General features: G+C 54.4%; 80 protein-coding genes (1 of these 80 only partly in view). 34 read left to right on the top strand and 46 right to left on the bottom strand.

All coding sequences use genetic code 11. The features are described from left to right. Positions 1-12, top strand: partial view of a GlcG/HbpS family heme-binding protein gene (locus JDW22_RS12190; RefSeq protein ID WP_200523334.1) — the end only. The gene continues 483 nt to the left of window position 1, outside the view; 12 of the gene's 495 nt are visible here — the last part of the coding sequence; the start codon falls outside the window, past its left edge; the stop codon is at positions 10-12. Between the two features lie 108 nt (positions 13-120). On the opposite strand, the gene JDW22_RS12185 is transcribed toward JDW22_RS12190, so the two are convergent. From JDW22_RS12185 to JDW22_RS12165, 5 genes are all read right to left on the bottom strand, one after another. Then, on the bottom strand, positions 121-822 hold the full coding sequence (locus JDW22_RS12185; RefSeq protein ID WP_200523273.1) for a glycoside hydrolase family protein: 702 nt from the start codon (positions 820-822) through the stop codon (positions 121-123). Positions 823-920: 98 nt separating this feature from the next. Next, a complete protein-coding gene (locus JDW22_RS12180) occupies positions 921-1322 on the bottom strand; it encodes a hypothetical protein (RefSeq protein ID WP_200523272.1) in 402 nt (133 codons plus the stop codon). Between the two features lie 99 nt (positions 1323-1421). Then, on the bottom strand, positions 1422-5600 hold the full coding sequence (gene mfd / locus JDW22_RS12175; RefSeq protein WP_200523271.1) for a transcription-repair coupling factor: 4179 nt from the start codon (positions 5598-5600) through the stop codon (positions 1422-1424). Between the two features lie 267 nt (positions 5601-5867). Then, a complete protein-coding gene (locus JDW22_RS12170; protein ID WP_200523270.1) occupies positions 5868-6824 on the bottom strand; it encodes a hypothetical protein in 957 nt (318 codons plus the stop codon). Between the two features lie 66 nt (positions 6825-6890). Continuing rightward, entirely contained in the window at positions 6891-7703 is an 813-nt protein-coding gene (locus JDW22_RS12165) for a S24 family peptidase (RefSeq protein ID WP_200523269.1), read from the bottom strand. Between the two features lie 199 nt (positions 7704-7902). Here JDW22_RS12165 and JDW22_RS13775 point away from each other — a divergent pair, with 199 nt between their 5' ends. The 28 genes from JDW22_RS13775 to JDW22_RS13765 all read left to right on the top strand — a co-directional run bounded on the left by JDW22_RS13775 (position 7903) and on the right by JDW22_RS13765 (position 21631). Beyond that, positions 7903-8292, top strand: a complete 390-nt coding sequence (locus tag JDW22_RS13775) for a helix-turn-helix domain-containing protein (RefSeq protein WP_235965506.1) — start codon at positions 7903-7905, stop codon at positions 8290-8292. Next, positions 8289-10559, top strand: coding sequence for a Mu transposase C-terminal domain-containing protein (locus JDW22_RS12155; RefSeq protein WP_200523268.1), 2271 nt, complete (start codon positions 8289-8291; stop codon positions 10557-10559). Before JDW22_RS13775 ends, JDW22_RS12155 begins: the two co-directional genes overlap by 4 nt. Positions 10560-10590: 31 nt before the next feature. Further along, positions 10591-11319 (top strand): AAA family ATPase, encoded by a 729-nt coding sequence (locus JDW22_RS12150; protein ID WP_200523267.1) that lies wholly within the window; start codon positions 10591-10593, stop codon positions 11317-11319. Beyond that, positions 11316-11669 carry a hypothetical protein gene (locus tag JDW22_RS12145; RefSeq protein ID WP_200523266.1) on the top strand — a complete coding sequence of 118 codons (354 nt, stop codon included), beginning with the start codon at positions 11316-11318 and terminating at the stop codon, positions 11667-11669. Before JDW22_RS12150 ends, JDW22_RS12145 begins: the two co-directional genes overlap by 4 nt. A 3-nt stretch (positions 11670-11672) precedes the next feature. Next, positions 11673-11999 carry an XRE family transcriptional regulator gene (locus tag JDW22_RS12140; protein ID WP_289004570.1) on the top strand — a complete coding sequence of 109 codons (327 nt, stop codon included), beginning with the start codon at positions 11673-11675 and terminating at the stop codon, positions 11997-11999. A 52-nt stretch (positions 12000-12051) separates the two neighbouring features. Beyond that, a complete protein-coding gene (locus JDW22_RS12135) occupies positions 12052-12324 on the top strand; it encodes a hypothetical protein (protein ID WP_200523265.1) in 273 nt (90 codons plus the stop codon). Beyond that, complete coding sequence (locus JDW22_RS12130; protein WP_200523264.1) at positions 12321-12518, top strand: hypothetical protein; 198 nt, start codon at positions 12321-12323, stop codon at positions 12516-12518. Before JDW22_RS12135 ends, JDW22_RS12130 begins: the two co-directional genes overlap by 4 nt. After that, entirely contained in the window at positions 12515-12745 is a 231-nt protein-coding gene (locus JDW22_RS12125) for a hypothetical protein (protein WP_200523263.1), read from the top strand. The genes JDW22_RS12130 and JDW22_RS12125 overlap by 4 nt, the downstream gene beginning before the upstream one ends. Before the next feature lie 91 nt (positions 12746-12836). Beyond that, positions 12837-12995, top strand: coding sequence for a hypothetical protein (locus JDW22_RS12120; protein ID WP_200523262.1), 159 nt, complete (start codon positions 12837-12839; stop codon positions 12993-12995). 2 nt (positions 12996-12997) lie between these two features. Then, complete coding sequence (locus tag JDW22_RS12115) at positions 12998-13534, top strand: hypothetical protein (RefSeq protein WP_200523261.1); 537 nt, start codon at positions 12998-13000, stop codon at positions 13532-13534. Positions 13535-13609: 75 nt separating this feature from the next. Next, the gene (locus JDW22_RS12110; protein WP_200523260.1) at positions 13610-14218 is read left to right on the top strand and encodes a DUF3164 family protein; all 609 of its coding nucleotides are present in this window, start codon (positions 13610-13612) and stop codon (positions 14216-14218) included. Between the two features lie 3 nt (positions 14219-14221). Next, positions 14222-14488, top strand: coding sequence for a hypothetical protein (locus JDW22_RS12105; protein WP_200523259.1), 267 nt, complete (start codon positions 14222-14224; stop codon positions 14486-14488). Continuing rightward, positions 14485-14880 carry a DUF551 domain-containing protein gene (locus JDW22_RS12100; RefSeq protein WP_200523258.1) on the top strand — a complete coding sequence of 132 codons (396 nt, stop codon included), beginning with the start codon at positions 14485-14487 and terminating at the stop codon, positions 14878-14880. Before JDW22_RS12105 ends, JDW22_RS12100 begins: the two co-directional genes overlap by 4 nt. Next, positions 14877-15194: a hypothetical protein gene (locus JDW22_RS12095; RefSeq protein WP_200523257.1), complete on the top strand. Its 318-nt coding sequence runs from the start codon at positions 14877-14879 to the stop codon at positions 15192-15194. The genes JDW22_RS12100 and JDW22_RS12095 overlap by 4 nt, the downstream gene beginning before the upstream one ends. Positions 15195-15204: 10 nt before the next feature. Beyond that, positions 15205-15366, top strand: coding sequence for a hypothetical protein (locus JDW22_RS12090; protein ID WP_200523256.1), 162 nt, complete (start codon positions 15205-15207; stop codon positions 15364-15366). Positions 15367-15418: 52 nt separating this feature from the next. After that, positions 15419-16147 (top strand): hypothetical protein, encoded by a 729-nt coding sequence (locus JDW22_RS12085; protein ID WP_200523255.1) that lies wholly within the window; start codon positions 15419-15421, stop codon positions 16145-16147. Between the two features lie 258 nt (positions 16148-16405). Then, positions 16406-17062: a BRO family protein gene (locus JDW22_RS12080; RefSeq protein ID WP_200523254.1), complete on the top strand. Its 657-nt coding sequence runs from the start codon at positions 16406-16408 to the stop codon at positions 17060-17062. A 3-nt stretch (positions 17063-17065) separates the two neighbouring features. Then, positions 17066-17245 carry a hypothetical protein gene (locus tag JDW22_RS12075; protein ID WP_200523253.1) on the top strand — a complete coding sequence of 60 codons (180 nt, stop codon included), beginning with the start codon at positions 17066-17068 and terminating at the stop codon, positions 17243-17245. A gap of 116 nt (positions 17246-17361) precedes the next feature. Then, on the top strand, positions 17362-17790 hold the full coding sequence (locus JDW22_RS12070; RefSeq protein WP_200523252.1) for a gp16 family protein: 429 nt from the start codon (positions 17362-17364) through the stop codon (positions 17788-17790). Between the two features lie 86 nt (positions 17791-17876). After that, positions 17877-18302 carry a Mor transcription activator family protein gene (locus JDW22_RS12065; RefSeq protein WP_200523251.1) on the top strand — a complete coding sequence of 142 codons (426 nt, stop codon included), beginning with the start codon at positions 17877-17879 and terminating at the stop codon, positions 18300-18302. Between the two features lie 213 nt (positions 18303-18515). Further along, on the top strand, positions 18516-19034 hold the full coding sequence (locus JDW22_RS12060; RefSeq protein WP_003797429.1) for a TIGR02594 family protein: 519 nt from the start codon (positions 18516-18518) through the stop codon (positions 19032-19034). A gap of 214 nt (positions 19035-19248) precedes the next feature. Then, entirely contained in the window at positions 19249-19512 is a 264-nt protein-coding gene (locus JDW22_RS12055) for a hypothetical protein (protein ID WP_200523250.1), read from the top strand. Beyond that, positions 19493-19897: a hypothetical protein gene (locus tag JDW22_RS12050; RefSeq protein ID WP_200523249.1), complete on the top strand. Its 405-nt coding sequence runs from the start codon at positions 19493-19495 to the stop codon at positions 19895-19897. Before JDW22_RS12055 ends, JDW22_RS12050 begins: the two co-directional genes overlap by 20 nt. Continuing rightward, positions 19830-20078, top strand: coding sequence for a hypothetical protein (locus tag JDW22_RS12045; protein WP_200523340.1), 249 nt, complete (start codon positions 19830-19832; stop codon positions 20076-20078). Before JDW22_RS12050 ends, JDW22_RS12045 begins: the two co-directional genes overlap by 68 nt. Next, the gene (locus JDW22_RS12040; protein WP_200523248.1) at positions 20071-20400 is read left to right on the top strand and encodes a hypothetical protein; all 330 of its coding nucleotides are present in this window, start codon (positions 20071-20073) and stop codon (positions 20398-20400) included. The genes JDW22_RS12045 and JDW22_RS12040 overlap by 8 nt, the downstream gene beginning before the upstream one ends. Next, complete coding sequence (locus tag JDW22_RS12035; RefSeq protein ID WP_200523247.1) at positions 20390-20560, top strand: hypothetical protein; 171 nt, start codon at positions 20390-20392, stop codon at positions 20558-20560. The genes JDW22_RS12040 and JDW22_RS12035 overlap by 11 nt, the downstream gene beginning before the upstream one ends. Positions 20561-20641: 81 nt before the next feature. After that, a complete protein-coding gene (locus tag JDW22_RS13770) occupies positions 20642-21172 on the top strand; it encodes a hypothetical protein (RefSeq protein WP_235965505.1) in 531 nt (176 codons plus the stop codon). 15 nt (positions 21173-21187) lie between these two features. After that, positions 21188-21631 (top strand): site-specific integrase, encoded by a 444-nt coding sequence (locus JDW22_RS13765; protein WP_329610760.1) that lies wholly within the window; start codon positions 21188-21190, stop codon positions 21629-21631. A gap of 12 nt (positions 21632-21643) precedes the next feature. On the opposite strand, the gene JDW22_RS12025 is transcribed toward JDW22_RS13765, so the two are convergent. Next, complete coding sequence (locus JDW22_RS12025) at positions 21644-22114, bottom strand: lysozyme (RefSeq protein WP_200521588.1); 471 nt, start codon at positions 22112-22114, stop codon at positions 21644-21646. A 57-nt stretch (positions 22115-22171) separates the two neighbouring features. On the opposite strand from JDW22_RS12025, the gene JDW22_RS12020 reads away from it, so the two are divergent. Continuing rightward, positions 22172-22384 carry a hypothetical protein gene (locus JDW22_RS12020; RefSeq protein WP_200523339.1) on the top strand — a complete coding sequence of 71 codons (213 nt, stop codon included), beginning with the start codon at positions 22172-22174 and terminating at the stop codon, positions 22382-22384. Beyond that, the gene (locus JDW22_RS12015; RefSeq protein WP_200521590.1) at positions 22381-22782 is read left to right on the top strand and encodes a hypothetical protein; all 402 of its coding nucleotides are present in this window, start codon (positions 22381-22383) and stop codon (positions 22780-22782) included. The genes JDW22_RS12020 and JDW22_RS12015 overlap by 4 nt, the downstream gene beginning before the upstream one ends. 156 nt (positions 22783-22938) lie before the next feature. On the opposite strand, the gene JDW22_RS12010 is transcribed toward JDW22_RS12015, so the two are convergent. From JDW22_RS12010 to JDW22_RS11845, 34 genes are all read right to left on the bottom strand, one after another. Next, on the bottom strand, positions 22939-23424 hold the full coding sequence (locus JDW22_RS12010) for a hypothetical protein (RefSeq protein WP_200523246.1): 486 nt from the start codon (positions 23422-23424) through the stop codon (positions 22939-22941). Between the two features lie 2 nt (positions 23425-23426). Next, on the bottom strand, positions 23427-23642 hold the full coding sequence (locus tag JDW22_RS12005) for a hypothetical protein (RefSeq protein ID WP_200523245.1): 216 nt from the start codon (positions 23640-23642) through the stop codon (positions 23427-23429). Positions 23643-23728: 86 nt separating this feature from the next. Further along, on the bottom strand, positions 23729-24208 hold the full coding sequence (locus JDW22_RS12000; protein WP_200523244.1) for a M15 family metallopeptidase: 480 nt from the start codon (positions 24206-24208) through the stop codon (positions 23729-23731). Positions 24209-24288: 80 nt separating this feature from the next. Next, positions 24289-24558, bottom strand: a complete 270-nt coding sequence (locus JDW22_RS11995) for a hypothetical protein (RefSeq protein ID WP_200523243.1) — start codon at positions 24556-24558, stop codon at positions 24289-24291. After that, positions 24555-24929 carry a hypothetical protein gene (locus tag JDW22_RS11990; RefSeq protein WP_200523242.1) on the bottom strand — a complete coding sequence of 125 codons (375 nt, stop codon included), beginning with the start codon at positions 24927-24929 and terminating at the stop codon, positions 24555-24557. Before JDW22_RS11990 ends, JDW22_RS11995 begins: the two co-directional genes overlap by 4 nt. Before the next feature lie 76 nt (positions 24930-25005). Beyond that, positions 25006-25272 (bottom strand): hypothetical protein, encoded by a 267-nt coding sequence (locus JDW22_RS11985; protein WP_003794976.1) that lies wholly within the window; start codon positions 25270-25272, stop codon positions 25006-25008. A 61-nt stretch (positions 25273-25333) separates the two neighbouring features. Beyond that, the gene (locus JDW22_RS11980; RefSeq protein WP_003794974.1) at positions 25334-25801 is read right to left on the bottom strand and encodes a hypothetical protein; all 468 of its coding nucleotides are present in this window, start codon (positions 25799-25801) and stop codon (positions 25334-25336) included. Beyond that, positions 25794-26504, bottom strand: coding sequence for a DUF4376 domain-containing protein (locus JDW22_RS11975; protein ID WP_200523241.1), 711 nt, complete (start codon positions 26502-26504; stop codon positions 25794-25796). Before JDW22_RS11975 ends, JDW22_RS11980 begins: the two co-directional genes overlap by 8 nt. 2 nt (positions 26505-26506) lie before the next feature. Next, positions 26507-27448: a hypothetical protein gene (locus JDW22_RS13760; protein ID WP_235965503.1), complete on the bottom strand. Its 942-nt coding sequence runs from the start codon at positions 27446-27448 to the stop codon at positions 26507-26509. Positions 27449-27451: 3 nt separating this feature from the next. Continuing rightward, complete coding sequence (locus tag JDW22_RS11965; RefSeq protein ID WP_200523240.1) at positions 27452-28084, bottom strand: DUF2612 domain-containing protein; 633 nt, start codon at positions 28082-28084, stop codon at positions 27452-27454. After that, a complete protein-coding gene (locus JDW22_RS11960) occupies positions 28081-29259 on the bottom strand; it encodes a baseplate J/gp47 family protein (RefSeq protein ID WP_200523239.1) in 1179 nt (392 codons plus the stop codon). The genes JDW22_RS11965 and JDW22_RS11960 overlap by 4 nt, the downstream gene beginning before the upstream one ends. After that, on the bottom strand, positions 29256-29606 hold the full coding sequence (locus tag JDW22_RS11955; RefSeq protein ID WP_200523238.1) for a hypothetical protein: 351 nt from the start codon (positions 29604-29606) through the stop codon (positions 29256-29258). Before JDW22_RS11955 ends, JDW22_RS11960 begins: the two co-directional genes overlap by 4 nt. Further along, positions 29603-30316: a Gp138 family membrane-puncturing spike protein gene (locus JDW22_RS11950; RefSeq protein ID WP_200523237.1), complete on the bottom strand. Its 714-nt coding sequence runs from the start codon at positions 30314-30316 to the stop codon at positions 29603-29605. The genes JDW22_RS11955 and JDW22_RS11950 overlap by 4 nt, the downstream gene beginning before the upstream one ends. Then, positions 30294-31181: a baseplate hub protein gene (locus tag JDW22_RS11945; RefSeq protein WP_200523236.1), complete on the bottom strand. Its 888-nt coding sequence runs from the start codon at positions 31179-31181 to the stop codon at positions 30294-30296. Before JDW22_RS11945 ends, JDW22_RS11950 begins: the two co-directional genes overlap by 23 nt. Next, positions 31171-31467, bottom strand: a complete 297-nt coding sequence (locus tag JDW22_RS11940; RefSeq protein ID WP_200523235.1) for a phage baseplate plug family protein — start codon at positions 31465-31467, stop codon at positions 31171-31173. The genes JDW22_RS11945 and JDW22_RS11940 overlap by 11 nt, the downstream gene beginning before the upstream one ends. 237 nt (positions 31468-31704) lie before the next feature. Then, on the bottom strand, positions 31705-32364 hold the full coding sequence (locus JDW22_RS11935) for a phage baseplate protein (RefSeq protein WP_200523234.1): 660 nt from the start codon (positions 32362-32364) through the stop codon (positions 31705-31707). A gap of 68 nt (positions 32365-32432) precedes the next feature. Further along, entirely contained in the window at positions 32433-33299 is an 867-nt protein-coding gene (locus JDW22_RS11930; RefSeq protein WP_200523233.1) for a BRO-N domain-containing protein, read from the bottom strand. A 283-nt stretch (positions 33300-33582) separates the two neighbouring features. Next, positions 33583-33984, bottom strand: a complete 402-nt coding sequence (locus tag JDW22_RS11925; protein ID WP_118786813.1) for a lysozyme inhibitor LprI family protein — start codon at positions 33982-33984, stop codon at positions 33583-33585. A gap of 12 nt (positions 33985-33996) precedes the next feature. Continuing rightward, the gene (locus JDW22_RS11920) at positions 33997-36675 is read right to left on the bottom strand and encodes a glycoside hydrolase family protein (protein WP_200523232.1); all 2679 of its coding nucleotides are present in this window, start codon (positions 36673-36675) and stop codon (positions 33997-33999) included. A gap of 28 nt (positions 36676-36703) precedes the next feature. Next, positions 36704-36826, bottom strand: coding sequence for a hypothetical protein (locus JDW22_RS14035; RefSeq protein WP_268884248.1), 123 nt, complete (start codon positions 36824-36826; stop codon positions 36704-36706). 23 nt (positions 36827-36849) lie between these two features. Then, a complete protein-coding gene (locus JDW22_RS11910; protein WP_200523231.1) occupies positions 36850-37296 on the bottom strand; it encodes a hypothetical protein in 447 nt (148 codons plus the stop codon). A gap of 1 nt (position 37297) precedes the next feature. Then, positions 37298-37738, bottom strand: coding sequence for a phage tail fiber protein (locus JDW22_RS11905; protein ID WP_200523230.1), 441 nt, complete (start codon positions 37736-37738; stop codon positions 37298-37300). Between the two features lie 52 nt (positions 37739-37790). Continuing rightward, on the bottom strand, positions 37791-39266 hold the full coding sequence (locus JDW22_RS11900) for a DUF3383 domain-containing protein (protein WP_200523229.1): 1476 nt from the start codon (positions 39264-39266) through the stop codon (positions 37791-37793). An 11-nt stretch (positions 39267-39277) separates the two neighbouring features. Further along, the gene (locus JDW22_RS11895; protein ID WP_200523228.1) at positions 39278-39757 is read right to left on the bottom strand and encodes a phage neck terminator protein; all 480 of its coding nucleotides are present in this window, start codon (positions 39755-39757) and stop codon (positions 39278-39280) included. Then, the gene (locus JDW22_RS11890; protein WP_200523227.1) at positions 39742-40122 is read right to left on the bottom strand and encodes a hypothetical protein; all 381 of its coding nucleotides are present in this window, start codon (positions 40120-40122) and stop codon (positions 39742-39744) included. The genes JDW22_RS11895 and JDW22_RS11890 overlap by 16 nt, the downstream gene beginning before the upstream one ends. Then, on the bottom strand, positions 40119-40646 hold the full coding sequence (locus tag JDW22_RS13755) for a hypothetical protein (protein ID WP_235965502.1): 528 nt from the start codon (positions 40644-40646) through the stop codon (positions 40119-40121). Before JDW22_RS13755 ends, JDW22_RS11890 begins: the two co-directional genes overlap by 4 nt. After that, on the bottom strand, positions 40633-41028 hold the full coding sequence (locus JDW22_RS11880; RefSeq protein WP_200523226.1) for a DUF4054 domain-containing protein: 396 nt from the start codon (positions 41026-41028) through the stop codon (positions 40633-40635). Before JDW22_RS11880 ends, JDW22_RS13755 begins: the two co-directional genes overlap by 14 nt. A 2-nt stretch (positions 41029-41030) precedes the next feature. Further along, the gene (locus JDW22_RS11875) at positions 41031-41363 is read right to left on the bottom strand and encodes a hypothetical protein (protein WP_153716953.1); all 333 of its coding nucleotides are present in this window, start codon (positions 41361-41363) and stop codon (positions 41031-41033) included. Positions 41364-41455: 92 nt separating this feature from the next. Then, positions 41456-42097: an NYN domain-containing protein gene (locus tag JDW22_RS11870; protein ID WP_200523225.1), complete on the bottom strand. Its 642-nt coding sequence runs from the start codon at positions 42095-42097 to the stop codon at positions 41456-41458. 161 nt (positions 42098-42258) lie between these two features. Further along, positions 42259-43257: a major capsid family protein gene (locus tag JDW22_RS11865; protein WP_200523224.1), complete on the bottom strand. Its 999-nt coding sequence runs from the start codon at positions 43255-43257 to the stop codon at positions 42259-42261. Positions 43258-43264: 7 nt separating this feature from the next. Beyond that, complete coding sequence (locus tag JDW22_RS11860; protein ID WP_200523223.1) at positions 43265-43744, bottom strand: structural cement protein Gp24; 480 nt, start codon at positions 43742-43744, stop codon at positions 43265-43267. A 3-nt stretch (positions 43745-43747) separates the two neighbouring features. After that, positions 43748-44974: a DUF2213 domain-containing protein gene (locus tag JDW22_RS11855; protein ID WP_235965501.1), complete on the bottom strand. Its 1227-nt coding sequence runs from the start codon at positions 44972-44974 to the stop codon at positions 43748-43750. A 102-nt stretch (positions 44975-45076) separates the two neighbouring features. After that, positions 45077-45535 carry a DUF2213 domain-containing protein gene (locus tag JDW22_RS11850; protein ID WP_235965500.1) on the bottom strand — a complete coding sequence of 153 codons (459 nt, stop codon included), beginning with the start codon at positions 45533-45535 and terminating at the stop codon, positions 45077-45079. A 3-nt stretch (positions 45536-45538) separates the two neighbouring features. Further along, positions 45539-46555, bottom strand: a complete 1017-nt coding sequence (locus JDW22_RS11845; protein WP_200523222.1) for a DUF5710 domain-containing protein — start codon at positions 46553-46555, stop codon at positions 45539-45541. A 306-nt stretch (positions 46556-46861) separates the two neighbouring features. On the opposite strand from JDW22_RS11845, the gene JDW22_RS11840 reads away from it, so the two are divergent. Next, positions 46862-47851 (top strand): tyrosine-type recombinase/integrase, encoded by a 990-nt coding sequence (locus JDW22_RS11840; RefSeq protein ID WP_200523221.1) that lies wholly within the window; start codon positions 46862-46864, stop codon positions 47849-47851. Between the two features lie 12 nt (positions 47852-47863). Here JDW22_RS11840 and JDW22_RS11835 read toward each other — a convergent pair whose 3' ends face one another. Next, positions 47864-48334, bottom strand: coding sequence for a lysozyme (locus tag JDW22_RS11835; RefSeq protein ID WP_200521588.1), 471 nt, complete (start codon positions 48332-48334; stop codon positions 47864-47866). A gap of 93 nt (positions 48335-48427) precedes the next feature. On the opposite strand from JDW22_RS11835, the gene JDW22_RS11830 reads away from it, so the two are divergent. Both JDW22_RS11830 and JDW22_RS11825 read left to right on the top strand, forming a co-directional pair. Then, positions 48428-48604, top strand: a complete 177-nt coding sequence (locus JDW22_RS11830; RefSeq protein ID WP_200521589.1) for a hypothetical protein — start codon at positions 48428-48430, stop codon at positions 48602-48604. Further along, the gene (locus tag JDW22_RS11825) at positions 48601-49002 is read left to right on the top strand and encodes a hypothetical protein (protein WP_200521590.1); all 402 of its coding nucleotides are present in this window, start codon (positions 48601-48603) and stop codon (positions 49000-49002) included. The genes JDW22_RS11830 and JDW22_RS11825 overlap by 4 nt, the downstream gene beginning before the upstream one ends. A gap of 156 nt (positions 49003-49158) precedes the next feature. On the opposite strand, the gene JDW22_RS11820 is transcribed toward JDW22_RS11825, so the two are convergent. The 5 genes from JDW22_RS11820 to JDW22_RS11800 form a co-directional block, all read right to left on the bottom strand. Next, on the bottom strand, positions 49159-49653 hold the full coding sequence (locus JDW22_RS11820; protein ID WP_200521591.1) for a hypothetical protein: 495 nt from the start codon (positions 49651-49653) through the stop codon (positions 49159-49161). Between the two features lie 14 nt (positions 49654-49667). Beyond that, positions 49668-50147 carry a M15 family metallopeptidase gene (locus JDW22_RS11815; protein ID WP_200521592.1) on the bottom strand — a complete coding sequence of 160 codons (480 nt, stop codon included), beginning with the start codon at positions 50145-50147 and terminating at the stop codon, positions 49668-49670. A 63-nt stretch (positions 50148-50210) separates the two neighbouring features. Further along, a complete protein-coding gene (locus JDW22_RS11810) occupies positions 50211-50471 on the bottom strand; it encodes a hypothetical protein (RefSeq protein ID WP_200521593.1) in 261 nt (86 codons plus the stop codon). Next, positions 50468-50842, bottom strand: a complete 375-nt coding sequence (locus tag JDW22_RS11805) for a hypothetical protein (protein ID WP_200521594.1) — start codon at positions 50840-50842, stop codon at positions 50468-50470. The genes JDW22_RS11810 and JDW22_RS11805 overlap by 4 nt, the downstream gene beginning before the upstream one ends. A gap of 135 nt (positions 50843-50977) precedes the next feature. Then, positions 50978-51643, bottom strand: a 666-nt coding sequence (locus JDW22_RS11800; RefSeq protein ID WP_200523220.1) for a hypothetical protein, incomplete at its 5' end; no start/stop codon positions are given.

The following is a 51643-nucleotide window of genomic DNA, read 5'->3' as shown; positions in this document are numbered from 1 at the left end:
CCGGAACGGTAAACAACCGTTGCCATGCGTTGAAAAACCGCAGCCTGTATCACACGCAGGCTGCGGTTTTATATTTTCAGGCTGCCCCTGCGGGTGAGGCAGCCTGAAAATTGGTCTAGCTCACGCCACAATCCCACGCTCCTTCAATTCCAACAATCCCGCCAAAACGGCATCGCGCTGTTTTTTTGCCTTTGCCATCGGCGCGGCGAGCACGGTTTCGCTTTCGCCCAAATCGATGAGAAACTGCAACATAACGCCCGCAACCGGATGCCTGCCGGCGAAATCGGAATCCAACACGCCGCTTTCCAGAATGCGGCTTCGTTGGGCGACAAACTGGTTTTCGTGGTTGATTGTGATTAAACGGGCGGGCACGCCCAAGCAGTAAAAATCTAAAAATTGGGCGCGGGAGATGTCCAAAGCCCAATCGGTGTCGGCATAAAAATCGTTTTTGAAACGCAGAATTTCCCCGCTTAAACCTTGGATTAGGTCAAATCCCGTATTGCTGATTTTCAGTTTGCCGATTTTGCCTGCCAGCCGCACGCGTTTCAGCAGGGGCGTGTTGAAAACGGCGATGTCGCCCGTTTTCAGATTGTTTATCTCGATGTCTTCAAACACGGCGGGGCCGACCATGCAGTTCAGGATTTCGCAATCCGACAGCCTGATGTTTTTGAAACGGGATATTTTGGCGGCATCGTCTTGCGTGCCGATACTGCAATTGTCGAAAACGCAATGCGAGAGAGCTTTGTTTTCCATGCGGACGGGGGCGCGTTTGTCCAAGCTGCGTTCCATAAAGAAGCGGGTGTTTTTGATTTCGCTGAACATGGTTGTTCCTTGTCGGGCGGTGTTTGGTTTTTCAGACGGCGTTTCGGGCTGCCTTTGATGCCGTCTGAAAGACAGCCTGAAAAGGGTTTGACCGTTTTTCAGGCTGCCCGAAGCTGCCGCAGCAGGTAGTCAAACAGCGCTTCGGCGGCGTATTCGGCGTGTTCGCGGCGCACGGGGAGGTTGAAATAATAGCACTGGTCGGCGAAGTGGGCGCGGATGTCGGCAGGCAAACCGTATAGCTCGGCGTAGGCTTCGGCGATTCGGCGCACGGCGGCGGAGACGGTTGTGATGTCGCCATCGCGCTCGGTGATGTCGTAGAACAAGGCGCAGTGTTCGGCATCGAGGTTGGCGATGACAATCACGGGGTAGCGGTGGCGGGCGCAGTAGTCATGGGCGTGTCGGCAGCCGGTATTTTGGCGGATTTTGCGCCATAAAACGACATCTGCCGTGTTGAAAACACTCGTCAATGGACGGCATTGACTCGCGTTTTCGCCTTGCATCTGCCGCTTTCTGCCGCAAAATCCGCTTCAAAAACCGACTGCCAACACGCCCCTGCTCACTGTCGGCACTGTTGCGGGTGAATTTTCGGATGGGCATTTTCAGGCTGCCTTCCCGTCCAATTTCTTCAACACCGCTCTTACAGTTTTCACCCGCGTTTCCACATCCTCCATCACCGCCGTAACACGCAATTTATCCGCCCCCGCCATGCGGTAATTTTTATTGCTCTGCATGAGCAGAATAATATCTGCAGGCTCGACGCTAGTGTGTTTGCCAAAGGTAAGCGTGAGCGAATCAGACGATGCATCAATGGCGGTGATGCCGAGCGACTTGGCGGCCAGGCGCAGGCGGTGGCTTTCGAGCAGGGTGGTTACGGGCTGTTCGGGCAGGCCGAATCTGTCCACTAATTCTTCGTGGATGCTGTTGATTTGCCCTTCGGTTTCGCAGGTGGCGAGGCGTTTGTAGAGCACCAATCGCTCGTGGATGTCGGGGCAGTAGCTTTCAGGCAGCAGGACGGGGCTGTGGAGTTTGATTTCGGTGGTTATGCCCAATGGCGCGTCCAAATCGGGCTGGCGGCCTTTTTTCAAATCGCGCACGGCTTGTTTGAGCATTTCGGTGTAGAGGGTGAAGCCGACCTGTACCATTTCGCCGGACTGCCCTTCGCCGAGGATTTCGCCTGCGCCGCGTATTTCCAAGTCCTGCATGGCGAGACTGAAACCTGCGCCTAGTTCGTCCGCCGCCGCAATCGCGTCCAGTCGTTTTTCTGCGTCTTTGCTGATGTATTCGGGCGTGAGCAGGTAGGCGTAGGCTTGGTGGTGGCTGCGCCCGACGCGTCCGCGCAGTTGGTGGAGCTGGGCGATGCCGAATTTGTCGGCGCGGTTGATGATGATGGTGTTGGCGTTGGGGATGTCTATGCCCGTCTCAATAATCGTAGAACAGAGTAAGACGTTGAATCTTTGCTGCAAAAAGTCGCGCATTACTTGTTCCAGCTCGCGCTCGCGCATTTGTCCGTGGGCGATGGCGATGCGGGCTTCGGGCAGGAGGGTTTCCAGCCGCTCACGCATATTCTCAATCGTATCTACTTCATTGTGCAGGAAAAATACCTGCCCGCCGCGTTTAAGCTCGCGCAACACGGCTTCGCGCACGCTGCCTTCGCTGAACGGTTTGACAAAGGTTTTCACGGCAAGGCGGCGGCTGGGGGCGGTGGTAATCAGCGAGAAGTCGCGCAGCCCTTCCAGCGCCATGCTTAATGTGCGCGGAATCGGCGTGGCGGTGAGCGTGAGAATGTCCACGTTGGCGCGCAGTTTTTTCAGCTGCTCTTTCTGGCGCACGCCGAAGCGGTGTTCTTCGTCGATGATGACCAAGCCTAGGTTTTTAAACGAAATATCGTCCTGCACCAGCTTATGCGTGCCGATGACGATGTCCACCGTGCCGTCTGCCATGCCTGCGAGCGCGGCGCGGGTTTCTTTGCTGCTGTTGAAGCGCGAAAGCTGGGCAACTTTGACGGGGAAATCGGCGAAACGGTCGGCAAAATTTTGCGCGTGCTGCTCTACCAAAAGCGTAGTCGGCGCGAGCACGGCGACTTGTTTGCCGCCCATTACGGCAACGAATGCGGCACGCAGCGCGACTTCGGTTTTGCCGAAGCCCACGTCGCCGCACACCAGCCTGTCCATCGGGCGCGCTTGGGTTAAATCGGCAATCACAGCGGCGATGGCGGCGGCCTGGTCTTCGGTTTCTTCGTAGCCGAAGCCGTCGGCAAAGGCGCGGTAGCCTTCTTCGTCAAACTGGAATTTGTAGCCTTCCTGCGCGGCGCGGCGGGCGTAAAGGTTGAGTAATTCGGCGGCGGTGTCGCGGGCTTTTTCGGCGGCCTTGCGCTTGGCTTTGCTCCATGCTGCGCTGCCGAGCTTGTGCAGCTGCACGTTTTCATGCGCCGCGCCCGAGTAGCGGCTGATTAAATGCAGTTGCGAAACAGGCACATAAAGCTGCGCTTCGCCTGCGTATTCCAGCAACATCATTTCCTGCGCTTCGCCGCCCAAGTCCATAGACACCAAGCCCATGTAGCGGCCGATGCCGTGTTCTTCGTGGACAACGGGGTCGCCGATGCTGATTTCGGCAAGGTCGCGCAACAAGCCGTCTGAAACGGCGGCGTGTTTCTTGCGGCGCGTGCTGCTGCGGCTTTTGGCGACGTATTGGTAGAGGTCGGATTCGGTGATGACAGCGATGGCGTTTACAGCTCGCTCCGTGGTGGATGGGGCGCAGTTGTGCACCCAAATACCCGTATGACCGACAAAATAGGTGTGATAGTCCTCCACCTCAATGTTATAAACATAGTCATGATAATGTTGGTAGTAACCCATTTCATTAAAATGAAAGCGCTCCGACATAGCACGACTTTTCTCAGTCATAAAATTATCGCTGCATTCTTCAGTCGGCAGCAGAAGACCGAGAGTGTCATTATCGATAATCACAGGCCGACCTGCGCTGAAATCGATGAGGCCGGCAGTATCACTGGAATTGCAGAGAAGAACGATCTTGCAGTCAGGATCGGGATAAGCGATGCCTAAAGCTTTGATGTTATCTTCAAATGTACTGACATACGCCACATCATTATCAAATGTCCGCAAGGAATGGCATTCCGTCCCCTCCAATCCTAATGCAGGTGTCCAACCTTCCAGCTCGCGAACCAGCGTTTCTACTCCATTTTCATCTATCTTGTGCTCAATCAACCTGTCCGCCCAAAATGGATGGTCTTCAGTACAGAATAAATAGCCCGTACCATGCCGTGCATTAAAGCTTTGATAAATAATCCGCTGTTTTTCTGCCGATTTGAAGGTGGAAAGCACGCGCTTGTAGGCGTTTTCGCCGTCGGGGTTATTCTCATCGCGCGACAAGACCATATCGCCGACTTTGATTTGGTCGATGGGGACAAGGCCTTTGTCGGTATGCACCAGTGTGCCCGCCACAAAGCAGGCATGGCTGTTGGGAAGGCTTTCCGCTGCATCGAGCGGCAGTTGAAAACCGTGTGTCAATGACGTTACTGTGATGCACAGCGGTGCATCGTCATTCAAAAACGCCTGCCAGCCGTCCACGCTTTTCGGTTTCAAACCGTGTTGCGCGAAAAAGCCCAGCATCGTTTCGCGCCTGCCCGCGCTTTCGGCGGTGAGCAGAATCCGCCCATCAAAGGCCGTCTGAAAATCCTGCAAGGCCTGCAAAGGCTGTTCTGCTTGGCGGTTCACCGCCACATCGGGCAATGCAAACGCCGCGCCGCCCAGCTCGGGATGAATCTGCGGATAGGCTTTCAGGCAGCCTGAAAACTGGTCTGCCGCCAAATACAGATGCTGCGGCGGCAGCGGCGGATAGGTTTCGTCGCCCTGCGCCATTTGGAAGCGCGACTTCACTTCCGCCTCAAACCGCCGCGCCTCGGCGTGCACATCGCCCACGCACACCGCCAGCGCGTCCGCGCCGATGTAGTCAAACAGCGTCGCGCAGCCCTCGTCAAAAAACAGCGTCAGATAATATTCCACCCCCGCGCCAAACTGCCCGCCGCTCACCGCCTTATACACCGCCGCCTCGTTCGGATTGCCGTTCACCTCCTCGCGGAAACGGCTGCGGAAGATTTTTTGCGCCGCGTCGTCGGTGGGGAACTCGTGCGCGGGCAGCAGGCGGATTTCCGACACGGGCGCAACGGTGCGCTGGCTGTCGGGGTCGAAGGTTTTGATACTGTCAATCTCATCGTCAAACAAATCAATGCGGTACGGCGTGTCGCTGCCCGTGGGGAACAAATCCACAATCCCGCCGCGCACGGCAAATTCGCCGCCCGCCACCACATTCGACACCGCGCTGTAACCCGCTTCCACCAGATTCTGACGCAGCGCGGCAATATCCAGCCGCTGCCCCGTTTTCAGCCAAAACGTGCGCCCCAACAGAAACGGCGCGGGCGCAAGACGCTGCATGGCGGTGGCAACGGGCACAAACAGCGCGTCCGCCAAACCGTTTTTCAGCTGCCACAACACCGACAGCCGCTCCGACACCAAATCCTGATGCGGCGAAAACCGCTCATAGGGCAGCGTTTCCCAGTCGGGCAGAAACAGCGCGTTGTCGGACGGGCGGAAAAACTGCCACGCCGTTTGCAACCGCAGCGCGGTTTCCGCGTCGGGCGTGAACACGATTTTCAGCGTTTCAGGCGGCAGGTTTTGGGTTAAGAAATATGGCAGGCTGCCGGCGGTAAGATTGAGCCAGCGCACGCGCGGGGCGGATGGGGTGGGGAGGGGGAAAGTCATGGGGTTGGATTTTGTTTTTTGGGGTTGGTTGGAAAAATAGGGGGCAGCCTGAAAAACGGTTTGGGGTGGTTTTCAGGCTGCTTTTTACGGTCGTCTGAAAGGCAGCCTGAAAACGGATTCTCAGACGGCGTTTGTGGTTTGTAGGTCGGGCATTTATGCCCGACGTTTTAAAATTTATCCGTGTTTGTCGGGCTTGAATGCCCGACCTACTATAACTTCGCTCGTTTTCAGGCTGCCTTTGGGTATCGCTTCGGATTATGCCAGTCTTCATAACATATTGATGGATAACCGAATACTGTTTTTAATGTCTTCAATAATGGCATAGGGTGCAATTTGAAATAACAGCATTTCGGTTTCATACGGTTTGTTTGCATTTTGAAAAAGTTCTTGTGAAAAGTGCCGCATCAGCGAGCAGTATTCGTGATAGGCGTCTTCGCCGTTATGGTATTCCACTTTTTTTCCCGATAATTCAAAAACAGTATCCAGATGATATTTGGCTAAGTTGGTATTTCTGCCAACAGGCTGGGGAAACAGCTTTTTACTGTTGCCATAGTTTTTGAAAATCAGCCAGTTCAAAGAAAAAATTACGCGGGAATCATAAATGGCATACAGCTTTGGATTCAGGAAAGAAGCCACTTTTGAAAACGATGAAATCCGCTCAAATACTTCTTTGGGCAGCTTACCATCAGCAAGAAAATCAGGCAGCCGCTCTAACAGATCGTTGTTTTCGGGGCTTTTGCGAAATCCTTTAATTCCGCCCCAATCCCTGATAATCCAGTAATCTATATCCAAACTTCTTTCATGCGCCATCTTTTCTGACAGTTTATGTTTGAGCATGATTTGTTTTTCTCTGTTGGTCAGTATGTCGTCAGAAATGGTTACGGGCGAACTTGCAAGTATGTCTTCCCATGTGTCATTTTTGGGATCTAAATATTCAGCCAAAAAATTTTCTTTAATTTGTTGAATGACTTTTTCCATCATATTTTCTTTATCAGTAAGTTGTAGCCTGTGTGGCTTTGCCACGCACGCAGTTTTTAATCGTCCAAAAACTACGTCTGTTTTCAGGCTGCTTTTGCGGTCGTCTGAAAGGCAGCTGTGGGGGAGTGATAGTTTTGTCATAGCTGCGTGAGCGGACGGACTCGCAAAAATTCCAATCCAATCAAACACAAGCGGCACAAAGCCGCCCAATCTGCAAAATGCGAAAAACCGCGAAAAAATGAGCAAAAAGCTATCATTTTTACGCGGTTTTTGTCATAGAACGATTAAAAACCTAGTAGGAATGATGAGCGCTTATTCTTTCATGCCGCAATCCCATAGGTAGAAGCCGTAAATCTCAAAGTCATATTCCCCTAGCTCCGCTAAATCCAGCGTTTCAACGGGGTAGATGTCTTTGTTGCTGTTGTCGCTGATGATGCGGTACACGCTGCGGCTGGTGCGCTGCAAGCGTTTGATGCGCAGCTCGTCCACTTGGCGGAACAGGTAGATGCCTTCACGGGTGTAGCCGTTTTGCATTTTCCACAGCACGGTGCCGCGGTCAATCAGCGTGGGGTGCATGCTGTCGCCGCGCACGCGGGTGCAGAAGCAGTGCGAGGGTGGCACGCCTAGATAATCAAAGAACGAGGCGCGAAACCACATGGCTTCGGTGTCCACTGGCTCATTAACCTGATAGCCGTTGCCTGCGCTGCCAAACACATTGACGTGATAGCGCACGGGCACGATGGCTTCGGTATCTTGCTCCTGCGCCCAATCGGCGTATTCTGCCACCATGGCGCGCATGAAAAATGGCACACCCACGGCAGGCGTGGCAGGCGGCGAACGGCGCGGCTTGGGCTGGGCGGCATCGCTGGATTTTTCGCCCGTGAGCAGATGCAACAAGCCTTTTTCTTTAATTTCATCAATAAGATAGTCAGGTAAAAAATACACTTTCTTCATGCCCCCTTTGCCGCCTTGGGTGGGGGCTTCTTCATAATCCCAATTTTCTTTCTCAACACGATAGGCAATACCTGCTGGTGTAGTAGGCAGGCGTATTTCGCTGTTTTCTGTTGCCAGTGTCTTGGCTAATTCAACTAATTCTGCGGCACTTTTCCGGTATGTTTTTTCCATTTTGGTCTCGCTTTTATCTTTAAAGCTAAAACTGCGCAGCTTTAAAGAAAACTTTTAAAAATCTTTTAAGTTTTGTTTTCTTTTAAATCAGTTGTTTAGCTGAAATAAGGCAAAACAAGGGCTAAATAGCTTGAAAGTTTTTTCTTTAAAGCTATAATGTTTACAACTTCAAAACGGAATGTTTAAAACATTATACCGATTGAACCCGCTCTTTAACAATTTGGAAAAAAAACCGAGTAAATGGGGACGGTTTGTTCCCCAAGATTGGAGGTTACTGAACAGGCAGCCTGAAACCGTTTCGGGTTGCCGATTGAGTGATTTCTATGTGAAAGGAATGGATATGCACCCAGAGTTAATTCGCGCGGAAATTAGGATGCGCGGTAAGACCTTAACAGATTTGGCTAGGCTATATGACGTATCGCCCAAGGTGGTGAGTATGGCATTGAAGCAGCCCAGTTTAGCGGGAGAAAAAGCGATTGCAACGTTTTTGAATAAATCGCTGCATGAGCTGTTTCCCGAACGATGGACACAAGATGGTAGGCGGATACGCCCGCGCTATCGGTATTTATATGAAGAGGCGGCGGTATGAGAAAAACACATTTTGCTATTTCCGAGCTTTTGGAAATGGGTTTGGAAATACTTCCAAATACTGTGCAGGGTTTGTATTACAAGGCAAAAAAAGAAAACTGGCTATTCCGTGAAACGCCTTGCCAAGGCGGCAAGGGCGGGGTGAAGCGTGAATATGCGCTGCCGCCTGCGGTGTTGGATGCGATTTGGCAGCGGCGTGCTGCGGCGGCGGTGGCGGAGGGGGCTTATGGGCAGCCTGAACCTTGCGTTGCGGGGGCGGCTTATCAGGGCGAGGTGTTGGATGCGGGGCGTTTGAATGGTAGCACAGCGGCGCAGCGTGGGCGGGAGGGGGCGCGAATTGGGGTGTTGCGGTTGGTGGAGCGGATTATGGCGGAAAGTGGTTGCGGCAAGGAGGCGGCGATTACGACGCTGCTGACGATGGCGCAGATGCCGAATGATGATTATGCGCAGGCGCGGTTAATGCTGCGTTTGGCGAATGATGCGCGCGGGGGCGGCGGGGCGTTGCCGAGCAGTCGGACGATTATGCGTTGGTTTGCGGCGGAAAAGGCGGGGAGCTTGATGCCGAAAGTGCCGCAAGCGAATGCGGGGCAGCCTGAATGGTTTGGGCGGTTTTTGGCGGTGTGGCAAACGCCGCAGAAGTTGAGCGTGCAGGCGGCTTATGAGGTGTTTGCGCGGGGGGAATTGGGGCGTGAGCCTGCTGCTGCGCTGCCGAGTGTGCATCAGGTGCGGCGGTTGATTGAGAAGATGCCTGAGCTGGCGCGGCAGAAGGGGCGGATGGGGGCGCGGGCGTTGAAGAGCAAGCAGGGGTTTGTGCGGCGGGGGTGGAAGCATTTGTTGCCTTTGCAGGTGGTGTGTGCGGATGGGCAGTGTTTTGATGCGGAGTGTGGGCATCCTGATAATCCGCATGCGCCGATTCGTCCTGAGATTACGCTGATTGTGGATGTGGGCACGCGGCGGGTGGTGGGCTTTGGGATGGATTTGGCGGAGAGTGGGCGGGCGGTGCGCAGTGCGATGGTGCAGATGATGACGACTTTTGGGGTGGCGGATGCGTTTTATGCGGATAACGGCAAGGGTTATACCAATAAGCTGTTAAATGATGAGGCGACGGGCTTGCTGGGGCGGGTGGGGATGACGTTGCATTTGTCTGCGCCTTATAGCTCACAGGCGCGGGGGGTGATTGAGCGGCTGCATAAGACGATTTTGGTAAAGGCGGCGAAGCGGATGCCGACTTATATTGGCAAGGATATGGATGGGGAGGCGAGCCGTGCGGTGCATAAGGCGACGCGCAAGGCGCAAAAGGCGCAGCTGGCTTTGGCGGGACGGGATGTGCCGGCGGAATGGGCGGGGGTGCCTGCTTTGGCGAATATTGCGAGCACGAAGCCGCGTTTGCTGCCGACGTTTGCGGAATGCCGTGCGCTGATTGCGCAGGCGATTGATGAGTATAACAACACGCCGCATCGCAGCATGGAGATGGTGTTGGATGTGAGCGGGGCGGCGCGGCGCAAAACGCCAAATGAATGCTGGGCGGAGAAGTGGCTGTTGATGCCTGAGGGGGAACGCCCTATGCCTGTGGCGGCGGATGAGCAGATGTATTTATTCTTGCCGCAGGTGGTGCGCCGATTTAGCCGCTGCGAGGTGCGGTTGCGCAATAACATTTACTTTAATGCTGCTTTGGCGGATTGGGAGGGCAAGGAGGTGCGCGTGGCTTATAACGAGCATGATGCGCGGTTTGTGTGGCTGTTTGATGAGGATGGGCGGTATATCGGGCGGATGGAGTGGAACGCGAATCAGCGCGATTTTTTCCCGAAATCGGTGTTGTTGCAAGACAAGGAAAAACGGGTGGACGCGCAAATCAAGCGGCACGAGGGCAAGATTGCGCTGTTGGATGGCACACGCGGTGCGCCGGTGTTGGAACACGCCAGCAGCGTGGATTTGGGCGGCTTGCGGCTGGATGGGGCGCAGCTAAAAGCGCAAGGGGAGGCGGCAATGGCGGCGATGGCGCGGGCATCGGATGGCGCGGCGGGCGAAGGCAAGCTGTTGAAGCTGGGGCGACAGCCTAAACAAGTGGCAGCGACAGCGGAGGCGGAGGATTGGCAAGTGCCCACGCTGCCGAACGCGCAGTATGCGGCTTATAACCGACTGAAAGCCTTGCCTTATGAGGCTTTGAGCGCGGCGCAGCAAGGTTTTTTGGCATGGTGTGAAAGCCCGAAAGGGCAGCTGGTGATGCGCGAATGCGCGGAGCTGGAACAGATGCTGAAATTTGGTTGAGGTTTTTTGAGTAAACAGGAGTGTAAACGCTATGAAAATAGCCAATATCAATAATTTATCTTTGGTGGCCGTGGCGATGGCGCGGCTGGTGAATCGGCAGGATGGTTTACCCGGCTTGGGGGTGCTGTATGGTCCGAGCGGCTTTGGCAAAACCACGGCAACGGTGGCGATTGCCAACAAAACGCAAGCCTATTATGTGCAGCTGCGCAGCGCGTGGAGCAAAAAAACGCTGCTGGAAAAGCTGTGTTTTGAAATGGGCATGGCTGCGCCGAAAACGGCGGCGGCGTGTTTGGATGCGATATGCGAGCAACTTGCCGCCACGCAACGCCCGCTGATTTTGGACGAAGCGGATTATCTGGTGGGCAAAAACGGCATGGTGGAGCTGGTGCGCGATGTGTATGAAGGCAGCCAATCGCCGATTTTGCTGGTGGGCGAGGAGCAGATGCCCAATAAGCTCAAACGCTTTGAGCGCTTCCACGGGCGGGTGTTGAGCTGGATTCCCGCGCAGCCGGTGAGCTTGGAGGATGCGCGGCTGCTGGCGGAGGCTTATGCGCCGAATGTGCGGCTGGGCGATGATGTGTTGCGGCATTTGGTGGAGCTGGCGCACGGCAGCGTGCGGCGGGTTACGGTGAATTTGGTAAACCTTGCCGAGGCGGCGGCGATGAATAACCTTGATGCGGTGGAGCTGGGCAGCCTGAAAAGCCTAGGCGGCTTTGAGTTTTACAAGGGCGAAAGCCCGAAACGGAGCGTGAAAGCATGAATACTGAACCGATTGAATGCACCATTTGGCGCACGATGAAGATACTGGGCGCGTTTAGCAAGGCGGAATTGCATGCTTATGTGGCGATGACGCACAAGGTGGGGCGAGTGAAGATTGGCAGCTATGTGAACACTTTGCTGCGGCATAGCTTGCTGCGCAAGGCGGGCGATGGGCGGTTTTGCTTGGCGGCGAATGCGCCTGCGGCTGCGCCGATTTATCGGCAGCTGGGCAAGCCCAAACGCGCGGCAATGCCCAAGGCAAACACGCCGCGCAAGGCAAAAGCTACCCCGCCAGCAAAAGGCAAAAGCGCGGATTTTATGATTAGCGGATGGCATACACAGGGAGTTTAAAAGGTGTTTAAAGATTATATGAACGAGGGCTGGTTTGCCCTGCTTAAAGCGCGGATTGCGGCGGCAAGCCTGCGGCAAGTGGCGGCGGAGCTGGGGTATAGCGGCACGACGTTAAGCCTGATCGTGCATGGCAAGTATGCGGGCAAAACCGACCGCGTGGCGGCTGCGGTGGCGGCGCGGTATGAAACGGTGGCTTGCCCATATCAGGGCAAAACCATCCCGCTGCATGAATGCCGCGATACCGCCAGCGGCAAAGCCCCCACGCATAACCCCATCAAGATGCAGCAATGGCTGGCGTGCCAAAAGTGCGCCAAACGCTGTGGGCAATAATTTTTTTGCCTAGTGATTTCGGTAACTATTTGATATTAAAGGAAATATAAAAATGAACAAAGATTATTTACTGCGCGGATTTTGGCGCGATATGGCGATGCTGGCGGCGGGAATGACCGCAGGCGCGATGATGACGGCGGCGGTTTCGCACGCCCAGCCGCCTGTGCTCCAGCCCGCCGTGGCGGTGGAGAAAAACTGCGATGCGCTGTGGAACACGCCGTATGCGGATTTAAACGCAGCGGAGCAGGAGGCGCGGTATCAATGCGATGAGGCGGAAGCGTTGGTGGATAGATGGGCGGCAGCGAGTGAGGAGGGCGAGCCATGATCCGCTACACCGTTTACCTGCCCAGCTACACGCACGATGCCTTGCCGATTGGCACGATTGAGCACCGCCCCGCCAGTAACCAAGCTGTGTTGCGGCTGGATGGTAGCAAAGAAAAAACGTTTTACAGCGTGGCGGCAGCGATGCACAGCGTGAAACAGCAGTATCCCAACGCGTTTTTGGAGGACGGCGAATGAACATTGTTAAAGAGTACAGCTTGGAAATCCGCATCACACGGCGGGATAACAAATTCGGCTGCGACATCACCACCTACAACGGCGAATTGCTGTATGGCGTTATCCCCGAATACAGCCATGAAAACGATGCCGTCTATGCCGCGCTGCACGGCTTGGCAATGCAAAACAACTTTTCAGGCTGCCTAAAAGCAGCGGAGTGTAAATATGAACCTAAAAATGAGTTTTAAAAGCACATGGCGATTGGCACGCACAGAGGAGCGCGCCAAGATGGTTTTTTATGCGCTGCAGATAATGCTTAACGGCGGGCTTGTTATCGGGATGAAGGTTGACAGCCAACGCGATGTCGCCTTGTTGCTCGCCTGCCTGCTGGCCATGTTTGCCGCCGCCAACGGCTTGCAAGTGATACGCCGCGATATTGTTATCCGCTTGCTGGTTGCCGCTTTGCAGCGCAAAGAAACGCAACACAAAGGAGCGTAACCATGACCGCCGAGCTAGAACAGGAACTGCGCTACGCCCGCAGCGCCATCTGGACGGTGGCGCAGATGGGCGGCGAAAGCGCCAAGCTGTTGATGCAATACATTGGCTGGTTTGCTCCCGAGGGCGGCAAATTGAGCTTTGCCGAGATTGCCGCGCATCTCGCCGCCGTGCAAGCCATGTTTAACGACAGCACGGCAGCAGAGTGGCAAAGCGCCTTGCAGCAAATGTTGGCGGATAAGGTTTCAGGCAGCCTGAAAACGCCGCTGACCGACCATTTGGCGTTGGAAGATTATTTAGCCGCCGCAAGCCATGCGCGGGATGGGCAGCCTGAAAACAACGGCGGTAATCAAGAGCACGCAGCAAGCGCAGCGCAAAGCGTAAACCCAAACCACAGCGCCGGCAGCTACCCCGAAGGCACGCGCCTTGTACCCAAGAGCGAACCGCCGAGCGCCGCCGCACCGCCCAGCGCAGAGCAAAAAGCTAGAGCGCATAAGCTGTGCCAACAAATGCAACAAGCCTGCCACCGCGCGCAGCGATAGGCAGCCTGAAAAGCAAAAACCGATTTTTTAACCCTACGGCAAGCAAGCCTTGCCAAGCAACAAAAGGAAATAGCCATGACTATTGATTTATCCCAATACCGCCAAGACGCACGCGGCAATTTAGTATCCGTGGACAACATCAAACCGATTGATTTGGCGCGTGATGACTTTATCCGCGAAGCCTTCGCCAAAGTGCTGCCGCTGCGCGAGCAAATGAAAGAACTCAAAGCGCAGCAAATGGCAGATGCCAACGCCTTTATTGATTTGAGCGTGGAACAATACGGCGCGAAACGCAGCGTGAAAGGCAACATCACGCTCACCAGCTTTGATGGCAAACTGCGCATTGCCATTGCCCAAGCCGATGTGCTGCACTTTGACGAGCGCCTGCAAGCCGCCAAAGCCTTAATTGACGAATGCCTGAACGAATGGACGCAAGACAGCCGCGCCGAGCTGAAAACCTTTGTGCTGCAAGCGTTTGACGTGAGCCAAGAAGGCAAAATCAACGTGCGCAAAGTGTTGGACCTGCGCAAGCTGGACATCGCCGACGAAAAATGGCAGCGCGCCATGAAAGCCATTGCCGACAGCCTGCACACGCAAGCCACCCGCGAATACATCCGCTACTATCAGCGCAACGAAGAAACGGGCGAATACGAGCATCTGGCTTTGGATTTTGCGAGGGTTTAGGCAATGAGAAAAATCATGCAAAGGCAGCCTGAAAAATGGCAGGGGCGGTATCTGTTGAAATGTACCCACGCGTTTAATTCGGTTTCGGAAATCCGCTACCTGATGTACTGCGACATCATCAAGCAAATGCCCGATGGCAGGTTGAAAATCAAGGTGTACGGAGAGCGGCACCGCTCGGCTGACGGCGAGAAAATCCGCTATGTGGATGCGGGCAAGGTTGTAGCCGCCAAAGCATACGGCGTGAAAAAATTGAAGGAGCAGCAAAAATGACATCCGAACAAATTGAACAGGAAAGAGCGGCATTTGAAGCGTGGTATTGGGAATACAACCAGATCCCCGAGCACCACAGGGCTATGTTTACAGGTCGTTTGAGTCCGTGCGAAGCAAGGTACGAAGGCACAGCGGGACACACCGCATGGCAGGCATGGCTCGCCCGTGCCCAACAATCCGCATGGATAAGCGTGGAAGAAAGACTGCCCGAAATAAACAAAGAAGTATTGGTTGTATGGACGGATGGTGTATTTGGTTTTGCAACACGCATTGAGTCAAAATATCACGAAGAAAGGTGGAATTGGGAAACAGCAGCGTTTAGCGAAACAATTACACACTGGCAACCCCTGATCGAACCCCCGCAAGACAATACGAATGGGAGCGCGCAATGAGCAACAAAGTAGAATTGTCGGTGGCATCCCACCGCTTGGAATGCGACGCTTTGGCAAGCGAAGTGCGCGTGCTGGACATTATGAACGTGTGCAATCTGGCGCTGGCGGGCTTGCCCGCGCTGGTGGATTTAATCCGCCAAGGCGCCCCGCGCAAAAGCCTGCCGCAGATGTGTGCATCGGCAAACCGGCTGCTGCTGGCGGCGCAGGAAGCAGCAAAAGACCAGCCCGAACTGCTGGATGCCGTGGCGCAAACCCTGCGGCAGCTGGAAACGGCGGCGGCGTTTGCCGAAAGCGAGCTGAGTGTGAAGCATTAAGGACAGAAACATGAACCGCTGCATTAAAAAAGAAGGCAAGCAATGGCTGGGCTACGAGCTGTTGCCGCCTGTGCATTATTACCGACGATACCAGCAGCCACGCCGCCGCGTGGTGGCGCAGTTTGATGACTTGGCTGCCGCCATCGCATGGCTGGATGGCGCGGCAGCTTGAAAACGGCTTAAATTCCAAATCCAAACGGATTGCATGCAGTCCGTTTCCGTTTGTGTTTTATTTTTCTATAATTTACGTATCGATTATGCAAATTATAGAAAAAATGAAAAAACCACCGATTCTGCCCGGCGTTATTATCTTGATAACACTGGTGTTTAACTTATTGGGCAAACTGTTGGATTGGACCGCTGCCCGTTATTCCGAACATAAGAAACAACAGTCTGACGAACCGCAACGGCAGGCAGAAATTGCCGCTTGGCAGGCCGATTTGCATGAGGAAGCCCAAAACAGGCAAAGGCAGCGGGCAGAACATCAGGCACTGCTTGCCGAGGAATGCGAGACTTTGGACGGTTTCCTTGCCCACAGGCAGGCCGTGTATAAGCGGGTTTTGCGGAATGTAAGACACTATGCCTATCTCGGCCGGCTTACCCCGCGGCAGCGCACGGAGCAGATTATTTGGGATTCCCTGCAAATTATCTTTGAAAGCAAAAATGCCAAGACCATGGAATCGCGCATGGGTGTGATAAGGGATTGTGCGGAGCGCCTGATTTCCCCGCCAATAGACGAACACACATTCAGGCTGGTGGCTACGCATTATTATGTTTCGCAGATTGTTGCGTTAAAAGAAAAAATGGCAAATTACAAAACCCAAGCCGCCAAAAACAGGGCAGCCGTTAAAATCGAACAGCTTTTCCAACAGGCAGCAAACGATGCCGCAGTGTACCGTAAAGCCGTGTCGGAGTATCAGGCGATGGAAGACCGGCAGAATCAGGAAGCCTAGCCGCATGACAAAACCCTTGCAAAAAATCCCGTTATGCCGTAAAGTAGCTCCACTACTAAATATCACGCGGATTTTTTCGCACCCGTCAGTTGCGGCTTTTTTACGCCTGTATTTCAGGCAGCCATAGTTTCTTATGGCGGGTCGAGAGAGCCTAATACAATACCCGCAAGGGGAATACGTTCCGCCGTCGTGATACGGTAGTTGAAGCCCGCCCACCTGTCCGTGGGCAATCGTTAAACTAAATATCACGGAGTCAATATGAACGCTATCGTTCCATCCTTCCACCCCGAGCAAATCGCCATCATAGACCATGACGGCGGAAAATGGCTGACTGCCGAGCAGTTGGGCTTGGCTTTGGGGTTTTCTGAAAAACGCGCCCGCGACGGCGTAAATAATCTTTATAACCGCCACATAGACGAATTTTCGGACGGCGACTCAGTTACCATCAAATTGATGGCGACTGACGGAAAGCATTACAACACAAGGATTTTTTCGCTTTCAGGCTGCAACCTGCTGAGCTTTTTTGCCAATACGCCGAACGCCAAAGCGTTCCGCGCATGGGCAAAGGTCAGACTGGCCGAACCAGCGCACGATATGCTGGAAGTGGACAGGGAAACGCTGCAATATGCGTTTGACCGCGCCGAAAGGATACAGGCCGCCTATCTGCGCGAGCATCCGCAATTGGGCAATTTGGCGCGCTATTACGCCGCAGGGCTGACACAGCTGGAAATGGCCAAGTTGTTGGACATATCCCGCACCACGGTGCGCGAACGGCTGAAACTGCTGGACGAATTGGGTGTGTTGTCTTACCGCCCCGACCCCGAAAAATCCCGCCACGGGCGTGCGGGTTATGCCGCCATGAAGCAGGCTTTGGCGTTTAAGGCGCAACAGCAGCCTTTGTCGTTGGAGGGCTAAACCATGCAACAGCCCATCACCCCGCGTTGCGGCATCGGCGAAATCAGCTGCGCCTTGGAAATGACCGCCCACGGTTTGTTTGACCAAACGCAAAACCCCGTGCAAACCGAAAATTGCGCTAATTTGCTGTTGGTATTATCCGATTATCTGCGCTGGTGGTATTACTGCCAAGAAAGCGAATAAACACATTGTTCCGCCGCCCGAAAATTTCCCCGCTTTCGGGCGGTTTTTTGCCGTTCAGGCTGCCTTTTTTGGTATAATTGCCGCAGATTTTTATTTTTAATTCAAGGAGAAAGTGCGTGAGTCATGCCACCACCCATCGCCAAAAAATGATAAGCAAAATCCACATTGCCAAAAAACAGCTGGGTTTGGACGACGATGTGTACCGTGGTCTGCTTTCGCAAGCCACGGGGCTGCACAGCTGCAAGGACATGGACGACAACCAGCTTGCGGCGGTGCTTAATCTGTTGCAGCAAAAAGGCTTTGGCGCGGATGCGGGCGCGCAGGGCTATCAACGCACGCCGCTGCATTTTGCAGGGCATGGCGCGATGATGCGCAAAATCGGCGCATTGCTCACGCAAACGGGCAAAAGCTGGGCTTATGCGCACGGCATTGCGCGCAAGATGTTTGGGGTGGAGACGGTGCAACGCTGCGATGGCGAGCAGATGCGCAAGGTGTTGGCGGCGCTGAATTATCAAGCGAAGCGCGAGGCGCACAAGGCAGCCTGAAAAAAAAGCCCACGCATTAAGCGCAGGCGTATTCAAAATAATAATGGTATGGGTTTGAATTTTAACACAGAATACGGAGCGTTTGAATGCAAAAAGACGAATGGGGCGGTTTGCCTGAAAGCATGCGGCAGATTGCGGAGGTGATTGGGCTGGATGGGGCGGAAAAACTGGTGCGCTCGATTGGCGGGGCGCGGTTTAAATTTGGCAAGGGGCGGCACAACACCGCGCGCATGAAGCTGCTGCGCCAAGCGGTGGGCAAGGCGGGCGCGGACAAGCTGGCGGCGGTGTTTGGCGGGGATGAGTTGTATATTCCGCGCTGCACGGTGCAGCTGCGCAAGGTGCGCAATCGGCGGTTTCGGGCGGCATTTATGGCTTTGACCGATGGCGGCAAAACCAGCAAGGCGATGGCTTTAACCGAGCTTTGCCCACAATTTGGGCTGTCGCATCGCACGGCGGATAAGATTTTGGCGGAGCGGGAGGAGGTGGCGGTGCAGGGGGCGTTGTTTGATTGAAGAGTATTTAAAAACCGTTTAACGTGGCAGCGCGTTGGGCGGTTTTTTGCTATGACAAAATAGGCGTGAAATAAATAGGCAGCCTGAAACCTTGCTTGGGGTTTCAGGCTGCCTTTTTGCGTGGGGCGAAGCCTTGCGTCTGACTGGTGCGGCTGCGGTTTGGGCATGATGGCAACCTACTGAAACCATCATTAAACCCTAAAAGGAATAAGCATGAATACACAACCTTCCGAACTGGCATGGCTTGCCATCGCCCGCCGCGAAATCGGCACGCGCGAAATCGCGGGCAAAGAACACAACAGCAAAATCCGCAACTGGCTAATTAGCCTAAACGCATGGTGGCAAGATGACGAAATGCCGTGGTGCGGCACATTCGTTGCCCATTGCGCACGCGAAGCGAAACGCGCTTTGCCGCAGCATTGGTATCGCGCCAAAGACTGGCTGAACACAGGCACGCGCTTGGATAAACCTGCCTATGGCTGCGTAGTCGTTTTTGACCGCGCGGGCGGCGGGCATGTGGGCTTTGTGGTGGGCAAGGACAAGCAGGGCAATTTGATGGTGCTGGGCGGCAATCAGGGCAATGCGGTGAACATTAAGCCATTTGCGATGAGCCGCGTGGCGGGCTATGTGTGGCTGGATTGGGCAGATGGACGCAAATCTGCGCCCAAGCCTGAACGCTTTGAGTTGCCGTTGTTGGACAGCAATGGGCAAGTTTCGCGCAACGAACGCTAGGAGGCCGCCTAAAAATGAAACGGCACTCTGTTGTATTGGGTGCGCTGGTGGCATTAAGCCTAACCAGTCTTGCGCCGCCATCGCCTGAACTGACTTTAAAAAAACCCAGCCGACCGCGCCCGCAGCCGCACCCATTGGGCGGTGTTGCGCTGCGTAAACATCGCCACAGCGGCGTAGCAGCGGCGCGGCGGGCTAAACGCAAAGGGAAACGATAATGAAGCTGCTCAAATGGCTATCGGGCTTAATCGCCAACCCCGCTACGGGACAAATCAGCCACACTAAACTCTGGGCAAACATCACCGCCGCCTGCATGACCTACAAATTTATCCAAACACCTGATGCGCCCGAGTGGCTGTGGTGGGCATACGGCGGCATGGTGGGCGGCTATGCGCTGATTAAACGCGGCATCGCCGCCGTGCCGCAGGTGGCGCAAATCAACCAAAGCAAGGAGCAGGACGATGTGGGCAGCGCTGATTAAATACCGCGCATGGGGCAGCCCTGCCCTGCTGCTGGCCGTTGCGGCGGTGGCATGGGCGGGCGGAAAACGTGCAGCGGGGCAAGACCACCAAACCGAAACCGCCGCCCTGAAAGCGCAATACGCGCAAGAAAAACTCGCCGCCGAGCAGCGGCACACTGCCGCCCTGCAGGCTGCATTGGTACAACAGCAGCAATGGCAGCAGTTTGCCCAAAAACAAGGGGAGCAGCTCGCACAAATCCGCGTGCGGCTGGACAAACAGACAGAGTTATTAAGCAAGGACATTGACCATGCGATTGAGCAGGATAAAAACAGCGGCCATGATTGCGTTGGTATCGGCGCAAGCAGCCTGCACCTCTACAACCGCGCCTTCGGCTACCCCGATTAAGGGCGGCGTGCCGCCCGTCTCTACCGAGCTGCTGCTGCAACACGAGCGTCCCGAACGCCCCAGCAGCGGCTCCCCCGAACAACTGTTGCACCATGCCGTGCGCTACGGCGCGTATTGCCAAAAATTGGAGGGTCAGATTTCGGGCTGGCAGGCGTGGTATGGAGAAATCAGCCGTGAATAGCTACCGTGCCGAAGTGGAGCGCGTGATTGCCGTGCACCATGCGCGGTTGGAAATGGGGTTGAGCCGCGCGCGTGAGCAGGAAGCATTTGTGCGGCGTGTGGCCGATGTGCTGATGCGCCACCGCGTGGCGTTTACATGGGGGCTGGACACGGATTTTGACGCGGTGTTCCGGCTGGCCGACGATGTGACGGGCGAGGAAACGCTGCTGCAAACGCTGTTTGCAGGCTGCCTTTTGGCGCGCACGCCGGACGGTTTTGTGCTGGGCGACGCGCGGCAAGAATATATCCAAGTACGCTTTAAAGGGGGCGTGAATGAACTTTGAATTTGCTTTTAAAACCCTGTGGGGCGTGGCGACGGCGGCGGGCTGGTTTTGGATTAACGGGCTGTCTGCCAAGCTGCGTGCGGCGGAGCAGGAGAGCAACTCTAAACGCCCACTCATCCTACACAAACACCCTATTTCACTCTATAAAACAACGTATTAAAAAATAACACGCCCACCAAACCTACACACAAAACCGCTTTTAACCGATAATGATTGCACCAAAAATTACACCAAAAACACCATGGCAACCATTATCCAACGAGGCAACAAATGGCGCGTGCAAATCCGAATGCGCGGCGTTTCGCGTTCTGCCACCTTTGAGCGGCATTCCGATGCCAAAGCATGGGCGGCGCGCGTAGAAACAGAAATCCGAGACGGGATACAAGGCAATCAAAGCCGAAACGTATTCTTTGGCGACATTTTACAACGATATTTGAGCACCGAAACCGTCAAAAAACGCGGCAGCCGTTCCGAAACCTATCGCATCAACGGCATTTTAAAATCGCCGCTATCACATATCCGCCTGGAAGACCTGCGCCCGCAAGACTTTGCCGACTGGCGCGACGAGCGCCTGCGACAAGTATCAACCGACAGCGTAATACGCGAATTATCCACACTTTCCGCCGTCTGCGAACACGCCATGAAAGAATGGGGGCTATTGCGCGAAAACCCCGTGCGCAAAATCAGCAAACCACAAGCATCCAAAGAGCGCACCCGCCGCCCCAGCGCGCAAGAAATCCGGCAAATCTGCGAAGCCCTACACTACACCTGAAACCGAGCACCGCATCTGATTACCCTGCGTTGCGCCAGCGCCCTACTCTTTGCTATAGAGACCGCCATGCGAGCAGGCGAAATCTGCGCGCTCAAATGGGAAAACATCCACTTTGACCGCCGCATCGCCCACGTTGCCCAAAGCAAAAACGGGCATCCGCGCGATGTCCCTCTAACCAAACGTGCCATCGCCCTATTGGAAAAACTGCGCCCGATTGACCCGATTAGCGTGTTCAAAATCCAAGCGCACAGCCTAGACGTGCTGTTTCGCCGCGCCCGCGACAACTGCGGCATCACAGACCTGCATTTCCACGACAGCCGCCGCGAAGCCCTAACGCGACTATCCAAAAAAGTGCCTGTGGAAACGCTGGCAAAAATATCAGGGCACCGCGATTTGAGCATCTTGCTCAATGTGTACTACCGACCCGATATGGCAGAAATTGCCGATATGCTGGATTAGGCCGTATCCCGTCTAACCATTGCGGAAAAACTCTTTCTGTTCTGCCGCGCGGCGGTTCACCAGCCCCTGCACCACGCGGCCGCCCGCCTTGTTCCACAGCTCAAAGGCTTTGCAGGCTGCCTGATATTTTCGCTGGTTCAGTTCACGCACCACGCTCGAACCCGCAAACGCTTTCGCGCCGATGTTGTAGCATAGGCTCACGCAGGCGTTAAATTGTGATTGGGTCAGTTCGACCCGCACCGCATCACGCACTGCTTTTTCGTAGGTTTGGATTTGGCTCGCAAGTTCGGCGCGGATTTCGCCGTCCGTCATCACGTCGCCCATCTGCACCTTTTGTCCCGCCTTATCGCCCAGCGTGTAGCGGATAAAGCCGATGCCGATAGTCGGGATGCCCACACTATCGCGGTATGCCTGATGGCTTTTACCCTCGAATTTTTCCAGCAGTTCGAGGCCGTAATCATCTACTTTCAAGTTTTCGTTCATGTTTTGTCCTTTCGTTTGACAAGTTTGCCTTGCGGCGGTTATTATCCCGCGATAATTTTGCGCCGTAAGTTAATCCCCCTAAGGAGATTTGATATTAAAATACTTATTCCGTATAAAGAACGCGTTTTTGACGCCCGAACCTATCTTGACGAAATCAAAAATAAATCAGACAACATAGAAAAAGTGGAGTTCGTCCCGCCCAAATTGGGCAAAGACGGCTACGGCTTTTTCCGTGTGCACTATAAAGTCCCCGTTTTGGCAGAGGTATGAACATGCTGCCCGAACAGCCGGACAACCAGCAGGAACTGGTACGCGAATTTTTGGAATACCAAAAACAGGAGCTTGCCAACAAACGCGCCGAGCTCGACATACGCCGCGACGAAATCGCCTCGAACGAGCGCATCGCTTTGGCAACCATCGCCGCGCAAAAGGAGGACTTTGACAAGCGCGGCAATGTGTTTGCCTCGGTCAGCAAATCGCGTCTCATGCTGTTCGGCGTCGTATCGCTGCTCATCGCACTCGTTCTCATTTGCGCCATGATGACGGGCAATACGGAAATCGCACTGGAACTGATTAAAATCGGTGGGGCAGTGCTTTTGGGCTACTTCGCCGGGCTGAACCGGGGCAAGGCCCAGGTTTTGGAAAAACAGAGGAACACCGAAGAATAACGGCTTCCCCAAAATCCGCCCCGTGCGGATTTTTTTATTGGGTTTCCCTTTCAAAAATGGCAGCGACGCCTATGTCGCCACCATCAAATAAATTATTGAGTACCGCCCAAGCATTCTAATCCCGTTTCGGCTGCAACGCCCGATATGCTGGATTAGCTACATCCCATCCACCACTTCCCCCCAAGCCTGCCACTCTGCCAGCTTATCGCGTTGCCCATCCGCTATTTCAGCCATTGCTGCATAGTGTTTGCTGCACTCTCCGAGTAAAACCCAGCCTTGGGCAGCGTTTGCATCGGCGGATGGGCGGGCGGTTGGGGACACGTTTTTAACACTTCCGCCTTGATTTGCTTGGGCGGCGACACGTTGCTGCAAGCGGTCAAGCTCACGGCGCAAAGTAGCGTTAGCAGTTTGTGCATTTTGTTTCTCCTGTTCAATGGTTTGCAATTTCGCCGCGTAGGTTTGCGCAGCTTGCTGTTCGGTTTGGCGCACGGCGTTGATACGCGCGTTTTCCGCTGCCAACGCCTGCTGCTCATACTTGGCGGCGGCTTCGCTGTAGCCCTTGTCGTGCCACCGTTGCAAGGCGCGGTATTGGGCGAAGGCGATGGCGGCGATGGCGAGTGTGTAGAGTAGGGGTTTGTTCATGTTTACCACCATTTAATCAACGAAATACCGTAGCACAATAGCAAGAATCCCACGCCCATTCCCGCGCAAATCAATAACCACTTCAACCCCTGCCCTGTTTCATGCGCCAAGATTTGTGCCACTTGCTTTGTCCCTTTGCGCGTCATTTGCCCTTGAATATGCACATTCATAGATACTCCCGTTTTACTTTTAATATTGATTGGTTTAAAATCTTCCACGCTTAACTCCATGTAGGGTTACTTTTCAGCTAAATACCAAAACCCCCGCAAGGTTGCCGCCTTGCAGGGGTTGTTTTTTTGGGGTTTCAGGCTGCCAACTCAAAATGCGGTCCATCCATAAACGCCTTTTTCCCTGCCGCCCGCCGCGCCGCGGAATAATCCGCCACCAATTCCTGCGCGGGTTTAGTGGTGTCGTTTAAACATTGCCAACAGCCGCCCCAGCGCACGCGCACGCCTAATTCTTTGGCGGCGGCTCGCATCGCTTCGGCGATGGGGTAAAAATGCCCCCAATGCCAGCTCATTTCCGATGTGCCGTTGCCGTCAAAATCGTCCCACGGCACCAAATCCACCGCGTGCCCAAAGCCATCCGCCTGCTTCAAATGCTTGCTGTTAAGCGTTTGCGATGCGCCAGAAGCCACAAGGCGGCGTTGGCGTTCCAAAGTGCGCAAACCCTCGTTTACAGCGAAATCCTGCGCGGTGATTTCAATCGCCCGTTGCACTACTTTCACCAAGTTCGGATGCACGCCGACAAGGCGTTGTTGGCTGGTTTTTCCTAGTTGATACATAGTTTTACTCCATAAAAAAACGCGCCGCACGGGCGCAAAAAAGGCAGCCTGAAACCCATTTCCAGACTGCCCGACTATTCTCAAACCACATTCACGCGCCGTTTCATCCGCCGCTGCATCTGCCAAATCTTCCACGTCTGCGCCAAAAAATAGCCCGCCACGCCCAGCCGAAACAGCACCGCTTCCATCGGCATTTGCTCCTGCCGCGCTACAATCGCCACCGCGCTGCCAACCAGCACCAAATGCGCCCAAAACTCCAAATCGTGCCACTTCCACGTTCGCCCACCCAAACGACACGCGCAATAAACAAAAATAACCATGCCGCAAATCATGTCCAAATACTCGTTCATTGACCGTCTCCCTTTTTAAAGATTTTCTGCAACCACGCTTCTGCCAACACGGTTAGCTTGGGCAAAAACCATTGCCACGTTGCCCCGATGGCAAACGGCACAAAGGCTTTGAGCAGCGACGCATCACTCAAATGCAGATAATGCGCCCCCATTTCCACCACCAGTGGCGATGCCGTCCCCGCCAACATCATGCTGGCAATCAGCCCTGACACCGCCTGCCGCCGTCCACTCGGCTCGCTGCGCCCCAAAGCCACCGCGCCGCCCACCGCGCCCAACACCAAAGCCTCAATCGGCATGCCCAAAAACGTCCCCGCGATGCCGATTGCGCTGATATTAACCGCAGCGGCGGTGTTGATTGTGTTTACTGGCATTGCCGCTCCTTTCTGCCATTTAAATCCATGCTTTTCTCCATAAAAAAAGGCAGCCTGAAAATGGCTGCCTTGATGATTAAGATTTCTGCCCTGATGCTCTTAGCAACATATCCAACATATTTTGTTTGCTTTGCTGGGCGATACTCTTTTTAAAATCGTCCCAAGTTGGCACCTCTATTTCGGGATACTTTTCTTTCATTTTCTCCGCAAACTCCTTGCAGACATCATTAAATCCCTCGGGCGTTACCTTCACCCAACCCCTTTTTTCAAGCTCCTTTACACGTTCTTCAGTGCTGATAACGCCTCGTTCAATAAAAAGCCGAACCAATTCGTCGTTTTCCATGCTTATTCTCCAAAAAGTGATAAAAACAAGATTTTAAACCACTATTTGAATTGTTTGGCTTTTATTCAGGCTGCCGCAGCCAGTTTGCCAACGCCTGCGGGCTGTATCTATCAGGATATTGCAGCCCAAGTGCCGCCGCGCACCATTCCGAGCAAAACCACTTTTTCAGGCTGCCTTTAATGCCGAGAATAACGCCGCACGCACCGATAAAGTCATACGGTTTGCCGCGCGTTTGGGCAAAATAGTTCAGCACATCAATGTAGGCATCTTGCTGATTGACGGGGATTAAATCCCACTTATCCGCAGGCAGCGGCATGGTTTTCATGCGCACGCCGCCGTCGCGCAGGCTGGCGGAATAGCAGTCGTATTGCCCATTTCCCTTATTTACGGCGATTTCGCAATGGCTGTAAGGGCTGCGTGTGAATTTTCGTATCAACCAGTCGCCCAGCCGCGCTTGTAGCACGCTGGGGCTGTACCACTTGCCGCTGCGGTTGCCTTTGTACAACGCCAAAACAATGCGGTTATCCATGTTGCACCTCCTTGTCCATTAACTCGGCTGCGCTCCACCCGCTTGAATAGTCGTATTCCAGCGGGTTTTCTGCTTTCAGCATGGCAGCTTTATGCCGCTCGGCGTTTTGAAAATCGTGCTGCTCATCGGCAATCAGTTTTAAGCTCAACTCGTCCAGCAGCTCGCGCGTCATAGGCACAAAGCTGTTGTCTAGGGTTTTCCATACTAGGTCTTCGGGCAGCTTATTCAGCGTGCGCAGAAAAGTGTATTGTTGGCGGCTGTCGGCATCGCTGTGCAGCCATTTTTCTAGCGATTTAATATAGATGCCCGCATGGCAGGATTGGGCGCGTTTGGCTTTGATGCGTTCCCACATTTCCGCTTGCTGCTCGGCTTTAACGGCTGCGGCGGCTTCTTTGCTTAACGTCCATGTCTTGCCGTTCCATTGATGCAGTTCGCTGGGCGGGGCGGTTAGGGTTAAATGCGCGGGCAACTCGCCCACCGTTTGCACGGTTTCAGGCTGTCCATTATCCGTGCGGTAAGCGGTTTTGCCGCGATAGTCGGGCAGATATTGCCACTGTCCGTCGGTCTCGCACGGCCAAAATCCGTCCCGATGTATAGGCCCGATACGTAATGCGTTGTCCGGAGGCATACTGTCGGGATTGGCGGCGGTGCTGTAAAGATAAGGATGCAGGGGGTCGGTTGTATCAAAGTAATGGTTCTGCATGGCTATACTCCCAAATAGATGGCCGGCGTAAAACCGATGTTGAGCGGGCGGTTTTCATCGGCGGTGGGGACGGCGGCGGACGCGTTAAAGTTAAGTTTTGCCAGTACGCCATAGTTATCTTCGTTGCGCTGCCATACCAGCCCGCGTTGAGCTTTGTCGGTTACAGACAACGCGCCTTGTGTGGCGTGGTCGTTATCATGGATATAGGCGGCAGCCGAACCAGTGATGTTGCGGATGGCATCGCCTTGTATCTTGCCTAGTATTTGAGAGGCGCGCAAAAAATAACCCCGCCCGTCGTTGTGATACATATTCGGTAGATTGACAAACCCGCCCGATGCAGCAATGTTAAATGCGGTGCGGTAGTATTCGGGTAAAGCTAATAATGCTTCGCCTTGCGCCGTATTGATGCCGTACCGGTCGCCGTTGGCGTGATACCACCCGCGTCCCTGTAAATCCTCAGGGCGGAACGGCAACAAGTCGATTCTGCCGACGAGTAGCATTTTATTTATGTCTATCTCAAGCGACAGTATCTTGTTATGAAAATACCTCCCAGAAAAAACCTCCCATTTCCCGCTATTCCCCCCATTGTTCGGATTGTGGGTATTCGCATCCACCAGACTGATGTATTCGGTATCCAGCGTATCGTTGATGAGCACTGCGCCTTTGGGGTAGCCGCCGATGGCGTCGCAAAAGGCTTGGTCAAAGCGATAACGTCCGCCCTGGTTTTGCCAAACGGTGTGTGCGCTAATTTCGTTCAGCACGCCGTTCATATCTTTCCCGCTTGGGGGTTTGCCGCCGACGGAAATCGGCGTCATGGTGATGCTCGGGAAGCCTTCGGCATAGGTAGCGGCTTCCTGAGCTAACCCGCCGTTGCGTTCGGCGGGGATGTTGTTTTTCAGTCCGTCCGCTGCCCATGGCTTGGATAGCAATTTTGGTTGTGGCATGGTTTAAACTCCCATAAAAAAAGCACCCTCGCCGAAGGGTGCTAAATTGGCTTCGATATAGCCGAAGGTTTTATCTGCCTCCGGCTCGTAAAAGTCTAGTAATACGCCGCTGGGGCGCGGCAACAGGTCGCTTTGTCGGATGATGGCGCGTTCAACAGGCAGGAGGTAGAACTCAAACACATAACGCGCGGCCATCGTGCCGTTTTTCACAAAATACGCCCGACCGCGCGAGCCGAACATCTCGCGTAAGAGGCGGTTGATATGCGGGGCGGTGGCATAGATGATGTTGCTCATCGCTTTAAGCATAATCACGCGGCGGTAGGTGTCGTCGTCCAAACGATAGCTCCGTTCCAAGCCCTCGCCCGTGCTCCATACGCCGTTGTCAAACGGGGTAAAGCCCTGCGAAAAGCCGATGTATTCGTCTTGCGCGCTAATCATGACTTCCCGACCAATACCGACGATCGCGCCCCAAATATCCAGCCCGAAACCCTGCGCGGTAGAAACGTTCCACACGGTATCGTAAAACCGTTGCTTGTCGGTGCGCGGGTCGATGCAGTCGTCAAACCGCCGTATCAGGCGGCAAATGACCGGGCTGTTGGCGTATTGGCTGATAACGGTTTCCTTGACGTCTATCATACGCTCACCACTTCGATATTTTCGGCACGGACAACGGGGGTCTGGTCAATGCCGACCGACACAAAATTACCCATACTGCCGGACGACAAACCGATTTCCACGTCCAACACATGCACGTTCGGCACGGCCTTCACCACGGGGGCAACGTAGCGGATAGCGTAGAGGTTCGCGCCGATGCGCCCCTTGAAGGCATTGATAACGGCCTGCTTGATGGCAGCATCCGCACCGATAAACGCCCCACGCTCAATTTTGATGCGGAAATACACCGGCAACTCGTTCGGACGCATGAAGGCGACCTGATAGGCGGGCTTCGGGTCGTTGTAGCTATGGTCGTACACCGTGATTTCGGTGTTGCCGTTGAAATCGCAGCCGCTGCCTGCGTAGCGCAGCACGGCTTCTGCCACTGCCGTATCATCCCCGCCCACCGCCGCCACATAAATGCTGTGCGGCTTGAGGGTGTAGTTGGTCGCGCCGGCCTGCACGTTTTGGCCTTTTGGGTTGTCGATGACGTACACATCACGCACCCCGTCCAGCGCAAACACGTTGGCATACACCGCCTGCGGTGTTCCGTGGGCATTGATGGCGACACTGCGCCGCCTGCGTTCGGCGAATTCGGCGCGGCTCTCTTCCGCCCGACCGGGAACGGCAGGGCGAGGGTTATCCACCCTGTCCAGCCCCACCAAGGCTTGATAAATAACGTTCACACTGTGGGAGGGGGCTTCAATCTGCCCGGCGGCAATAAGCGTGCCGCTGACTTTGCCGCTGATGGGAATGCCGATTTCCTGCTGCAACGCCCATTGGTTGCCCGCGGCATCCTGCACGATGAATCCCTGCGGAATCTGTGTGCCGGGAAGCCCGATAAACTCACATACCACCGCCGAATCGGTGGCGGGTTTGCGCTGCAAGAAATAGATTTGGGCAATCGCGTCCTGCATCACGCCTTCGGCATATTCGGGGTGGATTTGATTGACCAGTTCGGCAATCACGTTGTTTTTGTCGGCAATCACGGCAGCCAGCGAGGAGGCAAGCTGCCCCTGCGGCGTTTCCAGATTCAGATTCAAACCGCCGCCGAAAGCATCGTTGAAGTCGGCCAACACGCCGTTCAGCACTTCGGTTTCGGTCGGAATCTGCAAGCCCTGCGGCGTGAAGCGAATGGGTGGGACATGACTGCTCATAGCGTTACCTCATATTGTTTTTGGGCGTCGTCGGTAAATTTCAGGCTGCCTGAAAGCACGCGCCCGTCGCGCAGTTCGGCGGCCACGTCTGCCGCCACCACGCCGGGGACGGACAAAGCAGCCTGCACCAACCGATGCCGATATAGCGCGAACGACTGTTTTTTACCCAGCATTTCTTCAAAATAGGGGATGCCCTTTTCTGTGTCGTAATACAGTTCGCCCGCAAACAGGCGGCACGCCGAAGCCACATCCTGCGCTTTGGCGTAGGGGTCTTTGGCCAGCGCGATATTGCCTGCTGTATCCAAGACCAAATCCCAGCTTTGCGGGTCAAGATAGAGAGTATTCATGTTGCCACCGGTTTGCCTGATTGGTCGTTGCCGCTCTGCACCCCTGAATGTGGGTGATTGAGCAGGCTGATGTCTTTAGCTTTCACGTCGCCGTCGGCAGAAATCCCGCCGCCACCCGTAAATTGCGCCGTGGTTTGGGTGTTGGCCTGAAAGGTTTGCGATGTACTGCTTACACCGCCTTTGGCGTTCAGGCGGATATTGGCCGCCTCCATCTCAATATCGCCGGGGGAAAACAGCTTGATGCCGCCGTCCTTAAAATGGATATACTGCTTGGGCGTGCCGTTCAGGAATCCGCCGAAATACAGGCCGTCCGAATAATCGAAACGCCGCCTGCTTTGCGGAGCGGACGGCGCTTTGTTTTGCTTGACGCTGGAAATATCACGGCTGCAAAAGCCACACATGCCGATGTCGCCCGGTTCGGGGTCGATAATCACGGCGTTGCCACCGCCTTGCAGCCGGAAATACGGCACGTTGTAGATGATGCCGTGCGGCATAACCGTGCCGTCGCCGCTGATTTGGGCAACCAACGGCTGCACGTCCACCAGCCCTACAGGGGCAAGTCCGCCCGATTTGGTTTTCACCACGCGCACCAGCGTTACGGTTTGGATGCGCGAGACGATGCCCGACACGATTGCGCCGATTTCGCCTGCGCCGCCTTGTGTTTGTTCGGGGCGGTATTGCGCCCAATTATTTTGTTGCGACTTTGGCATTTGTATCCTCCACATTGGCGGCTTTGATGTCGGCCAGCCATTTACCGCCCGGCGTTTGGCTTTCCAAGTCCAGCGACAGCCCGAATACGCGCCATCTGCCGTTGCATTGCTCAATCAGGCTGCCTGCGACCTCAATCAGTCCGCCGAAGCGCAGGGCTTTGTCGTACAGGCATTGCAGCTTCACGCCCTGCAAATCGGGTATCGGGTAGCCGATTAGGCCGGTGGTGGGGCTGACGATGGGTACGTCAATCATGCGCGGCTGTCCTTTTGGCGTGATGGCGATGGTTTCGTTGTCGATGTACACGTCTATATAGGCATTAGCGGCAATCTGCTGTATTTTGCCCAATTCGGTATTGTCCAAATACTGGTTGCTGATTTTGGCCTTTACACCGTTGTTCTCAAAACGCCTGCCCATGCGTTTGCAAATGGCTTCGATGGCCTTTGCCACATCGGTTTCGCCTTCGTGGCTGACCGCTTCGGCAGGCTTGAGTTGCCACAAAACGGCGGTGTGGCTCTCGATAACCAAGCAAATATCCGGCGCCCCGCCCATTTCGGGGTAGGCAAACGTGATATTGCCGGTATAGACCACGCTCAAGTCGTCTTGCTCGCCTGCCTCCACCTGCACCAAGTTCATCATTGCCTGCTCGGTGTTCCATTTCACGCGGAGCAGCTTCATGATGCTGTCCAGCTTCAAGCCGTACACTTTGATGCGGGCGGACGGCATCACCGCGCCGTTGCCGTAGTTGATTTGGCAGGAGGTGCGCAAACCTTCGACCACCAGCGTATCGTTGCCTTTCGCATCCCATACGTCTTTTTCCTGCCCCAGTTTGATGCTGATACGCAGGATTTTTTCTTTAATGCTCATCGCGGTACACCAAAATAAAACGGCTGCCCAGTTCCTGCCATTGCGGGTCTAGGCTGCCTGCGGTATCGACTAAATAAAGCTCGCCGCGAAAGCCGCGATAAGCCTCGCCCACCAGCGGCATACCGTGCAGGCATAACCGTTCGCGTATCAGCACGCGCCCATCTGACGACACAGTGGCATACAGCTTGCCCAACCGCGGCAGCAGCGATATGGTTACTTCCTGCCCGCCCAGTGTGGCGCTCACTTTCTGCACCGGGACAGACTTTAGGGGGATTTGGTAAATCATTTTCAGGCTGCCTTATTTCAAAGCCCAGACCAGCAGTGCTACTGCCGAAATTACCGCCGACAGCGCAACCCCCCACGCCAGCACCAAGCCGGCCTTATCCGCTCCATGTTTACTCATTTTCCCACCTACCCTTAATCTGTGTTTTCGTTTATACTTCACTTTATGATTTTTCCTTACCCGTTCTAAGGTTAAATACAGAAACCCCGCAGAGTTGCCGCCCTGCGGGGTTTCGTTTTTTTATTTCAGCCCAAAGCCCTTTTTGACCGTGTCGGCAACTCTTCCCAGCCCGTCTTTGGCTGCTCCGCGCACCACCGATAAAACGGATTCGTTGTTCTGCATGGGTTTGGGCTGCACTTTGCCGCCGTCCTGTTGTGCCTGCGCACCGTCCGGCTTGGTTTTGGTGTATTTCACTTCCACCTGCCGCACTTCGGCCAAATGAATATTGACCTTCAACAGCCGTGCCCCGTCCGAAGCTTCGCGGGCGTAGTCGTAGCCCGTAATCGCCATGTTCGGATAAACGGCTTCCGGCGTGATGACCAAGAACAAATCCGTGCTGTTGGCCAACGTATCCAACAATCCGAGAAACGCGCCCCGTGCAAACACACCGCCGCTCCCCTTGCTCATCTGCACCGTTACCGTGAATGGGTCGCCCACCTTGTTGTAGCTGGCGAACGAACCGCGTTCAATAGGCGCATTGGACACTTTGGAGGTGTTTTGGTGTTTGACTGATGTTACGTTATCCGACAACAGCAGCGGAATACCGTTTTGTCCAAAAATGCCCCAGTAGTTGCCGAAAACGGCGTTGATGAGTGCCGCGCCGCCGAATTTAATCAGTGCGCCGCTTATATTGGTCGGCAGTTTCGGGATATTTGGGATGCCGATTGAGTTCCAAGCCATATGTTTACCTCTGAGATTAAAGAAAAAGCCCCGTGGAATACGGGGCGGGGTTGGGGGCTACCTGAAAATCAGTTCAGCATCAGGGCATCCATACGGCGCAGACTGCCTGCCACATGCTCGCGGAAATACGCATCGCGCATTTCAGGCTGCACCCGTTGCAACGTTTCGCGGCAATGCTTCAGCCAACTATGCGATTCCATGCGTAGCGTATAAGCCGCCACGCCCTTGTCGCGTGCGCCCAGTTGTTTCAAGGGTTCGCTCAAATCATACAGTTGGCGGGTCGCCCAGTCGAGAAAATAGGTAACCGTAGCGAAACGACTGATTTCATGGTCGGACAACAGGATACCGCCGCCCTGCATCTGCGGCGGCAGCGCATCCAGCACCTCTCCGTTCAAACCGCTATACAGGGTGAGGGCGTGAACGTACTGCACTGCGTCGTTCAGCCGCTCGGCGGGGATGTCTTCGATGCTGTCCACGCCGAAACGCTGGTGCACCATGCTGTAGGCGGACGAGTAGTCGATATTGCATTTGCCGACCAGCGCAGAAACGGCTTGGCGCAACGGAGTGCGGTCGGCAACAGTGGTTTTGGCAAGTTTGGGCTGGCTGCCTGAAACTTCTTTCTCCAGCACATCCAACACCCAACGGCGAAACTCTTTGGCCACTTTGGTTCGTGCCAACATGCCGAGCAGGTGGCAGCCGCGCAGGCTGAATACGCGCACCTGCTGTTTGCCGCCTGCGGTTGGCAGTTCGATGACTTGGGTCATGCTGTCGGTAAATTCGTCGGCGTTGCGGTCATAAAGTTTTGCCATATCTGATGATGGATTTTTATAACCTAAGGCACTTCCAATCTGGAAGCTCCTTAACCAAGGCTGACCGTGAATGTCGGTAATATCAAAGTTTACGTCGCGGAAAGACAGAGAGATTTGAGCGTTCATGATGAACTCCTGTTTATTTAGTGAGTGATTGCCACTGAATAGGGCGGCGGGCTTCAACTACCGTAAACAGACGGCTCGCAGTATTCCCCGAAGGTGTTGTATTTCTGCGTATAGACCCGCCAGAGAAACTTGGCGTTTTGTGCCGCTAATCTCATGCAAGGAGAGAGCAACGAAACCGATAGACACAAAAAATGCGCGCTGACGGGGCGATGAGACCGCTGTTTATTTAGTAGTGTGGTCATCATAAACAAAACCCCTTGCATCTGCAAGGGGGAATTGAATTTTACTGTCCTAATTTATACTCTTGAAGCTCTCTTAGCCGCCTAATATTCATCTCCATCGGGCAAATCACGTCCATAGGCATTGCACCAATCCGATTTCTAAATTGGCACATTTTGCTACGATAATCCAAATAAGCAACCTGACTGGCTTTTAACAGCCTAGCAGTCTCAGGAGAGTAAGGGTTGTTATCGTTGGCATAGAAGTTGTAGATATTCTCATAAGTATTATTCAAATCCTCACTTACTAAAGCATCAACACTTCTAGCACAGGCCGCAATTGCCCCATTATATGGGGCAGTAATTCTATCAATGCATTGGTCATACTGTGATTGATAATCTATGTTTGAGTCGGCATACGCTAAACCGACGGCTAACAATATTGCTGCTGATAACAACCTTTTCATATTCCCTCCAAATTAAACCATCGCCGGCATAATTTGCACCAGCCTGTTACGGGCGGCGGCAGAGGCATCCTCCATCGTGCCGTCTATAGTGCTGGCCGAAGATTGTACATGAATACCGCCATTGATGGCGAACTGCATATTGCTGTTGTTGGTAATCTGCTGCGCCTGTTGTCGGGCGACAGCGCCTTGTTGCATAGACTGCAAACCGCGCTGCGCATTTTCGGCAACGGCTTGTCCGCCGATGGGGCGGCTGTTCAGGTCAGATAATACTGCAGCAGCTTCTTCCAGTCGTCTTTTTCTATTTACGCCTCGGTTATCTCCTTGGCGGGCGGCAATCGCTTGGGAGATAGCATGAAGGTTGCCGCTGCGGACAGCCCTTACCAAAGACGGCAATTTATCCAAGCTGCCGTAGTTGTAGGCAACCGAAGTAATGGCGGCCTGTGTTTTGGCTGGCAGGCGGTCAAATTCTGCCGCGCCGATTTTCTGACGCGCTGCATTTCTGAAAATCTGCGCCCTGCGTGCCAAATCACGCTCCGCATCCTCACGGGTAACGGCATCACCCTGTCGCACTCTGCGGACGTTGCCGTTGCGGTCGGTGATGGTATCCGTTCCGTAGCCTAAGCGGTAAGCATTCACGTCCCAATAGGTACGGCTGGAGAAGCTTTCATGCTTCCTAATCATGGCGAGCGTTTCTGCCATTGCGGAGTTTTGCCGCGAACCGCCGCCCAGCCAAGGTTGCGAGCTGTAGCTGGCAGGATGAATGTTATCCCTGCCTGCTTGGAAGCCTCCTTGGAAGGTGGCGTGTTCCTCACGGGCGATTTGTCCCAGCAGGGCGTTCATTCTCGCGCCGGTTTGGCCGTTTCGATTGTAGGTATTGGATACCCCAAGCAGCCGCACATTCGCTCCCCTGGCGCGCAATGCGCGGATTTGGGCGCGGATACCGTCGGTATCGTTCGGGTTGTTACTCATACCGGACGACAGAATCACGGTTTGGCCTTGCAAGTTGCCGGAATAGCCGTTGATGAAGCCCAATACCTGCTGCGGATTAGCACCCACTCTAGTTGAACCTGTGCCGTTTACCACACTACGGTAGCCGTGAGCGATACTATCGCCGAAGTAAATCGTGCCACCTGGGGAAAACATCTGTTTGGCGACACGTTCTCCCGATCCTAGGCTTCGTACCGCCGCCTGAGCCGAACCCGGGGAACTTGGCGTGTGGCCGGTAGCAACATCAACTGCGCCGGATACCCGTTCGGCGGCGCTCTGTACCTGCTCCGCCACGAAATTTACCGGGCGCATGGCCAAGCGTTTGGCTGCCGTCCAAGCGCGGTTGTAATCGCGGTTCATCAGGGCATCGAAGATTTCTCCCAGGTCTTCCAATGCGGGAGCAACGAATTGGTAGATGTCGTTGGCAAGGCTTTTGAAACCGTTGGCCAACGAGCGCAAGGATACCCCGTTTTCATCGATAAACCCCTTCAGGCGCAGCCAATCAAACAAATTCTTCCCGGCTTCCGCCCATGATGTGTATCCGGTGAGCAGATAGGTGAAGCCTTTAGTAAGGCTGTCCACCGATACTTTCGATGTTTTGATGTAGTTGGTGAACGCACCCCAGTCGAATAGGCTCTTACCGCCTTCCGCCCAAGTTTTGTAATCGTCATAAAGCAGCACGAACGCAGCACCCAGAGCAGCCACAGCAGCAGCGGCCAGCGCGAATGGGGCAATAAAGGCATACAGCGCCGTTACTGCCGACCACAGCACGGGAATCAGCACCACGCCCAGCACGAAAGCCAATCCCTCGAAAACATGCTTCATGGTGTTTTCATTGCGCATCAGGTAATCGGCAAAGCTGCTGACCAGTTTCACCAGGCGCAGTAAATGCGGGGCGAGTGCATCGGCAATCATGTTTTTCAGCGCATCCCATTGCTGGTTGAGATAGGCACGGGAGCGGGTCAGTTCGCGGCTGACGGCAATTTCTTTCTCACCGGAGCGATAGAGCCGGTCTTGTAAGGCCAGCATCTTTTCCATTTCGGCACGCCCAAGCAGCAATGTGTTGATAGTGCCATCATCCAAGCCCATGCTTTTAGCCAGATTGTAGGCCTGCACCCTGTCCATCTTGGAAAAGCGGTCGGCCAGATCCAGCATGATGCTGTCTAGGTTGCGTGCTTTGCCGTCGGCATTGAGCAACGCCACCCCGAACGCATTAAAGAACGGCACCATGGATGTGTCGCCCATGGTAGTGAGCCGGGTAATGCTCATGCTCAGCCCAGCCAAACTACCTCTCATGGCATCGGCCTGACCGCCCGCCATTTCAGCCATGCCGCCCCATGCTTGGAGCTGGTTACGGCTCATGCCGATATTGTGAGATAAGTTGTCTAGCTGCACGTTGGCTTCAGTGGTCTCACGGATCAACTTATCCAGCGCATTTGAGCCAGTAACGAGAGCAAAGAGCGCGGCAGCGCCTTTTGCCACCTTCCCCATTGCTTCGGTAAGGTTCTTGGCCTGTTTGACGTTCTGTTTGACCTTTTCGGCGTGTTTGTCCAACCCTTTGCCGGATTTGCCCGTTTTTGCCTCTGCCTTTTCAAATGCCTCGGTCATGTCGTCCAATTTGGAGACTGCCTGCTTGGCTTCCCGGCTGAATTTGGACGAGTCAATGCCCAATTCCATAAACAGGGTATCAATTACTGTTGCCATAGCGGTTCCTAAAAAAGGCTACCTGATTTCAGGCAGCCTGTTGTGCCTTGTTGAAGGCATCGGTATTGACGATTTCAAGCAGGTTAAAGGCATCTTCCAGCCCGTACACGGTTTGCAGTTCGTGCAGGCTGCATATACGGGAGGAAACCAACGCGCCGATGGTTTGGGTCAGGTTCAGGTAGCCTTGTTGCCGGCTTCCTCTTCCCCGCCCGATGCCGAGGTCAGGCCAAAGGCGTGTTGCAAAAAATCGGTATGCAATGCGAACACCTCCTTTCGCAACCGCCACAGTGTCGTGAAGTCTTCCACGTCGTTGAAGTCCATATTCAACGGGCGCGGCTGGCCGCCTTCGGGAATAATTTGCACGCAGTCCAGCAGTTCGTTCAAGAGCGGGATAGCGTCTTCAGGCTTGACTTTGCCCAATGCGCCAAGCGTTGCCCCCACCATGCCAATCATCCCTTGCTGAGGGGAGATGCCGCCCAAATCCACGCCGCTGTTGGCCAATGCCAAAAGGGCGCGCATCGCCCAGTTGTCGGCATGGGCGGCGGGCATTTCGGTAATCAGGAACACGCGGCCTTTATCCCGCCCATTCTCAATCGTGATTTGCTTGCTCTTCAACGCCATTTCAGATTTCCTCCGGTTTCACTACGATGCGGAATGAGTAAGTGGAGGATTCCAGCGTTTTCTTGGCTGTTGTACCGCCCGGAATTTCTACCAAGAAGCCGGTAGCGGTGTAGCGTTTCTTCACGGCGGGAATCTCAACCGAAAATTCCACCATGCGCGTTTCCTGACGTTGCAGGATGTCATTGGTAAATTGGTCGAAGTAGTCGCGCGATTTGCTGGTGGGCGCAAGCTGGATGTTGAAGTCCACTTCGTAGGGCGTGAAGCCACCGGACTGTTGGCCGTCCACGCCCATCATGGTTTCGCCGATTTTGCCTTGTCCGAAGTCGAAGGCATTGTCGGCGGCGTAGCCTTCAATCTGTACGAAGTTGTCGTTAAAGCCTTTCACGCGCATCAGCAGGATGCTGTTGGCGGCGGTCAGGGTACGGTCTGATACGGTTTGCATATATTTTCCTTTGCAAAGAGGCCGCCTGACAGTTCAGGCAGCCTGCATGGGTTTACTGGACGTTGATTGAGCCGAGGTTGATGTTATGCACGCTGCCGCCGTCGGTGTACCACAGCTTCATCGGCATAGACTGGCGGTTGCCGCGCGTCTGCGCCGAAGCGTTCTGAATCAGCAGGAAATAGCCGGTGCTTTCAATCTTCGCGGCGGCATCTACGCGCGCCTCGTTGTTAATCAGGGCGCGTTGCTGTTCGCTCAACGGTACGCCCGGCTGGATGCTGCCAAAGTTCAAGGCCTCGTTAATCGGGTCTTGGCAGGCGGCGCGTTGCAGGGCGATACCGACGGCGTTGTACGGCACGGCCTTGGCCGAGGTGAGCAGGGTCATCAGGGCAAGCTGCAACTGACTATTGAGGCGGATTTGGTTCACATAGGCATCAATCCATTTCCATTTGCCGGGCATTTGGCCGGGGTAAAGGAAGGTAAAGCGGTCGTTTGCGGTTGCCCATGCGCCGTAGTAGTTGTAGCCGTTCTCTTTCAGGTTGTCGGCATCGGCGGCGTTGTCCACGTCCACGCTCAAGCCAGATTGGTTTTTGAACGCCAGCGTGATGCGGCCTTGCGTTTCGGTGAAATCAATGGAGGCAATCGCGCCACACAGGAAAGCAGCCTTGTCCAGCCCGCCGTAAATCGGGGCGGTGCCGTCGTAGGCGGCGGCTTTCAGTTGTGCGCCCAAACAGGTCGTGTTGCCGGTTTGCAGCGCGGCGGCTTCTTTGCCCCATGCGGCGTAAAGGAAGCGGTTGTTCTGCGCGTTGCTCCATTTGGCCAAGGCCAGTTTGTCGGCCAATTCGGGCTCAAACACGGTGGTAAAGGTGGCGAAATTCAAAGTGGACTGAATCACGCCTTCCATCACGGTTTCCGCGCTGTCGCCGTCGTTGCCTTTGGAAATCACCGCGCCTTTGGCTTCGGTCAGATTCAGGGCTTCGGCCAGCGTGCCGGTGGCAAAGCCGATTTCGGAAGCCCGGCCTTGGGTGGCGGAAACGATTTCAAACGCCTGCAACTGCTCGTCAAACTGCACGGTAGCGCTGATGGCCGTACCGATTTTGTCGGCGGCATCGGAAAAGCTGGTGGCGGCCGCCAAGCTGATGTTGTCGCCGCTCTTATCGCTGCCGTCGATGTTCACTTTCAGATTGCCCGAAAGTTTTTTCAGGGCGGCAAGGCTCATGCTTTTCACGCTTGCGCCGCGCAGATAGGCAGCTTCCTTGCCGACGTTGTAGGGGTAGAAATACAGCGTGCCCGGCTTGATATGCGAGTTATCGAAGCCTTTAAAATACACCTGCGCGGCTTTAAACTCTTCGCTGGCCAAGCCGAAAAATTCGCCGACTGCCGAAGCATCGGGGAACGCGGTATGCCGGCCGGTGGGCAGGTTGTCGTTTTTACTCAAAAAGACGGCGTTCATTGACAGGGGAGAGCCGCCGGAACTGAGTACGGCGGGGTTTACACTGACGATTTTACTTGCCGGAATAGATTGGAACATGGATATATCCTTTACGGTTGGATCAGGGTTAAATCAAAAGCGTTTACAAACTGTTGCGGGTGTTCTGCCTGCGGCGCGTAGGCCAGATGAACAGTCGTCATCCAGCGTTCTTCATATTCGCTTTCTTCGTTGGTGAGCGGCATGAAGCGTGCGGGGTCGGCATATAGCGGCTGGCAGGATTTCAGCCGTTCGCAGGCGTAGAAATCGCGCCACAGCAAAACGGTTTTCTGCGCCATCTGCCCCGCTGCTTCGCCGTAGAAATCAAGCTGCATCTGTATTTCGGATTGGCGCGAAACGGCAGCGGTTTCATCTGCCACGGCGTAAGCGTGTTCGTTTGTGGCGGCGGCGGTTTCGTTCAGAATGTTCATCACCACAAACGGCGGCTTGGGCAGCGGCACGTTGTTGCTGTATCCCCGCACTACTTCGCACGAAAAAAGCCCGAGCAGCATTGCCCGGACTTCGGTATAAATATCGTCTAATGTTGCCGCCATAACAGCACCTTGCACCAATCCGGCCAGCTTTCCACCACCTGCTTCACCAGCCATTCTGTTGTTTCGGTTTCGCCGTAGGCTGCGAATACCAGCTTGTCCGCACCTTTGCCGCTCTGCCGCCGCAAGCCGTGGAATTGTCCGGTTACATAGGCATAAAGCAGCGTTCCTTGCTGCGCCAGACCTTCAAACAAAGACAAATCCTGCGTACTTAGGGTTTGGGTCTGTACGGTTACGGGATGCTCGCTGTAGCCTGATTTCCGTTTTCCCGTGGCATCGGTGGCGTAGCCGTCATTGAGTTTCAGCACGGCGGGCAGGTTCGGATTGACGGATGTAATCGCGCCGTTGGCGATGGCTCTCAGGTTCATTCGTCCGTTACCTCGTATTTGATTGAATCGCGCATGGTGTCCGACCATTGCAGCGGTTTATCGTGGTTGCTGACAACGGTCTTGCCTTGTTGCACATCCCGAACGGCTTTGTAATACGCCGCGGCGGTTACGCGCGCCGGGCTGGTTGGGAAACGATATTTCAGCAGTTTGGTTACTTCGGAGTTGGGTGCAAAATTACCGTTAGTAATGGTTTCTTTTATATCCCCAACCGCAATTTCACCCAACTCAGAAAGAGACTGCCGCACATCGCCGCCGTTGGCCTGCATGAACTTTCCAGCCAGTCTTGCCCACTCTGTTTTTCTTGCTGCAATAGTATTGCGGAAGAAAGGCCGCGCGGGGGTTCTTGCCGTGCCGTATTCATTCCAAAAGGCCACTTGCGCCACGCTTTCGCCGTCCGAGCCATCGTAGTTTGCCTGCTCGATGATGCCGACACGTACCTTGGCTGTTGCAGCCTGCGCGGCCAGTTCGGCCAGCCGCTGCCTGAATTTATCACCGCCGCGCATAACAGCCTCCCGGCACATAGCGGAAGCGGCGGTATTTGGCGGTAAGCTGCCAGTAGGTCGCGCCATAGGGCGTTTGCAGATACCAAGCGGCATTGCTGCCCACCGCGCCCATATCCGCGCTCACGGAAACGCTGCCCTCGGTAGCCGAAGCAATGCGCCCCACCAATCCGCCCTGCGCGGCACGTTCGTTCAGCGCGGCGAAGTGGCGTACCAGCAGGAACAGCAGCATTTCGCGCTCTTCCAGCTTTTTCACAATGCTGTGGTCAGTGTTGTCCAGCAGGCTTTCGGCCTGCGTGAACCACATGGCGAACTGGGCATCGCTTGCCTGCACTTCGGGATAGGTCGCCTGAAACCGTGCTTTATCAAAGACGACGGCGGGCATGGTTACTCTTCCTTGGCAGTGCTTACACCATTGGCCTTATCATCGGGGTTAATGGCTTCCAACTTGGTTTCGTTGTCGGTCTTTTCCCGCGCTTCGGCTTTGGTGTTCTTGGCATCTTCATGGGCGAAGACGAAGCCGTTTTTCACCATATCGCGGTCTTGGTGCGCTTCCATCCAAGCATTGAACAGGTCGGCATCCACATCGTAGGTAATGCCGTGGCCGCCGATGATGTTTGAAGCGTTCGCGCCGTTCAACTCTACCGATTGTCCGCCGACTTCAATAATCAGCCCGTTGGGCAGTTTGCAGCCAACGGTTACAGTTTTTTGTTTTGCCATTTAGGTTCTCCAATAAAAAAAGCAGCCTTTTCAGGCTGCATATAGGCTGCATATAAGGGAAAGGCCGCCGGAAGGCAGCCTAAAAAAGAGGGTCAGACGGAAATGCCGTCCAACAGAACATCGGCGTGTTCTTTTAATTCCGGTTTGGTCGTATGCCCCATATGGGCAAGGAAAATCTGTACGCCTTCGGTACGGGCAAGTTTGACAGCGGGGACGAAATCGCTGTCCGCCGTTACCAGCACGATAATGCCGACTTGTTTTTTCAATGCCAATGTTGCCATATCCAAACCGATTCTCATGTCCACGCCCTTTTGCGTGATATTCGGCGTGATGTCGTCGGGGTTCAGTGTAGCACTGTTTGCGCCCGGGACGGGGTTCAGACTGCTTTGCCTTTTGATTTTCCAGCTATCGCCGTTGGTGGATGCCTGCCCCATGCGCAGAGCAAAAAACGGCAGTAATTTCAAACCTTCCAGCAGCTGTTTGTTGTTACGGGCAACATTTGATGCCGACAAGTCGAATGTGCTGCCGTCCAGCGGGTTGTTTAGTTTGCCGTCGGCAGGCGGGGCATCGTAGTAGAAAACGCGGTACAGGTTTTTGTCCGTCAAGTAGGCATTTCTCCTGATACTTTCCACAAGACTGGCAAAGTCGGCCGCCTGTACGGGTCTGCCCGTTTGGCTTTTGATTTTGCGTTTGGCAAAACCCGCGTCAATAAGGATGGCGAAAGATGTATTCATGATAAATAGGCGTAAAAAATTGGCCGTTAGTGGGTAGCAGGCTGGTTACTGCACTTGGATAGGTCACCCACATTGGCCGTTTTTGTATGTGGCTGCATTATGCACGAAAAATAATATCCTGTAAAGGCCGCCTATTTCAGACGGCCTTGTTTACGGTCGGCCTAGCTCACCGTCATGGAAGCAATGCAGAACGGGCGGTAGATAATCGCGCCCCATGTGCCCTGCGATTTCTTCTGCTTGATGCTGGAGGCTTCCAGAACCATGTTGTGCGCACGCAGTTTTTCGGTGAAACCGCATTCCAACGTGCGCTGGCCGTCCAACTCTTCCACAATCAACTGCACCATTTCGCCCGATGCGGCGGAGTATTCCGGCACGGTTTCGATGCGCAGGTTAGGGAAGTTCTTTTTGAGTTGGTCGGTAACATTGACGTTGTACTGGTTGGTTTTGGTCAGTTCAACGCTGGCAGTCGGGCTGCACACCAGCAGGAGCGGCGTGTTCATATCAATCAGGCCGCCAGTCTGCTGCAACAGTTTTTGGAACAGCTTGCGGATGGATTCGTACACTTGCTCGCCGGTGGCGGTTGCCCATGTTTGGGCGGCAGCGGTGGCGGCCGGCAGGCTCGGATCGTTGAGGATGCCGTAGTTCTGCAAACCTTTGATACCGAACAGATAGGATTTGTTCTGGAAGCGGTTTAAGGCGTTCACGCTGGCCTGATTGACGCGGTTTACATAGTCAATCTTCGCTTCGCCTGCGCGTGCCACTTCGCGCTCGCCCCAGCGGGTGAACACTTGGTAATGGTAGCTTTGGCGTTGTGGGAAATTGACGTTGGCACCGCTCACGCCGTTGTTGTTGTAGTCGCCGTAGCTGGAGACTTCGCCGGTAGGTTCTACCAGCATGAACATGGCGGTTTCGGTCGTCCAATCGCCTTTTTTCACTTCGCCGAAGATTTCGGCGGCCTTCATCGGCTGAAGGGCGACTTCAATCAGCTTTGGATCGACGTAGGTCAGCATCCATGCGGGAATGCCGCTGTTGCCTGCTGTGGTCAGTGCGGGCTGCGCATCCATCGCCAAAGCAGCCTGCACCTGTTCGTTCATCAGCTTTTTGCCGCCGCCCATAAAGACGATGCCGGCATCGCGTTTGAGTTGTTGCAAGGTATTCATTTAATCGTTACTCCCATGTGGTGATTTTGGCCAGTTCGCCCGCTGCGGCTTTGGAAGCCACTTTGAAGCTGGTCAGGGTGTGGCCGGTTTCGGTGGCGGCGGCAGATGCTTTCAATGTGCCGTCGGTGTCTTTGGCAAACACGTTTTGGCCGATTTCGGCACCGGCGGGGAAATGCGCCCAGAAGTCGCCTGCCACGGCCAGTGTGATGATTTGGCCGGGCAGGATTTGGTTGCCGTATTCCGCCAGATAGGCGGTGATGCTGGCCTGCTGTTCGCGGTGGACAAAGCCGATGCGTGCGCCGGCAGTTTTCTTGTTGGACACTTTGCCCTCGGCATCCGCCCAAGCAAACACGCCGACGGTTACGCCGTCCGTGCCGCTGACGAGTGCGCCTTCACCCGCCAGCATGGAAGCGTTCGGGTTGTGGGCAGCAAAATCCCCCGCAACGGCGGGGGCTTGGTAAGGTTTGACTGCTTTTTGGAATGACATGGTTTAAGCCTTTCTGATTCGTGATAAACCGGGGAACTGTTCGGCGGTTTTGGCCGCATCTTGCGCCATTGGCTGTTTGGGTTTGCCCAACATGCCGACCATGGCGCGGTAGGCGGAGGGATGTACGTCGGTTACATCAATGCCGTTCTGTTCCAGCGCGAACTTGTACACGTCCGCCGCATCGTCCATCGCCACATCGCCGACAATGTGCGCCACTTCGCGCTGTGCCGTTGCCAAGGCTTGCGAACGTTTCCGTTCGGCTTCCACGGCACGTTTGATGGCCGCATCCATCGCCATTTTGGAAATGGCGGCATCTTGTGCGGGCTTGGGTGCGCCGTCTTCGGGGTTTTCCGGCTCTTCGTCTTCGGCGGGTTCTTCCGGCTCGGCGGGGGCGGGGTTGTTTTCGCCGTCCTCCGGCTCGTCTTCGTCCGTACCGACATTCTCGACGTTTTCAGGCGGCAAATCTTCGCCGTCGTCCTCCGCCGTCTGCACTTCGTTGGTGAGCGAGCCGATGACCTGCAACAGTTCATCGGGGCTCAATTCGGCATCCTGCGCCAATAAAGGCTGCACGGCTGCCTGAATACGCGCTTTCGCGCCTGCTTTCAGTTTCATGGTTTTCCTTTCACAAAATGGGTCTGCATCGCTTACTACAACATCACGCCCCGCCCGACCCACATCGACAAGGGCTACATGGTTTCCGACAATATCGCGCATCACGCCGTCGTAATGCCTGCCTTCAAATTCGCCTGCGGTCATGTCGGCGGTGTAGTGATACGCACTGGATAGCTCCACCTGCTCGCCGCTCTCAATACCGGCAATCGCCTCTGCATCCCACACGGCCAGCGAACATTTCAGGTAGCCATCTTCAAACACAGTATCGCTGCCGGTCGTGCCTGCAATCACTTCTTTCTGCGGCTCGTCGGCAGAAACGGGAATGTGCTTGCTCAACAACGGTAGGTTGTTGAAGGTCGGCGCGGCCTTTTCCAACTCTTCAGGGTCTCGCAGCAGGTAGTAAACCTTTTTCGGTTCAAGCCCCAGTTGTTGGTAATTGGGGATTTCGCTGCCGTAGTAAGGATTTACCGTGGCCTTGCTGATGTTGGAGCTTTCAACGTGCAGCCTGCCGTCTTGGTCGTAGGAGCGCAGGGAGCGGTCTTGCGCCAACTGCGGCTGCTTTCTGTACCAGCGCGGGTTGTCGCAATCCATGGCGTAGGTTTCGTCTAAGTAGTCCATAATTCAATCTGGATACCAGCCTCCGTTACGTTTGATTTTTTCATCAAGTTCCTTCATTCTATCCTCGTAATCTTTTCTCTTCTCAGCATCTATCCTATCGAATTACGCACTGGATAGCTCCACCTGCTCGCCGCTCTCAATACCGGCAATCGCCTCTGCATCCCACACGGCCAGCGAACATTTCAGGTAGCCATCTTCAAACACAGTATCGCTGCCGGTCGTGCCTGCAATCACTTCTTTCTGCGGCTCGTCGGCAGAAACGGGAATGTGCTTGCTCAACAACGGTAGGTTGTTGAAGGTCGGCGCGGCCTTTTCCAACTCTTCAGGGTCTCGCAGCAGGTAGTAAACCTTTTTCGGTTCAAGCCCCAGTTGTTGGTAATTGGGGATTTCGCTGCCGTAGTAAGGATTTACCGTGGCCTTGCTGATGTTGGAGCTTTCAACGTGCAGCCTGCCGTCTTGGTCGTAGGAGCGCAGGGAGCGGTCTTGCGCCAACTGCGGCTGCTTTCTGTACCAGCGCGGGTTGTCGCAATCCATGGCGTAGGTTTCGTCTAAGTAGTCCATAATTCAATCTGGATACCAGCCTCCGTTACGTTTGATTTTTTCATCAAGTTCCTTCATTCTATCCTCGTAATCTTTTCTCTTCTCAGCATCTATCCTATCGAATAAGGCCTGTTTTTCTGGCTCAAATTTACGGGTATATTGTGATCTGAACTCTTCTATTGCATAATCAAAAGGATTAAATCCTTCACCGCCTTCATTCACAGCATCGTTGTATCTTTTTTGCTGCTTATACAGCTTGTTCAGATGTTCCCTAGCTTCCTCTTTCGACATATCATTTATATCGATTTTAGGCCTAGGGGTTGGTTGGCTCTGATACGTTTTTGGGATGCTCTGCTTTGGCGGTGCTTTGTAATCCGGACTGAAATGTTTGATTTCATCCGCCAATTCGACACCGGGCGGCAAATACCATTTTTTCTTATCCGGATTCCATTTTGCACCATGCTGCTTGGCAAGCTCCCGCTGCTCGTACGGAACATTCAGATACGTTCCGCCTGCTTGTTGGGACGCCTTGAAAGCCGCCCAATCCTTGCGGTGCTGCTCCAGCTCTGCCTTTTGCTCGCTGCTGATGGTGTATTCCTTACTGGATACATAAATGCGGTGGGTATCCTTCTTCCTCCCGTCGTAGAATTTCCCATTCCAGTAAGGGTCTGAATGCTTCTTGCGGATTTCGGCATACCAGTCGGGGGTTTTAGGCTCGGTGGGAACTGTTTTATTGTTGTTGCTACCAATTTCTTCTTTTACGTTGTTAGGCGGAGTTTTTTCAGGCTGTGTAACAGTTTTACCTACAGCCGCCAAATGCTCTTTACTCGGCGTTTTCGCACCAACAAAGCTTTTTCGTACTTCGTTGATTTTCTCGCCGTTAAACTTTCCACCCATACCTGCCTCAACCCGGCCTGATTCGTCGATTTTGACTGGAGAGCCTTTGTTTTCCGCTCCGTTCGGCTTAACGGTAATCCAGCGGCTGTCCATCGCCAACAATTGGTGGGCTTTGCTCAAAATGGCTCTCTGTTGCGTATTCATGAGTTGAATCCTTTAATCACGGCGCGGCTCGTACAGCGGCAGTTGATTTCCTCTCCGGGCTGCACCCATTTGCCGTCCAGATACATACCTTTTCCCACATCGAACCGTTTGCCGTTGGCGGCAACATGGCTTGGGCGAGGTTCTTTGCCTGCATGGGAGAGCAACTCTAAACGCCCACTCATCCTACACAAACACCCTATTTCACTCTATAAAACAACGTATTAAAAAATAACACGCCCACCAAACCTACACACAAAACCGCTTTTAACCGATAATGATTGCACCAAAAATTACACCAAAAACACCATGGCAACCATTATCCAACGAGGCAACAAATGGCGCGTGCAAATCCGAATGCGCGGCGTTTCGCGTTCTGCCACCTTTGAGCGGCATTCCGATGCCAAAGCATGGGCGGCGCGCGTAGAAACAGAAATCCGAGACGGGATACAAGGCAATCAAAGCCGAAACGTATTCTTTGGCGACATTTTACAACGATATTTGAGCACCGAAACCGTCAAAAAACGCGGCAGCCGTTCCGAAACCTATCGCATCAACGGCATTTTAAAATCGCCGCTATCACATATCCGCCTGGAAGACCTGCGCCCGCAAGACTTTGCCGACTGGCGCGACGAGCGCCTGCGACAAGTATCAACCGACAGCGTAATACGCGAATTATCCACACTTTCCGCCGTCTGCGAACACGCCATGAAAGAATGGGGGCTATTGCGCGAAAACCCCGTGCGCAAAATCAGCAAACCACAAGCATCCAAAGATCGCACCCGCCGCCCCAGCGCGCAAGAAATCCGGCAAATCTGCGAAGCCCTACACTACACCGAAAACGGAACACCGCATCTGATTACCCAGCGTTGCGCCATCGCCCTACTCTTTGCTATAGAGACCGCCATGCGAGCAGGCGAAATCTGCGCGCTCAAATGGGAAAACATCCACTTTGACCGCCGCATCGCCCACGTTGCCCAAAGCAAAAACGGGCATCCGCGCGATGTCCCTCTAACCAAACGTGCCATCGCCCTATTGGAAAAACTGCGCCCGATTGACCCGATTAGCGTGTTCAAAATCCAAGCGCACAGCCTAGACGTGCTGTTTCGCCGCGCCCGCGACAACTGCGGCATCACAGACCTGCATTTCCACGACAGCCGCCGCGAAGCCCTAACGCGACTATCCAAAAAAGTGCCTGTGGAAACGCTGGCAAAAATATCAGGGCACCGCGATTTGAGCATCTTGCTCAATGTGTACTACCGACCCGATATGGCAGAAATTGCCGATATGCTGGATTAGGCCGTATCCCGTCTAACCATTGCGGAAAAACTCTTTCTGTTCTGCCGCGCGGCGGTTCACCAGCCCCTGCACCACGCGGCCGCCCGCCTTGTTCCACAGCTCAAAGGCTTTGCAGGCTGCCTGATATTTTCGCTGGTTCAGTTCACGCACCACGCTCGAACCCGCAAACGCTTTCGCGCCGATGTTGTAGCATAGGCTCACGCAGGCGTTAAATTGTGATTGGGTCAGTTCGACCCGCACCGCATCACGCACTGCTTTTTCGTAGGTTTGGATTTGGCTCGCAAGTTCGGCGCGGATTTCGCCGTCCGTCATCACGTCGCCCATCTGCACCTTTTGTCCCGCCTTATCGCCCAGCGTGTAGCGGATAAAGCCGATGCCGATAGTCGGGATGCCCACACTATCGCGGTATGCCTGATGGCTTTTACCCTCGAATTTTTCCAGCAGTTCGAGGCCGTAATCATCTACTTTCAAGTTTTCGTTCATGTTTTGTCCTTTCGTTTGACAAGTTTGCCTTGCGGCGGTTATTATCCCGCGATAATTTCGCGCAGTAAGTTAATCCCCTTAAGGAGATTCGATATGAAAATACTTATTCCGTATAAAGAACGCGTTTTTGACGCCCGAACCTATCTTGACGAAATCAAAAATAAATCAGACAACATAGAAAAAGTGGAGTTCGTCCCGCCCAAATTGGGCAAAGACGGCTACGGCTTTTTCCGTGTGCACTATAAAGTCCCCGTTTTGGCAGAGGTATGAACATGCTGCCCGAACAGCCGGACAACCAGCAGGAACTGGTACGCGAATTTTTGGAATACCAAAAACAGGAGCTTGCCAACAAACGCGCCGAGCTCGACATACGCCGCGACGAAATCGCCTCGAACGAGCGCATCGCTTTGGCAACCATCGCCGCGCAAAAGGAGGACTTTGACAAGCGCGGCAATGTGTTTGCCTCGGTCAGCAAATCGCGTCTCATGCTGTTCGGCGTCGTATCGCTGCTCATCGCACTCGTTCTCATTTGCGCCATGATGACGGGCAATACGGAAATCGCACTGGAACTGATTAAAATCGGTGGGGCAGTGCTTTTGGGCTACTTCGCCGGGCTGAACCGGGGCAAGGCCCAGGTTTTGGAAAAACAGAGGAACACCGAAGAATAACGGCTTCCCCAAAATCCGCCCCGTGCGGATTTTTTTATTGGGTTTCCCTTTCAAAAATGGCAGCGACGCCTATGTCGCCACCATCAAATAAATTATTGAGTACCGCCCAAGCATTCTAATCCCGTTTCGGCTGCAACGCCCGATATGCTGGATTAGCTACATCCCATCCACCACTTCCCCCCAAGCCTGCCACTCTGCCAGCTTATCGCGTTGCCCATCCGCTATTTCAGCCATTGCTGCATAGTGTTTGCCGCACTCTCCGAATAAAACCCAGCCTTGGGCAGCGTTTGCATCGGCGGATGGGCGGGCGGTTTGGGGCAGGTTTTTGACACTTCCGCCTTGACGACTTTGTTGGGCGACACGCTGCTGCAAGCGGTCAAGCTCGCGGCGCAAAGTAAGATTAGCGTTTTTCGCATCTTGTTTCTCCTGTTCAATGGTTTGCAATTTCGCCGCGTAATCCTGCGCGGCTTTTTGTTCGGTTTGGCGCACGGCGGCTATTCGCGCGTTTTCGGCTGCCAACGCCTGTTTTTCGTAGTGGGCTGTTGCCGCTGCGTGTCCGCGCTGATATTCCTGCCGCCCATACATCAGGCAGCCTGAAACCAGCGCAGCGAATACGCCCAACGCCAGCCCAAATTTCCAGTAGATATTCATCGGATAACCTCCAATCAACACAACTCAAAATGCGGTCCGTCCGTAAACGCCTTTTTGCCCGCCGCCCGCCGCGCCGCCGCATAATCTGCCACCAATTCCTGCGCGGGTTTAGTGGTGTCGTTTAAACATTGCCAACAGCCGCCCCAGCGCACGCGCACGCCTAATTCCTTGGCAGCCGCCCGCATCGCTTCGGCGATGGGGTAAAAATGCCCCCAATGCCAGCTCATTTCCGATGTGCCGTTGCCGTCAAAATCGTCCCACGGCACCAAATCCACCGCGTGCCCAAAGCCATCCGCCTGCTTCAAATGCTTGCTGTTAAGCGTTTGCGATGCGCCAGAAGCCACAAGGCGGCGTTGGCGTTCCAAAGTGCGCAAACCCTCGTTTACAGCGAAATCCTGCGCGGTGATTTCAATCGCCCGCTGCACCACTTTAACCAAGTTCGGATGCACACCGACAAGGCGTTGTTGGCTGGTATTGCCTAATTTATAGCTCATAGTTCACTCCATAAAAAACGCGCCACATGGGCGCAAAAAAAAGGCAGCCTGAAAAAGCTGCCATCATTCACAACGTTTCATCCGCCGCTGCATCTGCCAAATCTTCCACGTCTGCGCGCAAAAATAGCCCGCCACGCCCAAGCGGAACAGCACCGCTTCCATCGGCACATCTTCGCGTTGCGCCACAATCGCCACCGCGCTGCCAATCAGCACCAAATGCGCCCAAAATTCCAAATCATGCCAACGCCAGCAACGTCCGCCCAAACGGCACGCGCAATACACAAAAATAATCATTCCGCAAAGCATATCCAGATATTCATTCATTGCCCGTCTCCCTTTTTAAAGATTTTCTGCAACCACGCTTCCGCCAACACGGTTAGCTTGGGCAAAAACCATTGCCACGTCGCCCCGATGGCAAACGGCACAAAGGCTTTGAGCAGCGACGCATCACTCAAATGCAGATAATGCGCCCCCATTTCCACCACCAGTGGCGATGCCGTCCCCGCCAACATCATGCTGGCAATCAGCCCTGACACCGCCTGCCGCCGTCCACTCGGCTCGCTGCGCCCCAAAGCCACCGCACCGCCCACCGCGCCCAGCACTAGGGCTTCAATCGGCATACCAAAAAACGTCCCCGCGATGCCGATTGCGCTGATATTGACCGCCGCAGCGGTGTTGATTGTGTTTACTGGCATTGCCGCTCCTTTCTGCCATTTAAATCCATGCTTTTCTCCATAAAAAAAGGCAGCCTGAAAATGGCTGCCTATATTTAGGTACAACAAAAATAAATAATTTAATAAAAATCAATTATTTGTATCAAGTACAGTAGATTAAGATTTCGCCCGCGCCGCGCCTTGTAGCGTTTCAAACATCGCCTGTTGGCTCACTTTTTTCAACTGCTCCACAAAGCTGCTTTCGGCAAACAGCTTGCCGCTTAATGCCTTGCCATCAGGCAGCCTGAAATCCAGCGTAATGTGTTGCATCGCATCCTGCTTGCCCATCATGCCCGCAAAGCTGCCCACCGCCGCGCCAAACGCATTCACCGCTTGGCTAAACAGGGTTTCGCTGTTTTGCGCGGCAGGCGTGGCAAGGTTTTGCGCGGCGGTTTGCATTGCCGTGGATGCCCGCTCCATGCTAGCGGTTTGCTGCTGCGTAGCGTTGCCTTGCAGCGTGGCAACGGCTTGCATCACGTTGGCGATGCGCTCTTGCATGGCGGCAGCTTTATCTAGCTTCTCGCCTGTTTGCGGGTCTATGCCTGCCTTGGCAAGCGATTGCAGCGGCGCGTTGTACTTGCGCGTGGCGTTGTATTCATCCGCCTGCGCCTTGTATTTTGTCCATTGCGCGTCGATGCTGCTTTCGCCGTTGGCTTGCAGCATTTTGTCTGCCGCCTTGTCCATTTTGTTGCCCGCGCCTTCAATGGTTTTGAAGCTGGCTTCTTTGGCAGCGGTGGCATCCAGCAAGGCGCGGGCTTCTTGCAATTGCTCGGCGGTTGCGCC

This window comes from Kingella bonacorsii (genome assembly GCF_016623605.1).
Lineage (GTDB): Bacteria > Pseudomonadota > Gammaproteobacteria > Burkholderiales > Neisseriaceae > Kingella_B > Kingella_B oralis.
The sequence above is the reverse complement of the archived record's forward strand: the minus strand, read 5'-3'. Positions and strand labels throughout refer to the sequence as shown.

Excerpts from the sequence above, each read along its gene's own strand:
- JDW22_RS12185 (WP_200523273.1), bottom strand. The coding sequence starts at position 822 with ATGTTCAGCGAAATCAAAAACACCCGCTTCTTTATGGAACGCAGCTTG.
- JDW22_RS11855 (WP_235965501.1), bottom strand. The coding sequence starts at position 44,974 with ATGGACTACTTAGACGAAACCTACGCCATGGATTGCGACAACCCGCGC.
- JDW22_RS11925 (WP_118786813.1), bottom strand. The coding sequence starts at position 33,984 with ATGAAAAGGTTGTTATCAGCAGCAATATTGTTAGCCGTCGGTTTAGCG.
- JDW22_RS11840 (WP_200523221.1), top strand. The coding sequence starts at position 46,862 with ATGGCAACCATTATCCAACGAGGCAACAAATGGCGCGTGCAAATCCGA.
- JDW22_RS13755 (WP_235965502.1), bottom strand. The coding sequence starts at position 40,646 with ATGCGCGGCGGTGATAAATTCAGGCAGCGGCTGGCCGAACTGGCCGCG.
- JDW22_RS11900 (WP_200523229.1), bottom strand. The coding sequence starts at position 39,266 with ATGTTCCAATCTATTCCGGCAAGTAAAATCGTCAGTGTAAACCCCGCC.
- JDW22_RS12105 (WP_200523259.1), top strand. The coding sequence starts at position 14,222 with ATGAGAAAAATCATGCAAAGGCAGCCTGAAAAATGGCAGGGGCGGTAT.
- JDW22_RS11865 (WP_200523224.1), bottom strand. The coding sequence starts at position 43,257 with ATGAATACCTTGCAACAACTCAAACGCGATGCCGGCATCGTCTTTATG.
- JDW22_RS12180 (WP_200523272.1), bottom strand. The coding sequence starts at position 1,322 with ATGCAAGGCGAAAACGCGAGTCAATGCCGTCCATTGACGAGTGTTTTC.
- JDW22_RS11820 (WP_200521591.1), bottom strand. The coding sequence starts at position 49,653 with ATGAATATCTACTGGAAATTTGGGCTGGCGTTGGGCGTATTCGCTGCG.
- JDW22_RS12000 (WP_200523244.1), bottom strand. The coding sequence starts at position 24,208 with ATGTATCAACTAGGAAAAACCAGCCAACAACGCCTTGTCGGCGTGCAT.
- JDW22_RS11905 (WP_200523230.1), bottom strand. The coding sequence starts at position 37,738 with ATGCAAACCGTATCAGACCGTACCCTGACCGCCGCCAACAGCATCCTG.
- JDW22_RS11990 (WP_200523242.1), bottom strand. The coding sequence starts at position 24,929 with ATGCCAGTAAACACAATCAACACCGCCGCTGCGGTTAATATCAGCGCA.
- JDW22_RS12130 (WP_200523264.1), top strand. The coding sequence starts at position 12,321 with ATGATCCGCTACACCGTTTACCTGCCCAGCTACACGCACGATGCCTTG.
- JDW22_RS11985 (WP_003794976.1), bottom strand. The coding sequence starts at position 25,272 with ATGGAAAACGACGAATTGGTTCGGCTTTTTATTGAACGAGGCGTTATC.
- JDW22_RS12115 (WP_200523261.1), top strand. The coding sequence starts at position 12,998 with ATGACCGCCGAGCTAGAACAGGAACTGCGCTACGCCCGCAGCGCCATC.
- JDW22_RS12120 (WP_200523262.1), top strand. The coding sequence starts at position 12,837 with ATGAAGGTTGACAGCCAACGCGATGTCGCCTTGTTGCTCGCCTGCCTG.
- JDW22_RS11860 (WP_200523223.1), bottom strand. The coding sequence starts at position 43,744 with ATGTCATTCCAAAAAGCAGTCAAACCTTACCAAGCCCCCGCCGTTGCG.
- JDW22_RS11815 (WP_200521592.1), bottom strand. The coding sequence starts at position 50,147 with ATGAGCTATAAATTAGGCAATACCAGCCAACAACGCCTTGTCGGTGTG.
- JDW22_RS11935 (WP_200523234.1), bottom strand. The coding sequence starts at position 32,364 with ATGGCTTGGAACTCAATCGGCATCCCAAATATCCCGAAACTGCCGACC.
- JDW22_RS12125 (WP_200523263.1), top strand. The coding sequence starts at position 12,515 with ATGAACATTGTTAAAGAGTACAGCTTGGAAATCCGCATCACACGGCGG.
- JDW22_RS13760 (WP_235965503.1), bottom strand. The coding sequence starts at position 27,448 with ATGCCACAACCAAAATTGCTATCCAAGCCATGGGCAGCGGACGGACTG.
- JDW22_RS11875 (WP_153716953.1), bottom strand. The coding sequence starts at position 41,363 with ATGGCAAAACAAAAAACTGTAACCGTTGGCTGCAAACTGCCCAACGGG.
- JDW22_RS12135 (WP_200523265.1), top strand. The coding sequence starts at position 12,052 with ATGAACAAAGATTATTTACTGCGCGGATTTTGGCGCGATATGGCGATG.
- JDW22_RS11845 (WP_200523222.1), bottom strand. The coding sequence starts at position 46,555 with ATGAATACGCAACAGAGAGCCATTTTGAGCAAAGCCCACCAATTGTTG.
- JDW22_RS11825 (WP_200521590.1), top strand. The coding sequence starts at position 48,601 with ATGAACATGCTGCCCGAACAGCCGGACAACCAGCAGGAACTGGTACGC.
- JDW22_RS12110 (WP_200523260.1), top strand. The coding sequence starts at position 13,610 with ATGACTATTGATTTATCCCAATACCGCCAAGACGCACGCGGCAATTTA.
- JDW22_RS11955 (WP_200523238.1), bottom strand. The coding sequence starts at position 29,606 with ATGAATACTCTCTATCTTGACCCGCAAAGCTGGGATTTGGTCTTGGAT.
- JDW22_RS12045 (WP_200523340.1), top strand. The coding sequence starts at position 19,830 with ATGATTGCGTTGGTATCGGCGCAAGCAGCCTGCACCTCTACAACCGCG.
- mfd (WP_200523271.1), bottom strand. The coding sequence starts at position 5,600 with ATGACTTTCCCCCTCCCCACCCCATCCGCCCCGCGCGTGCGCTGGCTC.
- JDW22_RS11940 (WP_200523235.1), bottom strand. The coding sequence starts at position 31,467 with ATGATTTACCAAATCCCCCTAAAGTCTGTCCCGGTGCAGAAAGTGAGC.
- JDW22_RS11965 (WP_200523240.1), bottom strand. The coding sequence starts at position 28,084 with ATGATAGACGTCAAGGAAACCGTTATCAGCCAATACGCCAACAGCCCG.
- JDW22_RS12055 (WP_200523250.1), top strand. The coding sequence starts at position 19,249 with ATGAAGCTGCTCAAATGGCTATCGGGCTTAATCGCCAACCCCGCTACG.
- JDW22_RS11960 (WP_200523239.1), bottom strand. The coding sequence starts at position 29,259 with ATGAGCAGTCATGTCCCACCCATTCGCTTCACGCCGCAGGGCTTGCAG.
- JDW22_RS12155 (WP_200523268.1), top strand. The coding sequence starts at position 8,289 with ATGAGAAAAACACATTTTGCTATTTCCGAGCTTTTGGAAATGGGTTTG.
- JDW22_RS11930 (WP_200523233.1), bottom strand. The coding sequence starts at position 33,299 with ATGAACGCTCAAATCTCTCTGTCTTTCCGCGACGTAAACTTTGATATT.
- JDW22_RS12035 (WP_200523247.1), top strand. The coding sequence starts at position 20,390 with ATGAACTTTGAATTTGCTTTTAAAACCCTGTGGGGCGTGGCGACGGCG.
- JDW22_RS12095 (WP_200523257.1), top strand. The coding sequence starts at position 14,877 with ATGAGCAACAAAGTAGAATTGTCGGTGGCATCCCACCGCTTGGAATGC.
- JDW22_RS11870 (WP_200523225.1), bottom strand. The coding sequence starts at position 42,097 with ATGAATACATCTTTCGCCATCCTTATTGACGCGGGTTTTGCCAAACGC.
- JDW22_RS12050 (WP_200523249.1), top strand. The coding sequence starts at position 19,493 with ATGTGGGCAGCGCTGATTAAATACCGCGCATGGGGCAGCCCTGCCCTG.
- JDW22_RS12065 (WP_200523251.1), top strand. The coding sequence starts at position 17,877 with ATGCAAAAAGACGAATGGGGCGGTTTGCCTGAAAGCATGCGGCAGATT.
- JDW22_RS11920 (WP_200523232.1), bottom strand. The coding sequence starts at position 36,675 with ATGGCAACAGTAATTGATACCCTGTTTATGGAATTGGGCATTGACTCG.
- JDW22_RS11890 (WP_200523227.1), bottom strand. The coding sequence starts at position 40,122 with ATGAACCTGAGAGCCATCGCCAACGGCGCGATTACATCCGTCAATCCG.
- JDW22_RS12010 (WP_200523246.1), bottom strand. The coding sequence starts at position 23,424 with ATGAACAAACCCCTACTCTACACACTCGCCATCGCCGCCATCGCCTTC.
- JDW22_RS11880 (WP_200523226.1), bottom strand. The coding sequence starts at position 41,028 with ATGCCCGCCGTCGTCTTTGATAAAGCACGGTTTCAGGCGACCTATCCC.
- JDW22_RS11945 (WP_200523236.1), bottom strand. The coding sequence starts at position 31,181 with ATGAGCATTAAAGAAAAAATCCTGCGTATCAGCATCAAACTGGGGCAG.
- JDW22_RS12025 (WP_200521588.1), bottom strand. The coding sequence starts at position 22,114 with ATGAACGAAAACTTGAAAGTAGATGATTACGGCCTCGAACTGCTGGAA.
- JDW22_RS11810 (WP_200521593.1), bottom strand. The coding sequence starts at position 50,471 with ATGAATGAATATCTGGATATGCTTTGCGGAATGATTATTTTTGTGTAT.
- JDW22_RS11980 (WP_003794974.1), bottom strand. The coding sequence starts at position 25,801 with ATGGATAACCGCATTGTTTTGGCGTTGTACAAAGGCAACCGCAGCGGC.
- JDW22_RS12145 (WP_200523266.1), top strand. The coding sequence starts at position 11,316 with ATGAATACTGAACCGATTGAATGCACCATTTGGCGCACGATGAAGATA.
- JDW22_RS11950 (WP_200523237.1), bottom strand. The coding sequence starts at position 30,316 with ATGCCAAAGTCGCAACAAAATAATTGGGCGCAATACCGCCCCGAACAA.
- JDW22_RS12150 (WP_200523267.1), top strand. The coding sequence starts at position 10,591 with ATGAAAATAGCCAATATCAATAATTTATCTTTGGTGGCCGTGGCGATG.
- JDW22_RS12080 (WP_200523254.1), top strand. The coding sequence starts at position 16,406 with ATGAACGCTATCGTTCCATCCTTCCACCCCGAGCAAATCGCCATCATA.
- JDW22_RS11975 (WP_200523241.1), bottom strand. The coding sequence starts at position 26,504 with ATGCAGAACCATTACTTTGATACAACCGACCCCCTGCATCCTTATCTT.
- JDW22_RS12060 (WP_003797429.1), top strand. The coding sequence starts at position 18,516 with ATGAATACACAACCTTCCGAACTGGCATGGCTTGCCATCGCCCGCCGC.
- JDW22_RS13770 (WP_235965505.1), top strand. The coding sequence starts at position 20,642 with ATGGCAACCATTATCCAACGAGGCAACAAATGGCGCGTGCAAATCCGA.
- JDW22_RS11830 (WP_200521589.1), top strand. The coding sequence starts at position 48,428 with ATGAAAATACTTATTCCGTATAAAGAACGCGTTTTTGACGCCCGAACC.
- JDW22_RS11995 (WP_200523243.1), bottom strand. The coding sequence starts at position 24,558 with ATGAACGAGTATTTGGACATGATTTGCGGCATGGTTATTTTTGTTTAT.
- JDW22_RS12165 (WP_200523269.1), bottom strand. The coding sequence starts at position 7,703 with ATGGAAAAAACATACCGGAAAAGTGCCGCAGAATTAGTTGAATTAGCC.
- JDW22_RS11850 (WP_235965500.1), bottom strand. The coding sequence starts at position 45,535 with ATGGACTACTTAGACGAAACCTACGCCATGGATTGCGACAACCCGCGC.
- JDW22_RS11895 (WP_200523228.1), bottom strand. The coding sequence starts at position 39,757 with ATGGCGGCAACATTAGACGATATTTATACCGAAGTCCGGGCAATGCTG.
- JDW22_RS11835 (WP_200521588.1), bottom strand. The coding sequence starts at position 48,334 with ATGAACGAAAACTTGAAAGTAGATGATTACGGCCTCGAACTGCTGGAA.
- JDW22_RS12100 (WP_200523258.1), top strand. The coding sequence starts at position 14,485 with ATGACATCCGAACAAATTGAACAGGAAAGAGCGGCATTTGAAGCGTGG.
- JDW22_RS12075 (WP_200523253.1), top strand. The coding sequence starts at position 17,066 with ATGCAACAGCCCATCACCCCGCGTTGCGGCATCGGCGAAATCAGCTGC.
- JDW22_RS11805 (WP_200521594.1), bottom strand. The coding sequence starts at position 50,842 with ATGCCAGTAAACACAATCAACACCGCTGCGGCGGTCAATATCAGCGCA.
- JDW22_RS12090 (WP_200523256.1), top strand. The coding sequence starts at position 15,205 with ATGAACCGCTGCATTAAAAAAGAAGGCAAGCAATGGCTGGGCTACGAG.
- JDW22_RS11910 (WP_200523231.1), bottom strand. The coding sequence starts at position 37,296 with ATGGCGTTGAAGAGCAAGCAAATCACGATTGAGAATGGGCGGGATAAA.
- JDW22_RS12015 (WP_200521590.1), top strand. The coding sequence starts at position 22,381 with ATGAACATGCTGCCCGAACAGCCGGACAACCAGCAGGAACTGGTACGC.